This is a genomic window from Streptomyces sp. NPDC056883 (assembly GCF_042788835.1).
GTDB classification, from domain to species: Bacteria; Actinomycetota; Actinomycetes; order Streptomycetales; family Streptomycetaceae; genus Streptomyces; species Streptomyces stoeckheimensis.
Genome location: NZ_JBHUBS010000015.1, coordinates 115,800 through 171,987, shown reverse-complemented (window position 1 = coordinate 171,987; position 56,188 = coordinate 115,800). Strand labels below are relative to the sequence as shown.

Annotated in this window: 57 protein-coding genes (1 of these 57 running past the window's edge); 45 read left to right on the top strand and 12 right to left on the bottom strand. The window is 71.7% G+C overall.

What is annotated here, in order from left to right:
• A protein-coding gene (locus ACFRU2_RS30805) for an endonuclease/exonuclease/phosphatase family protein (RefSeq protein ID WP_382978221.1) crosses the window boundary here: on the bottom strand, positions 1-601 show its 5' portion. It extends 335 nt beyond the left edge of the window; only the first 601 of its 936 coding nucleotides appear in the window; its start codon is at positions 599-601; its stop codon lies off the left edge, out of view.
• 825 nt (positions 602-1,426) lie between these two features.
• Between ACFRU2_RS30805 and ACFRU2_RS30800 the strand changes: the two genes are divergently transcribed.
• A complete protein-coding gene (locus tag ACFRU2_RS30800) occupies positions 1,427-2,500 on the top strand; it encodes an ABC transporter substrate-binding protein (RefSeq protein WP_382978307.1) in 1,074 nt (357 codons plus the stop codon).
• Between the two features lie 21 nt (positions 2,501-2,521).
• Here ACFRU2_RS30800 and ACFRU2_RS30795 read toward each other — a convergent pair whose 3' ends face one another.
• From ACFRU2_RS30795 to ACFRU2_RS30780, 4 genes are all read right to left on the bottom strand, one after another.
• Positions 2,522-3,469, bottom strand: a complete 948-nt coding sequence (locus ACFRU2_RS30795; protein ID WP_382978218.1) for an NAD-dependent epimerase/dehydratase family protein — start codon at positions 3,467-3,469, stop codon at positions 2,522-2,524.
• 140 nt (positions 3,470-3,609) lie between these two features.
• A complete protein-coding gene (locus ACFRU2_RS30790) occupies positions 3,610-4,374 on the bottom strand; it encodes an SDR family NAD(P)-dependent oxidoreductase (protein ID WP_382978215.1) in 765 nt (254 codons plus the stop codon).
• Between the two features lie 80 nt (positions 4,375-4,454).
• A complete protein-coding gene (locus ACFRU2_RS30785; RefSeq protein ID WP_382978212.1) occupies positions 4,455-5,717 on the bottom strand; it encodes a cytochrome P450 in 1,263 nt (420 codons plus the stop codon).
• A gap of 150 nt (positions 5,718-5,867) precedes the next feature.
• Positions 5,868-6,812 carry a ScbA/BarX family gamma-butyrolactone biosynthesis protein gene (locus tag ACFRU2_RS30780; RefSeq protein WP_382978209.1) on the bottom strand — a complete coding sequence of 315 codons (945 nt, stop codon included), beginning with the start codon at positions 6,810-6,812 and terminating at the stop codon, positions 5,868-5,870.
• A 166-nt stretch (positions 6,813-6,978) separates the two neighbouring features.
• Between ACFRU2_RS30780 and ACFRU2_RS30775 the strand changes: the two genes are divergently transcribed.
• The 19 genes from ACFRU2_RS30775 to aroA all read left to right on the top strand — a co-directional run bounded on the left by ACFRU2_RS30775 (position 6,979) and on the right by aroA (position 27,718).
• Positions 6,979-7,674 (top strand): ScbR family autoregulator-binding transcription factor, encoded by a 696-nt coding sequence (locus ACFRU2_RS30775; protein ID WP_382978206.1) that lies wholly within the window; start codon positions 6,979-6,981, stop codon positions 7,672-7,674.
• 235 nt (positions 7,675-7,909) lie between these two features.
• Positions 7,910-9,523 (top strand): class I adenylate-forming enzyme family protein, encoded by a 1,614-nt coding sequence (locus ACFRU2_RS30770; protein WP_382978203.1) that lies wholly within the window; start codon positions 7,910-7,912, stop codon positions 9,521-9,523.
• Complete coding sequence (locus ACFRU2_RS30765; RefSeq protein ID WP_250744325.1) at positions 9,520-9,903, top strand: hypothetical protein; 384 nt, start codon at positions 9,520-9,522, stop codon at positions 9,901-9,903. The genes ACFRU2_RS30770 and ACFRU2_RS30765 overlap by 4 nt, the downstream gene beginning before the upstream one ends.
• A 196-nt stretch (positions 9,904-10,099) precedes the next feature.
• Positions 10,100-10,378 carry a LysR family transcriptional regulator gene (locus tag ACFRU2_RS30760; RefSeq protein WP_382978200.1) on the top strand — a complete coding sequence of 93 codons (279 nt, stop codon included), beginning with the start codon at positions 10,100-10,102 and terminating at the stop codon, positions 10,376-10,378.
• Positions 10,379-10,720: 342 nt separating this feature from the next.
• The gene (locus ACFRU2_RS30755) at positions 10,721-12,259 is read left to right on the top strand and encodes a 4-hydroxyphenylacetate 3-hydroxylase family protein (protein WP_382978197.1); all 1,539 of its coding nucleotides are present in this window, start codon (positions 10,721-10,723) and stop codon (positions 12,257-12,259) included.
• A 77-nt stretch (positions 12,260-12,336) separates the two neighbouring features.
• Complete coding sequence (locus ACFRU2_RS30750; protein ID WP_382978195.1) at positions 12,337-12,834, top strand: flavin reductase family protein; 498 nt, start codon at positions 12,337-12,339, stop codon at positions 12,832-12,834.
• A 1-nt stretch (position 12,835) separates the two neighbouring features.
• A complete protein-coding gene (locus ACFRU2_RS30745; RefSeq protein ID WP_382978192.1) occupies positions 12,836-13,879 on the top strand; it encodes a hypothetical protein in 1,044 nt (347 codons plus the stop codon).
• Positions 13,880-14,066: 187 nt separating this feature from the next.
• On the top strand, positions 14,067-15,611 hold the full coding sequence (locus tag ACFRU2_RS30740; protein ID WP_382978189.1) for an FAD/NAD(P)-binding protein: 1,545 nt from the start codon (positions 14,067-14,069) through the stop codon (positions 15,609-15,611).
• A 105-nt stretch (positions 15,612-15,716) separates the two neighbouring features.
• Positions 15,717-16,529, top strand: a complete 813-nt coding sequence (locus ACFRU2_RS30735) for a class II aldolase/adducin family protein (RefSeq protein WP_214948962.1) — start codon at positions 15,717-15,719, stop codon at positions 16,527-16,529.
• Between the two features lie 66 nt (positions 16,530-16,595).
• On the top strand, positions 16,596-17,243 hold the full coding sequence (locus ACFRU2_RS30730; RefSeq protein WP_382978186.1) for an NAD(P)-dependent oxidoreductase: 648 nt from the start codon (positions 16,596-16,598) through the stop codon (positions 17,241-17,243).
• Between the two features lie 29 nt (positions 17,244-17,272).
• Positions 17,273-18,565 carry a multidrug effflux MFS transporter gene (locus ACFRU2_RS30725; RefSeq protein WP_382978183.1) on the top strand — a complete coding sequence of 431 codons (1,293 nt, stop codon included), beginning with the start codon at positions 17,273-17,275 and terminating at the stop codon, positions 18,563-18,565.
• 115 nt (positions 18,566-18,680) lie between these two features.
• A complete protein-coding gene (locus ACFRU2_RS30720; protein WP_382978181.1) occupies positions 18,681-20,072 on the top strand; it encodes a class II 3-deoxy-7-phosphoheptulonate synthase in 1,392 nt (463 codons plus the stop codon).
• Between the two features lie 49 nt (positions 20,073-20,121).
• Complete coding sequence (aroH, locus tag ACFRU2_RS30715; protein WP_382978178.1) at positions 20,122-20,499, top strand: chorismate mutase; 378 nt, start codon at positions 20,122-20,124, stop codon at positions 20,497-20,499.
• Positions 20,499-21,623: a prephenate dehydrogenase gene (locus ACFRU2_RS30710; protein ID WP_382978305.1), complete on the top strand. Its 1,125-nt coding sequence runs from the start codon at positions 20,499-20,501 to the stop codon at positions 21,621-21,623. The genes aroH and ACFRU2_RS30710 overlap by 1 nt, the downstream gene beginning before the upstream one ends.
• A gap of 129 nt (positions 21,624-21,752) precedes the next feature.
• Entirely contained in the window at positions 21,753-22,940 is a 1,188-nt protein-coding gene (gene aroC / locus ACFRU2_RS30705) for a chorismate synthase (protein WP_382978175.1), read from the top strand.
• The gene (gene aroB / locus ACFRU2_RS30700) at positions 22,937-24,028 is read left to right on the top strand and encodes a 3-dehydroquinate synthase (RefSeq protein ID WP_382978173.1); all 1,092 of its coding nucleotides are present in this window, start codon (positions 22,937-22,939) and stop codon (positions 24,026-24,028) included. Before aroC ends, aroB begins: the two co-directional genes overlap by 4 nt.
• Complete coding sequence (locus ACFRU2_RS30695) at positions 24,025-24,309, top strand: hypothetical protein (protein WP_382978170.1); 285 nt, start codon at positions 24,025-24,027, stop codon at positions 24,307-24,309. Before aroB ends, ACFRU2_RS30695 begins: the two co-directional genes overlap by 4 nt.
• Entirely contained in the window at positions 24,306-26,438 is a 2,133-nt protein-coding gene (tkt, locus tag ACFRU2_RS30690; RefSeq protein ID WP_382978169.1) for a transketolase, read from the top strand. Before ACFRU2_RS30695 ends, tkt begins: the two co-directional genes overlap by 4 nt.
• A gap of 5 nt (positions 26,439-26,443) precedes the next feature.
• Complete coding sequence (gene aroA / locus ACFRU2_RS30685) at positions 26,444-27,718, top strand: 3-phosphoshikimate 1-carboxyvinyltransferase (protein WP_382978166.1); 1,275 nt, start codon at positions 26,444-26,446, stop codon at positions 27,716-27,718.
• 101 nt (positions 27,719-27,819) lie between these two features.
• On the opposite strand, the gene ACFRU2_RS30680 is transcribed toward aroA, so the two are convergent.
• Positions 27,820-28,392: a dihydrofolate reductase family protein gene (locus tag ACFRU2_RS30680; protein ID WP_382978163.1), complete on the bottom strand. Its 573-nt coding sequence runs from the start codon at positions 28,390-28,392 to the stop codon at positions 27,820-27,822.
• 152 nt (positions 28,393-28,544) lie between these two features.
• Positions 28,545-29,378: an NAD(P)H-binding protein gene (locus ACFRU2_RS30675; protein WP_382978160.1), complete on the bottom strand. Its 834-nt coding sequence runs from the start codon at positions 29,376-29,378 to the stop codon at positions 28,545-28,547.
• A gap of 124 nt (positions 29,379-29,502) precedes the next feature.
• Between ACFRU2_RS30675 and ACFRU2_RS30670 the strand changes: the two genes are divergently transcribed.
• The 4 genes from ACFRU2_RS30670 (at position 29,503) to ACFRU2_RS30655 (ending at position 33,057) form a co-directional block, all read left to right on the top strand.
• Positions 29,503-30,441 (top strand): helix-turn-helix transcriptional regulator, encoded by a 939-nt coding sequence (locus ACFRU2_RS30670; RefSeq protein ID WP_382978157.1) that lies wholly within the window; start codon positions 29,503-29,505, stop codon positions 30,439-30,441.
• A gap of 183 nt (positions 30,442-30,624) precedes the next feature.
• Entirely contained in the window at positions 30,625-31,293 is a 669-nt protein-coding gene (locus ACFRU2_RS30665) for a DUF4097 family beta strand repeat-containing protein (protein ID WP_382978154.1), read from the top strand.
• A 22-nt stretch (positions 31,294-31,315) separates the two neighbouring features.
• On the top strand, positions 31,316-32,278 hold the full coding sequence (locus tag ACFRU2_RS30660; protein WP_382978151.1) for an ATP-binding cassette domain-containing protein: 963 nt from the start codon (positions 31,316-31,318) through the stop codon (positions 32,276-32,278).
• Complete coding sequence (locus ACFRU2_RS30655; protein ID WP_382978148.1) at positions 32,275-33,057, top strand: ABC transporter permease; 783 nt, start codon at positions 32,275-32,277, stop codon at positions 33,055-33,057. Before ACFRU2_RS30660 ends, ACFRU2_RS30655 begins: the two co-directional genes overlap by 4 nt.
• Before the next feature lie 199 nt (positions 33,058-33,256).
• Here the strand turns inward: ACFRU2_RS30655 and hisC are convergent, their stop codons facing one another.
• From hisC to gap, 3 genes are all read right to left on the bottom strand, one after another.
• Positions 33,257-34,345, bottom strand: coding sequence for a histidinol-phosphate transaminase (hisC, locus tag ACFRU2_RS30650; protein ID WP_382978146.1), 1,089 nt, complete (start codon positions 34,343-34,345; stop codon positions 33,257-33,259).
• Positions 34,346-34,517: 172 nt separating this feature from the next.
• Positions 34,518-35,432, bottom strand: a complete 915-nt coding sequence (locus ACFRU2_RS30645) for a pyridoxamine 5'-phosphate oxidase family protein (RefSeq protein WP_382978143.1) — start codon at positions 35,430-35,432, stop codon at positions 34,518-34,520.
• 81 nt (positions 35,433-35,513) lie between these two features.
• Positions 35,514-36,521 carry a type I glyceraldehyde-3-phosphate dehydrogenase gene (gene gap / locus ACFRU2_RS30640; RefSeq protein WP_382756757.1) on the bottom strand — a complete coding sequence of 336 codons (1,008 nt, stop codon included), beginning with the start codon at positions 36,519-36,521 and terminating at the stop codon, positions 35,514-35,516.
• A gap of 257 nt (positions 36,522-36,778) precedes the next feature.
• Here gap and ACFRU2_RS30635 point away from each other — a divergent pair, with 257 nt between their 5' ends.
• The 11 genes from ACFRU2_RS30635 to ACFRU2_RS30585 all read left to right on the top strand — a co-directional run bounded on the left by ACFRU2_RS30635 (position 36,779) and on the right by ACFRU2_RS30585 (position 46,799).
• Positions 36,779-37,732 carry a helix-turn-helix domain-containing protein gene (locus ACFRU2_RS30635; RefSeq protein ID WP_382978140.1) on the top strand — a complete coding sequence of 318 codons (954 nt, stop codon included), beginning with the start codon at positions 36,779-36,781 and terminating at the stop codon, positions 37,730-37,732.
• A 104-nt stretch (positions 37,733-37,836) separates the two neighbouring features.
• Positions 37,837-38,637, top strand: coding sequence for a class I SAM-dependent methyltransferase (locus ACFRU2_RS30630; protein WP_382978137.1), 801 nt, complete (start codon positions 37,837-37,839; stop codon positions 38,635-38,637).
• Positions 38,634-40,295 (top strand): AMP-binding protein, encoded by a 1,662-nt coding sequence (locus ACFRU2_RS30625; protein WP_382978134.1) that lies wholly within the window; start codon positions 38,634-38,636, stop codon positions 40,293-40,295. The genes ACFRU2_RS30630 and ACFRU2_RS30625 overlap by 4 nt, the downstream gene beginning before the upstream one ends.
• An 82-nt stretch (positions 40,296-40,377) precedes the next feature.
• Positions 40,378-41,046, top strand: a complete 669-nt coding sequence (locus ACFRU2_RS30620; protein ID WP_382978131.1) for a TetR family transcriptional regulator — start codon at positions 40,378-40,380, stop codon at positions 41,044-41,046.
• Positions 41,047-41,069: 23 nt separating this feature from the next.
• Positions 41,070-41,642 (top strand): CGNR zinc finger domain-containing protein, encoded by a 573-nt coding sequence (locus tag ACFRU2_RS30615; RefSeq protein WP_382978128.1) that lies wholly within the window; start codon positions 41,070-41,072, stop codon positions 41,640-41,642.
• 340 nt (positions 41,643-41,982) lie between these two features.
• The gene (locus tag ACFRU2_RS30610; RefSeq protein WP_382978126.1) at positions 41,983-42,510 is read left to right on the top strand and encodes a hypothetical protein; all 528 of its coding nucleotides are present in this window, start codon (positions 41,983-41,985) and stop codon (positions 42,508-42,510) included.
• A gap of 98 nt (positions 42,511-42,608) precedes the next feature.
• Positions 42,609-43,460 (top strand): DUF4097 domain-containing protein, encoded by an 852-nt coding sequence (locus tag ACFRU2_RS30605; RefSeq protein WP_382978123.1) that lies wholly within the window; start codon positions 42,609-42,611, stop codon positions 43,458-43,460.
• Positions 43,461-43,526: 66 nt separating this feature from the next.
• Complete coding sequence (locus ACFRU2_RS30600) at positions 43,527-44,543, top strand: ATP-binding cassette domain-containing protein (protein WP_382978120.1); 1,017 nt, start codon at positions 43,527-43,529, stop codon at positions 44,541-44,543.
• Complete coding sequence (locus tag ACFRU2_RS30595; RefSeq protein ID WP_382978117.1) at positions 44,540-45,325, top strand: ABC transporter permease; 786 nt, start codon at positions 44,540-44,542, stop codon at positions 45,323-45,325. The genes ACFRU2_RS30600 and ACFRU2_RS30595 overlap by 4 nt, the downstream gene beginning before the upstream one ends.
• Positions 45,326-45,406: 81 nt before the next feature.
• Positions 45,407-46,243, top strand: a complete 837-nt coding sequence (locus ACFRU2_RS30590; protein ID WP_382978114.1) for an alpha/beta fold hydrolase — start codon at positions 45,407-45,409, stop codon at positions 46,241-46,243.
• On the top strand, positions 46,236-46,799 hold the full coding sequence (locus tag ACFRU2_RS30585) for a TetR/AcrR family transcriptional regulator (protein ID WP_382978113.1): 564 nt from the start codon (positions 46,236-46,238) through the stop codon (positions 46,797-46,799). The genes ACFRU2_RS30590 and ACFRU2_RS30585 overlap by 8 nt, the downstream gene beginning before the upstream one ends.
• Before the next feature lie 31 nt (positions 46,800-46,830).
• Here the strand turns inward: ACFRU2_RS30585 and ACFRU2_RS30580 are convergent, their stop codons facing one another.
• Complete coding sequence (locus ACFRU2_RS30580; RefSeq protein WP_382978112.1) at positions 46,831-47,409, bottom strand: TetR/AcrR family transcriptional regulator; 579 nt, start codon at positions 47,407-47,409, stop codon at positions 46,831-46,833.
• A 90-nt stretch (positions 47,410-47,499) separates the two neighbouring features.
• Between ACFRU2_RS30580 and ACFRU2_RS30575 the strand changes: the two genes are divergently transcribed.
• Entirely contained in the window at positions 47,500-47,946 is a 447-nt protein-coding gene (locus ACFRU2_RS30575; RefSeq protein ID WP_382978110.1) for a DUF1772 domain-containing protein, read from the top strand.
• Positions 47,947-48,088: 142 nt separating this feature from the next.
• On the top strand, positions 48,089-48,256 hold the full coding sequence (locus ACFRU2_RS30570) for a hypothetical protein (protein WP_382978109.1): 168 nt from the start codon (positions 48,089-48,091) through the stop codon (positions 48,254-48,256).
• Positions 48,257-48,353: 97 nt separating this feature from the next.
• Here ACFRU2_RS30570 and ACFRU2_RS30565 read toward each other — a convergent pair whose 3' ends face one another.
• Positions 48,354-49,370: a helix-turn-helix transcriptional regulator gene (locus tag ACFRU2_RS30565; protein WP_382978107.1), complete on the bottom strand. Its 1,017-nt coding sequence runs from the start codon at positions 49,368-49,370 to the stop codon at positions 48,354-48,356.
• A gap of 297 nt (positions 49,371-49,667) precedes the next feature.
• Here ACFRU2_RS30565 and ACFRU2_RS30560 point away from each other — a divergent pair, with 297 nt between their 5' ends.
• The 8 genes from ACFRU2_RS30560 to ACFRU2_RS30525 all read left to right on the top strand — a co-directional run bounded on the left by ACFRU2_RS30560 (position 49,668) and on the right by ACFRU2_RS30525 (position 56,092).
• Positions 49,668-49,862, top strand: a complete 195-nt coding sequence (locus tag ACFRU2_RS30560) for a hypothetical protein (RefSeq protein ID WP_382978105.1) — start codon at positions 49,668-49,670, stop codon at positions 49,860-49,862.
• 170 nt (positions 49,863-50,032) lie between these two features.
• On the top strand, positions 50,033-51,019 hold the full coding sequence (locus ACFRU2_RS30555; RefSeq protein WP_382978102.1) for an LLM class flavin-dependent oxidoreductase: 987 nt from the start codon (positions 50,033-50,035) through the stop codon (positions 51,017-51,019).
• Positions 51,020-51,217: 198 nt separating this feature from the next.
• On the top strand, positions 51,218-52,312 hold the full coding sequence (mpaB, locus tag ACFRU2_RS30550) for a daptide biosynthesis RiPP recognition protein (RefSeq protein ID WP_382978101.1): 1,095 nt from the start codon (positions 51,218-51,220) through the stop codon (positions 52,310-52,312).
• A complete protein-coding gene (gene mpaM, locus ACFRU2_RS30545; protein WP_382978098.1) occupies positions 52,312-53,139 on the top strand; it encodes a daptide-type RiPP biosynthesis methyltransferase in 828 nt (275 codons plus the stop codon). Before mpaB ends, mpaM begins: the two co-directional genes overlap by 1 nt.
• The gene (gene mpaD / locus ACFRU2_RS30540) at positions 53,139-54,446 is read left to right on the top strand and encodes a daptide-type RiPP biosynthesis aminotransferase (RefSeq protein WP_382978095.1); all 1,308 of its coding nucleotides are present in this window, start codon (positions 53,139-53,141) and stop codon (positions 54,444-54,446) included. The genes mpaM and mpaD overlap by 1 nt, the downstream gene beginning before the upstream one ends.
• Entirely contained in the window at positions 54,443-55,648 is a 1,206-nt protein-coding gene (gene mpaC / locus ACFRU2_RS30535; RefSeq protein ID WP_382978092.1) for a daptide-type RiPP biosynthesis dehydogenase, read from the top strand. The genes mpaD and mpaC overlap by 4 nt, the downstream gene beginning before the upstream one ends.
• 83 nt (positions 55,649-55,731) lie before the next feature.
• Complete coding sequence (locus tag ACFRU2_RS30530; protein WP_274553450.1) at positions 55,732-55,881, top strand: daptide-type RiPP; 150 nt, start codon at positions 55,732-55,734, stop codon at positions 55,879-55,881.
• A 64-nt stretch (positions 55,882-55,945) separates the two neighbouring features.
• Complete coding sequence (locus ACFRU2_RS30525; protein ID WP_243336478.1) at positions 55,946-56,092, top strand: daptide-type RiPP; 147 nt, start codon at positions 55,946-55,948, stop codon at positions 56,090-56,092.
• The last annotated feature ends 96 nt before the right edge of the window (positions 56,093-56,188 follow it).

Genomic DNA, 56,188 nt, shown 5'->3' with positions numbered 1-56,188 from the left:
AGCCGAAGCCGGAGGCGCCGAGGCGGAGGGAGGGCAGGTGGACGACGTAGACGGCGACGGGCCCGCCGGGGGTGGCGGCGGTGGCGCGCAGGGCGCGGTTCCAGTGCGGGTCGCCGGCGAGGGCCGACGGTTTGATGTCGACGGGACGGACGTCGGTGAGCGGGTACGCCGACCAGAGGCCGACCGTGCCGTGGGTGGCGTGGTGGGGGTAGTCGGCGCCGAGGGTGGCGGTGAAGGCCGTGACGGCGGCGGGGGTGAGTTCCTCGACGGCGATGAGGGTGGGGTGCGGGGCGGCGAGGGCCTTTGCTGTGCGGGAGGGGTTCTGGTTCTCGTCGCTGATGTTGTGCTGGACGGTGGTGAGGGTGGGGGGAGGGGCGTGAGGGGGGTGAGGGGGGTGGGTTGAGTCGGTTGAGTCGGTTGAGTGGGTGGTGGGCGTCGGGGTGGGGGTGGCGGCGTGGGGGAGGAAGGTGCCGAACTGGCCCAGCCAGGCGGCGGTGGGGAGCAGGAGGGCCAGGGCGGTGGCCGCGGAGCGGCGTCGGAGGGCCAGGGCGAGGAGGAGGGGGACGGCGAGGCCGAGCCAGGGGAGGAACGTTTCCAGCAAGCTGCCGGGGTTGCCGGGGGTGTTGGGGACGAGGGAGGGGCGGGCGAGGAGCGCGGCGAGTAGGACGGAGAGGAGTGCGGGGAGGGCCGCGGTGCCGGCCGCGGTGCCGGCCGCGGTGCCGGCCGCGGTGCCGGCCGCGGGCCAGGGGAGGGCGCGGGGACGAGGGCGGGGGAGGAGGGGGTGGGGTCGGGCGGTGGGGCCCGGGGGTGAGTCGGAGGTGGGGCTCGTGGTTGGGCCCGGGGTTGGGTTGGCGGTGGGGCCCGGGAGTGAGGTGGGGTCCGGGGCCGGGCTGGGGGGTGGGCCCGCGTTTGCCTGGGTCATGGGGCCGTTCCTGCCTGTTCCTTGGGGAGTGCGTGGTGTGGCTGGTACGACGACGTCGGGGGTGGGGACCCGGTTCCCGCGGGGTGTGCGTCTGGACGCGGGGCCCTGCGGGGCCGTTCCCCCACCCCGCCCCTTCCCGAAACCGGGGCTCTGCCCCGGGCCCCGTTGGGGGTGCGCATCCGGGGCTGGGAGGGGCTGGTATCCGGGTCCGGTGGGGCGGTGTCCGGGGGCTGTTCAGGGTTCTGGCCCGGGGGCGTTGGGGGTGATTCGGGGCTGGGAGGGGGTGGGTGTCTGGATCCGGTGGGGTTGTGTCCCGGGGGTTTGTTCAGGGCTCTGGCTCGGGGGGCGTTGGGGGCGGGTAAGCGGTTGCCTTGGGGTGGTGGGGGTGGGTCCAATGGGCGGGATGATCGTTTCGGTGCGTTGGCGGGCTTTGGGCGTGTCGGCCTGGGGATAGAGGAGTGGTGCGCTGTGGGTGCCTCGGTGTTGGCGTCGTCGGTCGTGCGGTTGGGGGCGCTTGTGCCGTTGACGCGGCCCGGGTGGGTCGACGCGGGGCGGCAGTTGCTCGCGGGGCTCGAGCTGGGCGTGCGCGAGGTCAATGGTGCGGGAGGGATCGGTGGCCGACCGCTGGAGCTCCTGGTCCGGGACACCGCGGCCGATCCGGAGCGGGCTGCGGCGGCCGTGGAGGAACTCGCCGGGCTGGGTGTGGCCGCCGTGGTGGGGGAGTACCACAGTGTCGTCGCCCGGGCGGCGGCCGCGCGGGCCGATGCGCTCGGCGTGCCGTTCCTCTGCTCCTCCGCGGTGCTCGACGGGCTCGTCGAGGAGCCGACCGAGTGGGTCGCGCGGCTGGCCCCGGCCCAGTCCCGCGGTTGGCGGACCTATGCGGAGTTCCTGCTTGGGGCGGGGCACGGCCGGATCGCGGTGGCGACCCAGCCGAGCGTGTACTGGGCTTCCGGGACCGCCGTCCTGCGGGAGTGCTTCGCCGCCGCAGGCGGCGACGTCATTGAGATCGACGTTCAGGGGGTTACTCCCGACGAGCTGTGCGACACGCTCGTGGGGGAGGGGGCCACCGCGCTCCTCCTGCTGGTCGGGTACCCGGAGCCGGCGGCGGAGATCGTCAGGGCCGTACGGGGCGACCGGCGGCTCGGGGAGCTCCTGATCGGGGCTCCGGCCGGACAACCGGAGTTCGCCGGATGGGCCGGGGCGCTGGGAGGGGACGGCGCCGGGATCCCGTTCCTGCGCTACCTGCCCGAGCAGCTCGGGCCGCTCGGCGAGCGGGTGGGGAAGGAGCTCCGCGAGCAGCTCGGCGAGGAGCCCTCGTTCGTGGCCTTCGAGGGCTGGGACAGCGTCACCGTCCTCGCCGAGGTGCTGCGTTCGTACGGTACGGACCGGGCGGCCGTCGCCGGGGCGTGGCCGCGGGTGGAGGTCGAGGGCACCCGTGGGACGATCCGGTTCTCCCGGACGCCGGGGATCGGTGTCTGGCAGTGGGCCTGGGCACCCGTGCGGGTCGTCGACCGGGATCCGGCGGAGCTCGTAGGTCGCTTTCGGGTCCTTCATGGGGAGGGCGGGGACGCTCGCTGATCCCGGTGGGCGGCGGAGTTCTCAGGCGCGGGCCAGGTGGGCGCGGTACCAGGGAGCGGCGGAAGGGAGCAGGGTGAGGGGCGTGGGAGTGGGGCGCAGGCCGGTCAGCCGCCAGATGGGGTCGGCGCGCTGGTGGTAGTCGCGGGCCAGCAGGGAGAACTGCCGCTCCGTCACCCGGCCGGGACGCCTCCGGAGTTGTTCCAGGCAGCGGGCCCACGACCACTCCTCCCGCACCGCCGGCAGGATCCCTTCGGCGGCCAGCGCCGACACGAGGTCGGCGCTGGTCACCGCGGCGGGGTGGCTCGCGTGGTGGATCCCGCCCGCGACGGAGACCGGGGCCGTGGCCAGGGCGTCGATCAGGCGGGCCAGCTCGCCGACGTCGATCATGGACAGCAGCGCGCGGCCGCCGTCCCAGCTGGCCGGGACCCGGTCGATCAGCTCGGCCAGGGCCGGGACCACCCAGCGGTCACCGGCGCCCAGCACCAGACCCGGCCGCAGGACGGTGCCGCCGGCGGCCAGCACCGGTGCCTCCGCCGCCAGCCGGGTGCGGCTCGCGGCGGACACCGGATCCGGGGCCACCTCGTCGACCTCGATCCCCCGGTGCGGGAGGTTCCCGTAGACCGCGGCCGTGGACAGGTGGACGATCCGGCGCACCCCCGCCCGCACGGCCTCCGTGAGGAGGGCCGCCCCGCCCAGCACGTTGACCGTGTGGCAGCGTTCCTCGTCCCGGCCGATGTAGGAGGCCAGGTTCACCAGCGCGGCCGCGCCCTCGCAGACCCCGCGCAGCGAGCCGGGATCACCCAGGTCAGCACGGACCCACTCCACGCCTTCGCGCTCCGCACCGGGGGTGCGGGCGAGGGCCCGCACCAGGACACCGGGACAGCGGGCCAGGGCGTCCAGTGTGGCCGAGCCGATGAAACCGGTGGCTCCCGTCAGGACGATCACTCTGGGTCTTTCGGATATCTGCATGGGGTGATTTTATCGGCGCGGGCCCGGCCGGGACGGGGCTCCGACGGGCCCGTGCAGCTCTTCTTCTGTTCCTCGCCCGGGGGTTGCGTCGTGTTCCGCCGCGTGCCGGTTGCGCGGGCGGACCTCGTCGGGCCGAGCGGTCAGCGGGCGGTCCAGCCGCCGTCCACCGGGACGGTCGCGCCGACGACGAAGGAGGCCTGGTCGCTCAGCAGCCATGCGGCCGCCTGCGCGATCTCGCGCGGGTCCGCCGTACGCGGCAGCGGGGCCCTGGTGTGCAGCTGCTCCTCGATGCCGGGGTTCAGGTCGAACCACTGGGCCATCATCTCGCTGCGCGTGGTGCCGGGAGCGATGGCGTTGACCCGGATGCCCTGGGCGGCGTACTCGGCTGCGGCCTTCGTCAGGCCGATGACGGCGTGCTTCGCTGCGATGTACGCGGCGGAGGCCGGAGTGCCGACCAGGCCCGCGATGCTGCTGTTGTTCACGATCGCCCCGCCACCCGGCAGCATCGCGGCGATCTCGTACTTCATGCAGTTCCACGTGCCGCGGACGTTGGTGGCCATGACGGCCTCGAAGTCCGCGTCCTCGGTGAGGTGCAGCGGCGCGGGCACGGTGCCCAGCCCCGCGTTGTTGAAGGCGGCGTCCAGGCCCCCGAAGAGCTCCACAGCCCTGTCCACCGCAGCCTCGACCTCTTCGGCGTTGGCCACGTCGACGACCGCGTAGGCGGCGGTGAAACCCCGGTCCGTCAGCTCGCGGGTGAGCGCGGCCAGTTCCTCCTCGCGCCGGGCGGCGAGGAGCACCGAGGCACCGTTCTCGCAGAACACCCGGGCGGCGGCCGCCCCGATGCCGCTGCTCGCGCCGGTGATCAGGGCGCGCCTGCCCACGAGGAGGCCGGTCTTTTCCGTCATGGTGAGTCTTCCGTCCTTCCGTCTTCGCATCTTTTGTCCGCCGCGGACCGGCGGGTCGGCGGGGAGGGGCCGCCCCGGGACTATTGGCTGGAAATAGACCCGCTGCGGGCGCTGGACGGGCCCAGCATCACGGGAACCGTGCGGTGGCCGTTCGAAACGAACGAGAACTTCGGCCGGAGTTCATCGGCCGGCACGGCCAGGGCGATGTCGGGGAACCGCTCGAAGAGCGCCGACAGCGCGATGGCGACCTCCATCCGGGCCAGGTTCACGCCGAGGCAGTGGTGGGCCCCGTACCCGAACGACACATGATCGGCGCGGGTGTCGCGGGTGATGTCGAAGAGGTCCGCGCCGGCTCCGTGGTGGAGGGGGTCGCGGCCGGCGCCGGCGAAGCAGATGACGATCGCGTCGCCCTGCGGGATCCGCACGTCGTCGTCGATCTCGATCGTCTCGACGGCGTAGCGCAGGATGCTGTGCGCGCCGGGCGGGTCCACGCGAAGGGACTCGTCGATGACGTCCTCCCACGAGGCCTTGCCGTCCCGTACGAGCGCCAGCTGGCCGGGGTGCGTGAGGAGGGAGACGACCGCGTTGTCGATGAGGTTCACCGTCGTCTCGTAGCCGGCGGTGAAGAGGAGGATGAGATTGTCGAGGAGTTCCTTCTCGCTCATATCCGCGGCGCCCGAGTCGCGCGCGGCGACGAGGCCCGACGTCAGGTCGTCGGCAGGAAATTTCCTCTTGTGCGCCACAACGTCGTTCAGGATCTCGTACATGGCCGTGCCATTCGCCAGTGCGTCCTCGGGGGTGATCGAGGTGGCGAAGAAACTGTCGATGATCTTCTGCAGCGGATCACGTGCGGACTGCGGAATTCCGAAGAGTTCGCAGACCACGGCGTGCGGCAGTACGTGGGCGAATTCCTTGCGGAGATCCAGGGCTTGTCCCGCCGGGGCCTGCTCCAGGCGGTCCAGCAGCCCGGCGGCGATCTCCTCGACCCGGGGCCGCAGGGCTGCCACCCGGCGCATGGTGAACTCCCCCGCCACCGGCTTGCGCAGGCGCGTGTGCTCCTCGCCGTAGGCGGTGATCATGTTCTGCACGGAGACCCAGATGGCCAGCGGCCACTCCTGGTCGACTTCCCCGTCGATCCACGCGGGCCAGTGCCGGTAGGCGTCCTTCGATATTCGGGGATCGATGAGCAGGCGCTTCACGAGTGCGTAGTCCGTGATGGACCACGCCTCCACTCCACCGGGGAGCACGATCCGCGCGGCCCGGCCAAGGGAGCGTATTTCCTTGATTTCTCCGTGAATGTCCTGGCCGAGCGGATCGATGACGAACGGGCACTGCCTGCGCACAGGAGTATCCCTCCTACAACTGCTTGGTGACGGTGAGTCGGATGACGTCACAGGCTGGCACGCCAAACGCCTTCCCGCCACTTCGCGCAGGGCCGTCTCGGCCAGCGGATCACAGGGAACCGCTGCCCATTTCACTGGAAAGGGAGGAGATCAGGCGGAAACGGGAATTGCTTCCAGGTGTGCGTGGAAGACCTGTTGGCCGCTCTGATGGCCGGTCACATCCAGGGAGAGGGTGTTGTCCCGGCTCCGCGTCACCGGCTGCGCCTGGACCAGGCAGGGGGAGTGGAACTCCACGTACCGGTTGAAGGTGAGGTGCAGCGAGGTGGGGTACAGCCGGGTGGCGCCGGCGACGGCGTAGGCGGCCTGGTGGGTGGCCTCCAGGAGGGCCATGCCGGGCACGTGGTCGTTCTTGTGCGCGAACAGCGTCGTGTTCGTGGTGTGCGGGCGCAGCGTCCAGCACCGGGGATCCATGGTGGGGGCCAGCAGGACGTGGCTCGGATCGGTCCGCAGGACGAGGGAGGGCTGCACCGGGTCCGGCACGGGCAGGATCGGCCGGGCGTCCGCGTGCTCACCGCGCATCCGGCGGTAGGCGCCGGGAGAGGTGCACGACAGGCTGCCGCCGCCGGTCGCGATGACCCGGCCACCCTGCACCACGTCCATGTGGCACTCCATGCCGGAGAAGCGGGTGCCGCGGCGGTTGACGTTCGTGCAGGTGACGTCGATGTGGATGGGAGCGCCGCTGTTCGCCGCCAGGAGTTCGGGGTCGATCCGGTAGCGCATGTCGGACATCAGGAACTGGTGGCCGAGGGGGACGCCGTACTCGGCGTGAGAGAGCAGGATGCCCGTCTGGCGGATGGCCTCCGCGATGACGGCGGGGGAACGGAAACCGTGGAGGGCGGTATGGAACGGGTGGTTTTCAGGCCAACGGACGGTCACGTTGAATCGGTCGGGAGCGGTCCTTTCCCAGGCCGAGAGGAAGACCTCGGAGGCGTCAGGACGGTGCACAAGCCAGTTGGGTACGGCCGGAGGCCTTGCATCTGAGACCCCGACCGATGGTCTTTGGGCGTTTTCGCTGACATACGAGGTGATTAACATGAATTCCCCTCCGTACTTCGAGGCAGATTCGAGCCACTCGTGGTAGGTCTTGGTTCGCCGCAAGATACGTGCTGCCTGGTATAATTTGCAACGGCTGTTTTCGGTGACATGCTCATACCTCCGAGGAGGTGGACCAATGGCCGTCAGCAACGTGGAAGGAGCGAGGGTGTCTCAGAGGGAGACTTCTCGGCGCACCCGGCAGCTCATCGTCGAGGCAGCCGGCGCCGTGTTTGCGGAGAAGGGCTTCAACGGGGCCACGATCGCGGACGTGTACCAGCGGCTCGGGCTGACCAAGGGCGCCTTCTACTACTACTTCAAGGGCAAGGAAGAGCTGGCCCAGGCCGTTCTGGCCAGCCAGATCGACACGGTCGGCTTCCCGCTCGTACCGCGCAGCACCCGCCTTCAGGAGCTGATCGACAAGGGCATGCTGTTCGCCGTTCAGATCCGCAGTGACCCGATCGTGCAGGGCAGCCTGAGGCTCTCCCTGGAGCGCGGCAGTCACCACGAGCACCGCCTGCGGCCCTACCAGGACTGGATCGACCACAACCGGTTCGCCCTGGGGCAGGCCCGGGAGTGCGGCGAACTCCATGCGCACGTGGACCTGGACGCGGTCGCCAATCTCTTCGTCGGCGCCTTCACCGGAGTGCAGGTGCTCTCGGAAGTGATGGCCGACTGGGAGGACCTGGAGGTACGGGTGTCCGTGCTGCTCAGGCACATCATGCCGATCATCGCGCTGCCGACGGTGCTGGCCGAACTCGACATGGCTCCCGGCCGCGCCGAGCGGGTCGCCGCCGATCTGGAGAAGCACCTGCGGGCGCAGGCCGAGGCCGAACTCGTCGCGTCGGCCGAGCTCCAGGCCTAGTACCGCCGCCCAGTACCCCTGCGGCCGGTACGTCCGCGAACCGGCCTGTTTTCACCGTTTCCCTCCGCCGGGCGTCCTCGACGCCCGGCGGAGGGTTTTCCGCAACCGATTCGGTGCTTCGGGCGACGACATCAGATCTTCCGATGACGGTTGCCTACCTTCATGCAGGTTTGTTTCCATGGGCGCGGCCCCGAGCCACTTACACGAGGCTCTTGACCGACCACGGAGAACCCACATGATCAAGCTCGATGACATCCGCCGGCACGCGGCGGGCGGCGTGACGCGGGATGCCTTGGTCGACGGCCAGGTGCGGCTGACCTGGGGCCAGTACGCCGAGACCGTGGAGCGGACGGCGGCCGGACTCACCGAGCACCTGCCCCAAGAGGGCGCGGTCCGGGCGGTCTTCCTCGCCGGGAACAGCTGGCAGCTCACCGTCGCGATGAGCGCCTGCGCCACCCTCGGAGTCTCCTGCACCGGTCTCGACCCGCAGAGCGGTACCGACGATCTCGGCCAGCTGCTCTCCTGGCTGGAGCCGTCCGTGGTCTTCGTGACCTCGGAGCACCGCGCCACCCTCGACCAGCTCGTTTGGCCCAGCGGACCGCAGGCCGTGCACGTCCTCCTGGACGGGATCACGGCCCCCGGAGCCCCGGCCGCCCCCGGCAAGCACCAGGCGCTCAACTTCGACCTGCTGACCTCGGCCGAACCCCTGCGCACCCTGCCGGCGCCCCGGCCGTACGAGTCCTTCGCGGTCAGTGCGCGCAGTGAGGGGCCCTCCCGGATCGCCGTGCGCCGCACCCCCTCGGAGGGCCGCCACCTGGTGGACCTCGTCGACGAGTTCGGGCTCAACCGGGACGACGTCCACCTGGCCTCCGCCCCGCCGACCGAACCCACGGCCCTCGCGCTGGCCCGCACGATGCTCGGCATCGGCGCCACCGTCGTCCTCGCGGACGGAGCCGGCCCCGAGACCCTGGCCTCCCTGCTCGTCGCCGAGCGGGTCAGCACCGGTGTGATCACCCCCTCCGTCCTGCACCGGGTGCTCGGACTGCCGGAGGGCTCCGAGCCCTCGCCGCGCACCCGCCACCTGCGGTTCCTCCTCACCCCCGGCGCCCACCTGGGCCGATGGACCGTCAACACGGCCTGGGAGCGGCTGGGCCCGGTGCTGCACACCGCGCTCGGCAGCGCGGAGACCGGGCTGACCGCCGTCATGGGCCCCGAGGAGCTGCTGGTCTCGCCGCCGCGCTCGGGCCACACCACGCTCGGCACCACCGTCGCCGTCCTCGGCGAGGACGGGCAGCCGGTCGGGCAGGGTGAGAGCGGCCGCCTCGCCTTCGCCGGCCACCAGGTCATGGACGGCTACCTGGACGGCGAGACCCAGACCGTCGAGCTGGACCTCGGCTGGGGCGCGGAGCGCTTCCTCGTCACCGACGAGTCCGGGTACGTGGACGAGACCGGCCGGCTGCTGGTCACCGGGCGGGTCACCGACGTGCCCGTGGTGGTCCGCGATTCCGCGGTCGACACCGAGCTGTTCCGGCTGGAGTCGGACCTGCTCAACCTGCCCTGCCTGCGCGACACCGCCGTCATGCGGGTCAGCAGCCCGGTGCTGGGCGACGCGATCGTGGTGCCCTTCATCGCCGTGGCGGTCGGCCGCGAGGCCACCGGCTACCAGGCGCTCAGCGCGGCCTGCGCCCGCCGGGTGCCCTCGCTGCCCGCGCACGTCATCGCCGTCGACACCATCCCGTACAGCCCGACGGGCCGCATCCGCACCGGGGACCTCCTCGACGCGGTCCTGCCCATCATCACCCTGAACCTGCAGCTTGAGCAGTCGATGCAACAGGAGATGTCCGCGTGAACCTGCCCTCCTTCGACGACCAGCCGTACGACGAGGTACTGGTGGAGGACTTCGAGACGGCCTTCTTCGCGCTCGAGCTCGAACTCCTCGACCTGCCCTGCGTCCAGGACATCGCGGTGATGCGCACCCGGCTCCCCGAGGTGGGCGAGACGCTGGTGGTGGCCTTCGTACCCCTCGTCGAGGAGGACCAGGAGGCCGGCGGACGCCAGGCCGCGCTGGCCGCCTGCGAGCGGCGCATGCCGTGGGTGCTCTCGCACGCGGTGGCCGTGGACGCGATCCCGCGCGCTGCCGACGGATCCGCCCGCACGGGGGTCCTGATCGACCGTCTGCTCCCTCAGATCGCCCGGGACCTCCTCTCGCCGATGGAGATGTCCGACTAGTCCACTCCGCCCAACCCGCTGTCAACCACGAAGCAGCGGCTGACCTGTGGCCATGCCCTCCCTGCGGGCATGGCCACAGGTATGTCCGCAGTCGTGCGGGAACCAGAACGCGAAACCTCAGTACTGCAGTTATACCTGCACCGTGGTATGTTTCAAGTCTCCGAGGCTCTGAGCCTCGCAGAAGGGAGCCCCTGCCGTGCAGTTCCAGCAGTTACGCTCGTTCCGTGAAGTGGCCGCCGAGATGAGCTTCACTCGCGCCGCCCGCAACCTCCACTACTCGCAGCCCAGCGTCACCGCCCACATCAAGAACCTCGAGGACTACATCGGGGCCGAGCTGTTCCATCGCGCCGGCGGCCGGGTCCAGCTCACCGAGGCGGGCATGCGGCTGCTGCCGCACGTAGAGAAGATCATTCTGATAGCCGAGGCCGCCTGTATCGACGCGGCATCCGCCGGTCAAGCCCGTCCCGCCGCCTGACCAGCCGCCGGACATCTTTTCGCAATTCTTTTCATTCGGCCCGGCTGTCGTATCCGAATTACTTGGATCAACGCCGGGCCGAAGCTATTTCCGGGCATTCGGAATTCATGATTCCGCAATATTGAGAAGCGCGTATCCATCCTTCCCTGCGAAGTCGACAAGGCTTCTCCGCCTGGTTGTTGACGTACCGCCTCGAACGTGTCGGCGCCAGGGTTGGCGTAGATGGGCAATTGTCCGTGCGCAGCCCCGCAAGAGCAGATCAGCGGCCGAGCCTACGCTCGGGTCAATCGAACTGTGCGCCCCGCAGCGGTCGCGTGTATTACCCCTGGAGAGGACACCAAAATGGGTCAGGTCCCGATAGTGGATCAGTCGGCCGGCGAGGCTCCGAACGACCTCATGACGGGCGACTCCTACCTGGAGAGCCTGCGTGACGGTCGCCAGGTCTTCGTGAACGGCGAGCTCGTCAAGGACGTGACGACGCACCCGGCCTTCGCCATGGCCGCGCGGTCCACCGCGCACCTCTACGACGCGCTCCACCACCCGGACACCAAAGACCTGATGACGACGGTCGACCGGTACACGGGGTACCGCGTCCACCGCTTCTTCACCCCGGCGCACTCGGGCGAGGACCTCATCAAGGCCCGTGACGCCATCGAGCACTGGGCCCGCCTGAGCTACGGCTTCATGAACCGCACGCCCGACTACAAGGCGTCGTTCATGGCCGGCCTGGCCGTCACCCACGACTTCTACGAGCCCTTCGGCGACAACGCCCGCGCCTGGTACGAGAAGTACGCCCGCCAGGGCCTCTCGATCAGCCACGCGATCGTCAACCCGCCGGTCGACCGCAACAAGTCGGCGCACGAGATCCGCGACGTCTACCTCAAGGTCGTCGAGGAGCGCGAGGACGGCATCGTCGTCGAGGGCGCCAAGCTCATGGCCACCGCCTCGGCACTGAGCAACGTCGCCTTCGTCGGCCAGATCCACCTGGCCAACCTCGAAAAGGGCAAGGCCGAGGACATGGCGCTGGCCTTCCTGGCCCCGCTGAACACCCCGGGCATGAAGGTCGTCTGCCGCACCCCGTACGAGGCGAAGGCCTCCAGCCCGTTCGACAACCCGCTCTCCAGCCGGTTCGACGAGAACGACGCGGTGCTGGTCTTCGACAAGGCGTTCATCCCGTGGGAGAACGTCCTGATCTACCGCGACACCGAGAAGATCCACCAGTACTTCCCGCGCTCCGGCCTGCTCTCCCGCGGCTTCTTCCAGGGCGCGATCCGCATGGCGGTCAAGCTGGAGTTCATGGCGGGCATCCTCGACAAGGGCACCCGCATCAACGGCACGGACGGCTTCCGCGGCGTCCAGGCCGGCCTCGGCGAGCTGCTCGCCTGGCGCCACCAGACCTGGGCCGTCACCACCGCCATGGCCCTGGACCCGGAGGCCGGCCCGGCCGGCACCGTCCTGCCGCGCATGGACTACTCGGCCGGCTACCGGGCGCTCGCCCCGCTCAGCTGGGAGCGCACGCACCGCTTCTTCGAGGAGCACCTCGCGGGCGCGCTGCTGATGACCCCGTCCAGCGCCAAGGACCTGCAGAACCCCGAGCTGCGCCCGCTGCTCGACCGCTACTACCGCGGCACCGGTGCCACGGCCGAGGAGCGCACCAAGCTCTTCAAGCTGGCCTGGGACGCCATCGGCACCGAGTTCGGCGCCCGCCACGAGCTGTACGAGCTCAACTACGCCGGCGGTCCCGACCAGGTGCGCCTCGACACCCTGAACTGGTCGCGCGGCGCCGGTCTGCTCGACAGCTACGGCGACCTCGTGCAGCGGGCCCTGGACGACTACGACCTCGACGGCTGGACCCGCGGCCGCTGGGCCCAGGACAACTGACCGTCAAGCCCGCGTACGGACGGGTGCCGCGGCCAGCGCCGCGCGCACCCGTCCGCGCCCAGCAGAGAGGCCCGGCCATGAACCACGACCTGCGCGATGTGATGCGTTCCTTCGCCACCGGGGTCTGCGTCGTCAGCACGTACACCGACAACGACGGCGTACGCACCCACAACGCGATCACCATCAACTCGCTCACCTCCGTCTCCCTGGAACCGCCGCTGGTGTCCCTGAGCTTCCGCCACGACTCGGAGTTCTTCTCCGAGCTGCTGCGGACCGGCGTCGTCGGGATCTCGATCCTCGGCGCCGAGGGCGAGTCCACCGCCCGCGCGTTCGCGCGCCGGCGGCCCGAGCGCGACCAGGCGCTGACCGAGGTGCCCGGAGCTCCGGGCGAGGCCACCGGGACGCTCCTGTTCGAGGCGGCGGCCTGGATGGAGTGCAGCCTGCGCGACCACGTGGTGGCGGGCGACCACGTCATGGTCATCGGCGAAGTCGTCGCCATGGGTGCCCGCGAGACCCAGACCCCCCTGATCTTCCTTCAGGGCGGATTCCACAGATTCGAATTGGAACAGGTGTGACGTGCGCGCGAAGAAGCTGTTGAGCTGGCGGGTGTTCCTCGGAGCGGCCCTGGCCATATCGGCCTTGACCCTGCTGCTCCTGCCCGGCAACCCGGCCCAGGCCACGGACTCCACCGCGCAGGCCGCGGCGCGCACGTCGGGCCCGGTCACCGTCTGCCTGGTGACGCGGGACGCCCCGACCCGCGAGCGCACCGTCAAGGTCGCGCAGTGGGCCGCGCAGGTCCTGCTCCAGGAGACGCTCTCCTACGCGGGGCCCTGTGCCTCGTACGGCGCCCCGGGCACGCTCGGCAACGGCACCGTGCGCACGTACGCGCAGATCAACGGCACCACCCCGCAGACCGTCGGCTTCGTCTTCCCCAAGAACGCGCTGACCGGCCTGCCGACCACCATGACCGACGGCAACCACTGCTTCGACATGGACGGCAACGGCACGGTCAACGAGCACACCGAGTGCGTCGGCGGCCACGAGCGCCCGCTGGAGCTGCCCTCGCAGCTGACCGCGCTGTCCGGGATGCCGCTCAAGTGGGCCCTGCTGAACTACAACCCGATGGGTCACGGGCCGGAGCACATCTACGACACCCCGCACTTCGACTTCCACTTCTACACCCAGTCGAAGGCGGAGCGCGACGCGATCCGCAGCGGCCCCTGCGGCCTGGCCATCAACTGCGACGACTTCCAGACGGCCGTCAAGCCGGTCCCCCCGCAGTACCTGCCGCAGGACTACGTGAACAACAACGTGGCCGAGGCGGCCATGGGCAACCACCTGGTCGACATGAACTCGCCCGAGTGGCACTCCACCGCCTTCACCCAGACCTTCATCTACGGGTCCTACGACGCCAAGATCAGCTTCCTCGAGCCGATGATCACGAAGGCCTGGTTCGAAGGCATCGCCAACGGGGTCAACCCGAGCCGCTGCTGGCCCATCAAGCAGCCGCAGCAGTGGCAGATCGCCGGCTGGTACCCGCAGGAGTACTGCATCGACTACCGCGCCAACCGCGGGGACTTCACCGTCTCGATGAAGAACTTCAAGAACTCCGCCGCCTGAGTCGCACAGACCCGAGTCGCAGAGACGCAAACCACTGGCCGACCGGCCCGCCCCCGCCGCACCGGGGGCGGCCGGCGGCTCCCACCGAATCCCCGGAGTAGGCGAGGAAAGGGCCACCGTGATCGCGGACAGCAAGGCCGGCGCACGACGACCCCGCGCCTTCCACGAATTGATAGGTGACTGACACATGTCCCGTGGATTCTCGATCGGCATCGTCGGAGGAGGCGCGGCTGCAGTCTGCTTGATCGACGCGTTGTCGCGAACACAAAGCGAACCGGGCAGCCTCACGGTCTTCGAACCGTCACCGCACCTGTGGCGCGGGCGTGCCTACCAGGTCGACACCGAGACCCTCAAGGTCAACGCGACGCCCGACGACATGTCCGTGCGCGCCGGCGACCTCCAGCACTTCGAACACTGGCTGGAGACGCGGGACAAGGTCATAGGGGTCCGCACCGGTGTCGACCGCTGGTCCGGGAGCCGCTTCGCCCCCCGGACCGTCTACGGCGAGTACCTGGAGCAGACGGCTTACGCCGCGCTCGGCGAACTGCGCCGCCAGGGCTGGCGGGTCGACCTCGTCGGCGAGGGGGTCACCTCCGCGAGCCGCGCCGCCAATCGGGTCCTGCTGCGCACCGGCAACGGCCGCGCCCGCGCCTTCGACTACGCCATCCTGTGCGTCGGCGGCGACAGCCCCAAGGACGTCTACGGTCTGGGCGACACCCCCGGCTTCGTCGGGGATCCGTACCCGATCGTCAACAAGCTGGCGAACGTCGGCGAGCGGGAACACGTCGCGATCATCGGCAGCGGCCTGACCGCCATCGACATCATCCTGTCGCTGGCCGCCCAGGGCCACCAGGGCAAGATCAGCCTGCTGTCCCGGCGCGGCGTCCTGCCCGGAGTACGGCAGAAGGCGGTCCCCTTCGAGCTGCGGCACTTCACCCCGCACCGGATGGAGGAGCTGGCCGCGATCCACCCCGAGATCTCCCTCGAGGACATCGCCACCATCATGCGGGCCGAGTTCCGCGATGTGGGCGCCGACCTCGACGCGGTGGTCTCGGAGATCATCCGGGTCGACCTGGAGGACCCGGTCGACCGGCTGCGCCGGCAGATCGAAGAGGTCGACTCCCCCCACATGGGCCTGCGCATCCTCCAGCGCGCCGTCCCCGAGACCGGACCCGACGTCTGGCCGATGCTGCGCGAACAGGACAAGGTCCAGCTGCTGCGCGCCCACTACCGCACGATCATGAGCCTGTGCTGCCCCATGCCGCCCGGCAGCGCCGGAGTCCTCCTCGACCTCGTCGAGGCGGACAAGCTGGAGATCGTCGCCGGCCTGCAGAACATCACCCCGAACCCCGAGGCGGGCTTCGACATCGTCACCGCCGAGGGACACGACTTCACGGCCGACCGCGTCATCAGCGCGGTCAACGCCTCCGAGGGGCGCATCCCCACCAGCGCCGCGCCCCTGGTCACCTCGCTGATGCGCAGCCGCGTCGCCAGCCGTCACCCCCACGGCGGCCTGCACATAGCGCGTCCGACCAGCCAGCTGACCACCAACGGCCGGCCCGACCCGCGCCTGTACGGGCTCGGCAACATCGCCGCCGGCTCGCTCTTCTTCACCTTCGGCATCCCCTCCTTGGTCGACCGAAGCCAGGACATCGTCGGCGCGATCCTGCAGCACGCCGAGACCGTCACGGCCGCGACCCAGGAGAACGAGGAGGTCCTGCTCACGGTCTAGCCGCGCGGGGTTCCGCCCCGCTCACGGCCGGGCCGCCGCCCGCACCCGCACCCGCACCGACACCGGAAGACGACCCGGAGATTCCGGAGATGAGGACCCCCGAGCATGAGCGTCACCGAGACCGACCGGCCCGCCTACCTGGCGGACACGCACACCGGCCTGCCGATTCCCAGCGAGCCGGTCTTCGCCACCCACGAGGAGACGCGCCGCCACCGCAAGCAGCGGCTCGCCGCCGCGCTGCGGCTGTTCGGCAAGTACGGCTTCGGTGAGGGCATCTCGGGCCACATCTCGGTCCGCGACCCGGAGCACGAGGACCGGTTCTGGGTGAACCCCTTCGGTGTCTCCTTCAACCTGGTCCGCGTCGCCGACCTTATCTGCGTGGACTCGGCCGGCAATGTCGTAGAGGGTAAGCACCGGGTCAACCCCAGCGCGTTCGTCATCCATTCGGCCATCCACGAGATGCAGCCGGGTGCCACGGCGGCCGCCCACGGCCACACCGCGCACTCCCGCGCGCTGGGCGCCCTGGGCCGCCTGCTGGACCCCATAGACCAGGAATCGGCGGCCTTCTACAACCGCCAGGTCCTCTACGAGGAGTACGAGGGCCCCTCGGTCTCCGCCGAACTCGGCCGCGACATCGCGGAGAAGCTCGGCGACAACCGCGCGATCCTGCTGCGCCACCACGGCCTGATAACCGTCGGCGGATCGCTCGACGAGGCCGTGCACTGGTTCTTCACCTACGACAGCTGCGCCCAGGTGCAGCTGCTCGCCCGGGCGGCGGGCACGCCCAAGAGCTTCACCCATGAGCAGGCCGTCGCCGCCGGGGACGGCTTCGGCAACGAGCAGCTGGGCTGGTTCAGCTTCCAGCTGCTCTGGGACGAGATCATCCGCGAGCAGCCCGACTTCCTCGAAGAGGACTAGCCCGCGGAACGTCTCCTCGTCCGGTACCACCCCCCGAAGAATCACCGAGGAAGAAGAGGCACCACCATGAACATCCTGCTTTTCGGAGCCAGCGGACACATCGGCAGCGCCATCGCCGGCGAACTGCTCTCCCGCGGCCACGCCGTCACCGGCGTGACCCGCACCGGCGAGATCGCGGGCACCGGCCACGAAGGCCTCAAGGTGATCGCGGGCGACGCCACCAACGCGGACACCGTGGCCGACCTGTCCGCGGCGGGCTACGACGCCGTCGCCTCGGCCGTCGGCCCCAAGCTCGGCGTCGACGACGACCACAAGATCATCGTCGGTGCGGCCAACGCGCTCATCGAGGGCCTCACCCGCAGCGGCGTACGCCGTGTCGTGGTCCTCGGCGGCGCCGGCAGCCTGGAGGTCTCCCCGGGCGTCAAGGTCATCGACAACCCGAACTTCCCGGCCGTCTGGAAGCAGAACGCACTCGCCCAGAGCGAGGCGCTCGGCCTCTACCGCCAGGCCACCTCCCTGGACTGGACGTTCATCTCCCCGGCCGCCCAGATCGAGCCCGGTCCGCGCACCGGGACCTACCGGGTCGGCGGTGAGCAGCTCCTGGTGGACGCCGAAGGCAAGAGCCAGATCAGCATCGCGGACTACGCGGTCGCCTTCGTGGACGAACTGGAGCGCGGCGACGCGATCCAGGCCCGCATCACCGTCGCCTACTGATTCCGCGTCCCCCGGAGGGGATCAGAAACATGACTTCATCCGCCACACCGAAGAGCGCCGGGATCGTCCGGTTCGCCATCATCCTCGGTGCACTCACCGCCCTCGGCCCGCTGGCCAACGACGCCTACATGCCGGGCCTCCCGCAGATCGCAGAGGACCTGAACACGAGCGCCTCGGCGGCTCAGCTCAGCCTCACCGCCTGCCTGCTCGGCCTCGGCATCGGCCAGCTCATCGCCGGACCCGTCAGCGACGCGCTCGGCCGCCGCCGTCCGCTCATCGCCGGTCTGGCGCTGTTCGCCGTCACCGCCCTGCTGTGCGCCTTCGCCCCCAACATCTGGACGCTGGTCGGGCTGCGCGCCCTCCAGGGCCTCGGCGGCGCCACCGGCATCGTCATCGCCTCCGCGGTCGTGCGCGACCGGCACACCGGGCCCGCCGCGGCCCGGTTCTTCGCGATGCTGATGCTCATCACCGGCATCGCGCCGATCCTGGCCCCGATCCTCGGCGGCCAGCTGATGCTCGTCACCTCGTGGAAGGGCATCTTCATCGCCCTCGCCATCATCGGCGCCCTGATGCTCTTCGGCGTCGCCGGCGCCCTGCCCGAGACGCACCCCGCCGAACGGCGCGTGCACGGCGGCCTCAAGGCCACCGGCCCGATCTTCCGCCGGCTGCTCTCCGACCGGGTGTTCGTCGGCTACAACCTGGCCTGCGGCTTCGCCTTCGCCGCGATGTTCGCGTACATCTCCGGCTCGACCTTCGTGCTCCAGTCCATCCACGGCATGTCCCCGCAGGGCTACAGCGTCGTCTTCGGCGTCAACGCCCTCGGCCTGGTCATCGCCGCGCAGGTCAGCGGCCGCATCGTGCACAAGACCGGCCCGCGCGCCCTGCTCGCCACCGGTCTGGCCGTCTCTGCGGTCGGCGGTCTCGGACTGCTCGCCGTCGTCCTCACCGACGCCGGTCTGGCCCCGCTGCTCGTCGCGCTCTTCCTGGTCGTCTCCAGCGTCGGCCTCGTCCTGCCGAACTCCTTCGCGCTGGCCCTCCAGGACCACGGCGACGTGGCCGGGTCGGCCGCCGCGCTGCTGGGTCTGTCCCAGCACCTGATCGGCGCGGCCGTGGTCCCGCTCGTCGGCCTCGCCGGCGAGGACAGCGCGGTGCCGATGGGCATCGTCATCGCCGTCCTCGGCGTCGGCGGTCTGCTCTTCTTCGGCCTCACCAAGGGCCACAAGGCCGCCGGTGAGGACGCCGGGGCCCAGCCGTCGGAAGGCCAGGCGTCGGAGGACCAGGCGTCCCCGGCCCGGACCTCCGAGGTCCACGAGCCGGTCTAGGCCCCTGGCGAGACAGGCTCCTGCAACGGATTGCCCACCCGGGGCCGCCATCCCGGGCGGCGACAGGCCCACACCTCTTCCCTTTCCCACCGAAACCGATCGAGGCACAGCCACCATGACCCTCGCCACGCACGCCACGGCCGTCGACTCCTGGCGGCTGCTGCCCGCCGCCCAGCAGCCGTCCTACCCCGATCCCGTCGCCCTGCGCTCCGCGCTCGACGACCTCGCCTCCTACCCGCCCCTGGTGTTCGCCGGCGAGTGCGACCGGCTGCGCGACCGGCTCGCCGCCGTCGCCCGGGGCGAGGCCTTCGTCCTCCAGGGCGGGGACTGCGCCGAGACCTTCGACGCCGTCAGCTCGGACCAGGTCCGCGACAAGGTGCGCACCCTGCTCCAGATGGCCGCCGTCCTCACCTACGCGAGCTCCGTGCCCGTGGTGAAGATCGGCCGGATCGCCGGGCAGTACTCCAAGCCCCGCTCCAACAACACCGAGATCCGTGACGGCGTCGAACTGCCCGTCTACCGCGGCGACTCCGTCAACGGCCTCGCCTTCACCCCGGAGTCCCGCACCCCGGACCCCGAGCGGCTCAAGCGGATGTACCACTCCTCCGCCGCCACCCTGAACCTCGTACGGGCCTTCACCACCGGCGGCTACGCCGACCTGCGCCAGGTCCACGAGTGGAACCGCGACTTCGTCGCCGCCTCCCCGGTCGGCGAGCGCTACGAGCGCCTCGCCGGGGACATCGACGACGCGCTCACCTTCCTCGCCGCCTGCGGCGCCGACCCGGCAGCCGTCCACTCCTCCGAGATCTTCGCCAGCCACGAGGCACTGCTCCTGGACTACGAGGCCGCGCTCACCCGCGTCGACGCCCGTACCGGCCGGCTGTACGACGTCTCGGGCCACATGATCTGGATCGGCGAGCGGACCCGTCAACTGGACGGCGCCCACGTCGAGTTCGCCTCCACGGTGCGTAACCCCATCGGAGTCAAGCTCGGCCCCACGACCTCCGCCGACGAGGCCCTGCGCCTCATCGACAAGCTGGACCCGGAGCGCGAGCCCGGCCGTCTCACCTTCATCACCCGGATGGGCGCCCGCAACATCCGCGAGATCCTCCCCGAACTCATCGGCAAGGTCACCGCCGAGGGCGCGCGCCCCGCGTGGATCTGCGACCCGATGCACGGCAACACCTTCGAGGCGCCCAGCGGCCACAAGACCCGGCACTTCGACGACGTGCTCGACGAGGTCACCGGCTTCTTCGAGGTCCACCGCTCGCTCGGCACCCACCCCGGCGGCATCCACATCGAGCTGACCGGCGACGACGTCACCGAATGCGTCGGAGGCGGCGCCGAGGTCCGGCTCACCGACCTCGGGCAGCGCTACGAGTCCGCGTGCGACCCGCGCCTGAACCGCAAGCAGTCGCTCGACCTGGCCTTCCGGGTCGCAGAGCTGTACCGCGACCGCCAGGCGGCCGGTGCGGTCCGCCGCGAAGACGTACCGGCCGCCGCCTGATCCCGAGCGACCGATCGCCGTACCGTCCTGAAGCAAAAGGGAGAAGCCCATGTCCGTGCGTGCCCTGCGCGGTGCAATCCAGCTGGAAGTCGACGAGCGGGGCCACCTGCTGGACGGGGTCCGCAAGCTGTTCCAGGAGATGCTCCACGCCAACGGGCTGGACCAGGACGACCTGGTCAGTGTGCTCTTCACGGCGACCCCCGACCTGGTCAGCGAGTTCCCCGCGGTGGCCGCCCGCGAACTGGGCGTGATCGACGTGCCCTTGATGTGCGCCCAGGAACTGGACATCGCGGGTTCCCTGCCCCGCGTGGTGCGGATCCTCGCCTACGCCGAGTCGGACCTGCCCAAGCCCGAGGTCAAGCACATCTACCTGGGCGGCGCGGCCGCCCTGCGCCAGGACCTGGTCACCGTCGGAGACTCCAGATGATCCGCTCCGCCGCGGTGGTGGGCACGGGCCTCATCGGAACCTCCATCGCACTGGCCCTGTCCCGTCGCGGGGTGGCCGTCCACCTCATCGACGAGAACGAGTCGGCCGCCCGCACCGCCGCCTCGCTCGGCGCCGGCACCGTGGGCGCCCCGAAGACCACCGTGGACCTGGCCGTACTGGCCGTCCCGCCGGCCCAGGTCGGCACCGTGCTCGCCGCCCGGCAGAGGCTGGGCCTCGCCCGCTCGTACACCGACGTCGCCAGCGTCAAGACCGAGCCGGAGATCGGGATCCTCGCCGCCGGCGCCGACCCCGTCAGCTTCATCGGCGGACACCCCATGGCCGGCCGGGAACGCTCCGGCCCGCTCGCCGCCTGCGCCACCCTCTTCGAAGGCCGTTCCTGGGTACTGACCCCCACGGCCCACACCAGCCGCGACGCGCTCAACATGGCGCTCATGATGGTTTCCCTGTGCGGGGCGGTGCCCGTGGTGATGGACAGCGACGTCCACGACCGGGCCGTGGCCCGCGTCTCCCACACTCCGCACGTGGTGGCCTCGCTGATGGCCGCCCGCCTCCAGCACCTCCCGGAGGACGCCTGCCGGCTGGCCGGGCAGGGGCTGCGCGACGTGACCCGGATCGCCGGGGGCGACCCCCGGCTGTGGAGCGACATCCTGGAATCCAACGCCACCGCGGTCGCCGACGTGCTGACCGAACTCGCCGAGGACCTCCAGGTCACCGTGGCCGCCCTGCGGGGCCTCGCCACCGACGACGCCGACGAACGCGCCCAGGGCACCACGCTCCTGGCCGACCTGCTCGGCCGCGGCCTCAGCGGCCGCGACCGCATCCCCGGCAAGCACGGGCACCCGGTGCCCGCCTGCGCGCCGGTCCGCGTCCTGATCGGGGACCAGCCCGGCGAACTGGCCCGGCTCCTCGCGAACGCCGCCGAACTCGGCATCAACATCGAGGACATGACCATCGACCACTCGCCCGGCGACGAGAGCGGCCTGGTCGAGCTGATGGTCGCCCGCGGGACCGCCGTCACCATGGCCCAGGGCCTGATGGGCGCCGGCTGGCGGGTCCAGCGGATGGGGCCGATCGAGGCTCCGCCGGTGGCCGTCGGCGTCTGACCCCGCGTCCGCGGATCCCCGTACGGCCCTTCCGTCATCCATCCCCCCTACGGGGATCCGGCCGCCCCACCGGCCGGGTCCGACCTCCCACCACGCCGGCCCACCACGCCGCACGACAGAGGATCACCCTTGAGTACTTTGCGATGGCTCACCGCGGGCGAATCGCACGGCCCCGCCCTCACCGCCGTGCTCGAAGGCCTGCCAGCCGGGGTGGAGATCTCCACCAAGGCGGTCGCCGACTCCCTCGCCCGACGCCGCCTCGGCCACGGCCGGGGCGCCCGGATGGCCTTCGAACGGGACGAGGTGACCTTCCTCGGAGGCGTCCGCCACGGCCTCACCCAGGGCGGACCGGTGTCGATCCAGATCGGCAACACCGAATGGCCCAAGTGGGAGACGGTGATGGCCGCCGACGGCGTGGACCCGGAGGTGCTGGCCGGCCGGGCGCGCAACGCCCCGCTCTCGCGCCCCCGACCCGGCCACGCCGACCTCGCCGGGATGCAGAAGTACGGGTTCGACGACGCCCGGCCCGTCCTGGAGCGGGCCAGCGCCCGCGAGACCGCCGCCCGCGTCGCCGTCGGCGAGGTCGCCCGGGCCTTCCTCCGGCAGGCGTACGGGATCACGATCGTCAGCCACGTCGTGTCCCTCGGCGCGGCCGCCGCCCCCGAGGGCGTGGTGCCGGGGCCGGACGACACCGAGCGCGTCGACGCCGACCCGGTGCGCTGCCTGGACCCGGAGGCCTCCGCCGCGATGGTCGCCGAGGTCGACCGGGCCCACGAGAACGGCGACACCCTCGGCGGAGTCGTCGAGGTGCTCGCGTACGGACTTCCGCCGGGCCTGGGCAGCTACGTCCACGGCGACCGGCGCATCGACTCCCGGCTCGCGGCCGCCCTCATGGGCATCCAGGCCATCAAGGGCGTCGAGTTCGGCGACGGCTTCGGCCTCGCCAAGGTCCCCGGATCCCTCGCCCACGACGAGATCGAGCGGGACGAGGAGGGGGCCGTCCGCCGCCGCACCGCCCGCTCCGGCGGGGTCGAAGGCGGGATGACCACCGGCGAACCGCTGCGGGTGCGCGCCGCCATGAAGCCCATCGCCACCGTGCCGCGCGCCCTGGCCACCATCGACGTCGCCACCGGCGAGCCGGCCGTCGCCCACCACCAGCGCTCCGACGTCTGCGCGGTGCCCGCCGCGGCCGTGGTGGCCGAGGCGATGACGGCGCTGGTCCTCGCGCACGCCGCACTCGAGAAGTTCGGCGGGGACTCCCTCGCCGAGACCGCCCGCAACCACCGCGGCTACCTCGACCACCTGGCCGTCCGATGAGCGCCCCGACGCTGAACACGCCGGTCCTGACGGGGAGCACCCGGATCCGGATCGGCGGCGAACGGCCCTACGAGGCCGTGGTGGGCCACGGCCTGACCGGCGAGACCGGCCGCGTCCTGGGCAGCGAACCGCTGCGGGTGGCCGTCGTGCACTCGCGCACCCTGCTGCCGACGGCTCGCAAGATCGCCCGCGAGCTCACCGACGAGGGACGCATCGTGGTCTCCCTCGAAGTGCCCGAAGGCGAAGCCGCCAAGGACATGACCGTCGTGGTGGGCCTGTGGCGGGCCCTCGCCGACGCCGGGTTCACCCGCTCCGACGCCGTCGTCGCCGTCGGCGGCGGCGCCACCACCGACCTCGCCGGGTTCGCCGCCGCCGGCTGGCTGCGCGGCGTACGGCTGGTCCTGGTGCCGACCACCCTGCTGGGCATGGTCGACGCCGCCATCGGCGGGAAGACCGCCGTCAACCTGCCCCAGGGCAAGAACCTCGTCGGCGCCTTCCACCCGCCCGCCGGGGTCCTGTGCGACCTGGACCTGCTGGACACCCTGCCGCCCGCCGACTACGTCAGCGGCCTCGCCGAGGTCATCAAGGCCGGGTTCATCGCCGACCCGGAGATCCTGCGCCTGGTCGAGGACGACCCCGCCGGGGGCGTCCACACCCGGGAGCTCGTCGAGCGCGCCGTCCGCGTCAAGGCGGAGGTGGTCACCGAGGACTTCCGGGAGGACGGCCGCCGCGAGCACCTCAACTACGGCCACACCCTGGGCCACGCCATCGAGCGGGTCGCCGGCTACCGCGTCCGGCACGGCGAGGCGGTGGCCGTCGGCATGGTCTTCGCCGCCGAACTCGCCCGGCTCGACGGCCGACTGTCCGCCGCCGACACCGAGCGCCACCGCGCCCTGCTCGCCGCCGCCGGCCTGCCCACCACCCACGGCGGGGCCTGGGCCCCGCTGCGCGACGCGATGGGCATCGACAAGAAGACCCGGGGCAACCGGCTGCGGTTCGTCGTGCTCGACGCCATCGGCCGTCCCGCCCTGTTCAGCGCCCCGGACGAGGACCTGCTCCGGGCCGCCTACGAACGGCTCGCCCGGTGAGCCGGCCCGGAGTCCGCTACGCCCGCGCCCGCGCGATCCGCCGCGCCCACGCCGAAGCGGACGCGGACGCCCGGATGCCCCTTCCCTCCCCGCTCCCGTCGCCCGGCGCGGCCCGTGCGCGGGCCGGGCTCCCGGCCCGTTCCGGCAATGCCGTCTCGGTCCCGGTCCTGCTGGGCGCCGCGCTCCCCGCCCGGGCCGGAGCACCCTTGCGTGCCTGGGTTCCCGCACCGGCCGGAGCACCCGTATTCGCCAACTCCCCCGAACAGGAAGGCCCGAGATGACCGTCGCCACCGCCCCGCAGGGCACCGCGCCCGCCCTGCTCTGGGGGGACGCCGACCGCCGGGCCGTCGAGGTCGCCCGCGCCCTGACCGTGGACGCGGTCGAGGCGGCCGGACACGGACACCCCGGAACCGCCATGAGTCTCGCTCCGGCCGCCTACCTGCTCTTCCAGCGGCTGTTGAGGCACGACCCCCAGGACCCGCGCTGGGCCGGCCGCGACCGGTTCGTGCTCTCCTGCGGCCACGCCAGCCTGACCCTCTACACGCAGCTCTACCTGTCGGGCTACGGGCTCACCCTCGACGACCTCAAGGGCCTGCGCACCGAGGGCAGTCTGACCCCCGCGCACCCCGAGTACGGGCACACCCCGGGCGTCGAGACCACCACCGGCCCCCTCGGCCAGGGCCTTGCCAACGCCGTGGGCATGGCCATGGCCGCCCGCCGCGAACGCGGCCTCTTCGACCCGGAGGCTGCCCCCGGCACCTCCCCCTTCGACCACACCGTCTGGGCCATCGCCTCCGAGGGCGACCTCGAAGAGGGCGTCGCGCACGAGGCCAGCTCCCTGGCCGGGCACCAGCGGCTCGGCAACCTCGTCGTCCTCTACGACGAGAACCGCATCTCCATCGAGGACGACCGGCAGATCGCGCACTCCGAGGACACCCTCGCCCGCTACCGGGCGTACGGCTGGCACGTCCAGGAGGTCGACTGGACCGCCACGGGTGAGTACACAGAGGATGTCGAGGCCCTGCACCGGGCGCTCACCACCGCCCGGGAGACCACCGACCGGCCCTCCCTCGTATCGCTCCGCACGATCATCGGCTGGCCCGCGCCGAAGAAGCGCAACACCGGCGGCATCCACGGATCCGCGCTCGGCGCCGAGGAGGCCGCCGCCGCCAAGGCCGCGATGGGCCTCGACCCCTCGCTCTCCTTCCAGGTCCCCGCCGAGGTCCTCGACCACGCCCGCCGGGTCGCCGACCGCGGCGCCGAAGCCCACCGCCAGTGGGACAAGACCCTCGCCGACTGGCGCGCCCTGAACCCCGAGCGCGCCGAGCTCTTCGACCGGCTCTCCGAGCGCCGGCTGCCCGAGGGCTGGCAGGAGAACCTGCCGGTCTTCCCCGCGGGCGGCCAGATCGCCACCCGCAAGGCCTCCGGCGAGGTGCTGAACGCGCTCGCCTCCGTACTGCCCGAACTGTGGGGCGGCTCCGCCGACCTCGCCGAGTCCAACCTCACCACCATGAAGGGCGAACCCTCCTTCATCCCCGAGGAGCTGGCCACCGAGGCCTACTCCGGCCACCGGTACGGGCGCACCCTGCACTTCGGCATCCGCGAGCACGCCATGGGCGCCATCCTCAACGGCATCGCCCTGCACGGCGGGACCCGCCCCTACGGCGGCACCTTCCTCGTCTTCTCCGATTACATGCGCCCCGCCGTCCGCCTCGCGGCCATGATGAAGCTGCCCGTCACCTATGTCTGGACCCACGACTCCATCGGGCTCGGCGAGGACGGTCCCACCCACCAGCCGATCGAGCACCTCTGGTCGCTGCGCGCCATCCCCGGCCTGGACGTGGTCCGGCCCGCCGACGCGAACGAGACCGTCGTCGCCTGGCGCACCATCCTGGAGAACGACGACCGCCCGGCGGGCCTGTGCCTGTCCCGGCAGAACCTGCCCGTGCTGGAGCGCACCGAGGAGAGCGGGCTGTCCCCCGCCGAGGGCGCCGCGCGCGGCGGGTACGTGCTGGCCGAAGCCGCCGGCGGCCGCCCCGACGTCATCCTCATCGCCACCGGCAGCGAGGTGCCCATCGCGCTCGAGGCCCGCCGCATCCTGCAGGACGGGGGCCTCCCCACCCGCGTCGTGTCGATGCCCTGCCTGGAGTGGTTCCAGGCGCAGGAGGAGGCCTACCGCGAGGAGGTGCTCCCCGCCGAGGTGGCCGCCCGGGTCTCCGTCGAGGCGGGCTCCAGCCTCGGCTGGTACGCCCTGGTCGGCGCGGCCGGCACCTCGCTGGGCATCGACTCCTTCGGCGCCTCCGCCCCGTACCAGTCCCTGTACGAACTCCACGGCCTGACGGCGCCGAAGGTCGCCGCGGCGGCCCGCGCGAGCTTCGAGCGGGCCCTGCGCAGAGGCTCCGTACGATGAGCGGCGTGACGACTCCCGTACTGGACGCGCAGATACCCGGCTCCAAGAGCATCACCAACCGGGCGCTGCTCCTCGCGGCCGCCGCCCCCGGCCGCAGCCGGCTCGGCGCACCCCTGGTCAGCGACGACACCCTCGCCTTCCGGGCCGCGCTGACGGACCTGGGCACCGGGGTGCGCGACATCGGCGACAGCGGCTACGGCTACGGAGACGGCTCGGGCTACGGCGACGGCTCCGGCGAAGTCTGGGAGGTCACCGGGCGCGGCACCGGACCGGTCGGCCCCGGCCGGGTCTGGTGCGCCGACGCCGGCACCGCGGCGCGCTTCCTGCCGCCGTTCGCGGCCACCGGGCTCGGGGAGATCGCCTTCGACGGCTCCGACCAGTTGCGGGCGCGCCCGCTGAGCCCGCTGCTGGAGGCACTCACCCGGCTCGGGACGAAGGTGCGCGGTACGGGCCTGCCCTTCACCCTCACCGCGCGCGGGCTGGCCGGCGGCCGCATCGAGCTGGATTCCGGGCTCAGCAGCCAGTACCTCTCCGGGCTGCTGATGGCCGCGCCGCTGATGGGCGGGCCGCTCACGGTGGACGTGCCGCGGCTGGTCAGCCGTCCGTACGTGGACATGACCCTGTCCCTGATGCGGCACTTCGGCGCCCGGGTCGAGGAGGAGGGCAGCACGATCACGGTCCACCCGGGCGGCTACCGGCCCACCGACCTCGACATCGAGCCGGACGCCTCGACCGCCTCGTACTTCTTCGCGGCGGCGGCCGTCACCGGGCGCACCGTACGGGTCCGGGCCCTGGGCTCCGGCAGCCTGCAGGGCGACACCGCGTTCGTGGAGGTGCTGCGGCGCGCCGGGGCCCTGGTCACCAGAACCGCGGACTGGACCGAGGTCACGGGCACCGGAGCGCTGCGCGGCGGATTCAGCGTCGACATGGGCGATATCTCGGACACCTTCATGACCATGGCCGCGATCGCCCCGCTCGCGGACGCCCCCGTCACCATCACGGGCATCGCGCACGCCCGGCTGAAGGAGTCCGACCGCATCGCCGCCGTCGCGGGGAACCTCCGCGCGCTGGGCATCCGGGTCGAGGAGGGTCCGGACCGCATCACCGTCCACCCGGGCGCTCCCGTCCCGGCGACGGTCGACTGCCACCGGGACCACCGCATCGCGATGTCCTTCTCGGTACTGGGCCTGCGCGCCGAGGGCATCGCCCTCGACGATCCGGCCTGCGTGGGCAAGACCTTCCCCGGGTTCCACGAGGAGCTGCGCCGGCTGTTCGGCTGAGGCGTACGCACGCATGCGAACGGCGCCCCTGCCCTGCCGGCGGGGGCGCCGTTCGCGTGTGTGCGCCTGTGCTTCCGTGTGCGCGGGTGCTTGCGCCCCGGTCAGCGGACGACGTCGAAGACGTTCTTCTGCAGGCCGTTGGCGTAGGCCTCGTGCTCGACGAGCTTCAGCTTCTGCGCGTCCTTGTCCGTGGCGCTGAAGAGCCGCTTGCCCGCGCCGAGCAGCAGCGGGAAGACGAGCAGGTGGTAACGGTCGATCAGGCCGGCGTCGGAGAGCGCCCGGTTCAGGGCGGCGCTGCCGTGCATGATGATCGGGCCGCACTCGGTCTCCTTCAAGGCGGCAACCTCGTCGAGGGTGCGCAGGATCGTCGTGTCGCCCCAGTCCGACACCAGGTCGTCGTCGGTGAGGGTGGTGGAGACGACGTACTTCGGCATCACCTTGTAGTCGGCGAAGTCCTCCATGGCGGGCCACACCGGGCTGAACGCCTCGTAGCTCGTCCGGCCCAGCAGCATCGCCGAGGCCTCCTTCTGCTCCCGGCCCTTGATCTCGAACGCCTCGGGCAGGAACTCGACGTCCTTGAAGGTCCAGCCCGAGTTCCGGTACCCGGGCTCGCCGCCGGGGGCCTCCACGACGCCGTCGAGGGAGATGAAGGCGGAGCTGATCAGGGTGCGCATCGTGGGTCCTCGGAATCTCGCGGCTGGCTCTCGGCAGGTCCGTCCGGCGCGCCCGCGGCCACTTCCGTGGCTGCTGCGGCGCGCCTTTCACGATCTAAGACTGCGGGCCCCGGGGAAACTCATCGGTCCTGGGGAAAGATCTCTTCTTCGGTTCAGAAGGCCGCCGCGTGGTCGAGGACCCAGTCGCGGTAGCTGCGGGCGGGGCGGCCGGTGACCTTCTCGATGTCGGTGGTGGTCGGCGCGATGCGGCCGACCGCCTCCGACCAGACCTTGAGGATGCCGTCGAGGACCGGCCCCGGGACGTGGGCGCTCATCGCCCGGCGCACCGCCTCGACGGGCAGCTCGGCGTACTCGATCGGCCGGCCGATCGCCTCGCCGAGGATCCGGGCCTGGTCGGCGTGGGTCAGCGACTCGGGCCCGGTCAGCTCGTAGACGCGGCCCCCGTGCCCGTCACGGGTCAGGGCCAGGGCGGCGACGGCGGCGATGTCGGCTTCGTGGACCGGCGCGGAGGCCGCCCCGGCGTAGGCGCCGCGCACCACATCGCCGGACCGGGTCTGACCGGCCCACATCAGGGTGTTGGCGGCGAACGCGTCCGGGCGCAGGAACGTCCACTCCAGGCCGGAAGCGCGCAGGGCCTGCTCGACCTCCGCGTGGTAGGCGGCGATCGGCCCGTCCTGGACCTCGGCGGCGTCGTCGACCGCGCCGGAGGAGAGCAGCACCACCTTGCGCACCCCGGCCCGCTCCGCGGCGGCGACGAAGCCCGGTCCGCTGCCCGGCGCCGCGAACAGGAACACCGTGTCGACCCCGGTCAGCGCCGCCTCCAGTGACACGGCGTCGGAGAGGTCGCCGGCGACGACGTCGGCCTCGGCCGGCCACACCGAGCGCTGCGGATCGCGGGTCAGCGCCCGGACCTCGTGGCCGTCCTCGATCAGCAGGTCCAGCACGTGGCGGCCGACGTTCCCGGTGGCTCCGGTGACGAGGATCATGAGCGTCTCCCTTGGCTTTCGCGGTTCTGCCGTGGCCCGTTCGGGGCGGCAAGACAGACACTAGGAGCCCTTGAGGACAGCTCCGGTCCTCAACCAACGGTGAACATAGAGGAGTTGTCCGCGCATGCTGGAGACCTCGGCACGGCTGCTGCGCCTGCTGTCCCTGTTGCAGTCCCGGCCCGACTGGCCGGGGCCGGAGCTGGCCGGCCGGCTCGGCGTGACCACCCGTACGGTCCGGCGGGACGTCGACCGGCTCCGCGGCCTGGGCTACCCGGTGGAGTCGGCCACCGGCACGGCGGGCGGCTACCGGCTGGGGGTCGGCGCCGCCCTTCCGCCGCTGCTGCTGGACGACGAGGAAGCGGTGGCCGTCGCCCTCGGACTGCGTGCCGCCGCCACCGGGTCGGTTTCGGGGATGGAGGAGACCTCGCTGCGCGCACTGGCCAAACTCGAACAGGTCCTGCCGTCCCGGCTGCGCCACCGGGTGACCGCGGTGCAGTCCGCGATCCTGCCGCTGGCCGGGGCGGGACCCGCGGTGGAGGCGAGCCTGCTGGCGGCCCTGGCCGCCGCCTGCCGTGCCCACGAGGGGATCCGCTTCGGCTACCAGAAGAACACCCGGCGCGTGGAGCCGTACCGGCTGGTGCACACCGGCCGCCGCTGGTACCTGCTCGCCTTCGACCTGGACCGGGACGACTGGCGCACCTTCCGCGTGGACCGCTTCGACACCCCGCTCCAGCCCGGCCCGCGCTTCGCGCCACGGCCGGCGCCGGCGCCGGACCTGAGCGCCTACATGTCCCACGCGCTGTCCTCGGCGCCCTACCGGTTCCAGGCGAAGATCCTCTTCCACGCCCCGATCGAAGTGGTCGCCGAACACACCTCGCCCACCGCCGGGCGACTGGAGAAGCTCGACGAGCAGTCGTGCCTGTTCCACGCCGGAGGCGGCTCCCTGGACCAGATCGCCCTGTACATCGCCCTCAAGGGCATCGACTTCCAGGTCCTGGAGCCCGCCGAACTCCGCGACCACGTCCGCGCACTGGCGGCGCGGCTGGCCCGGGCGGGCGTGTAGCTTTCACTTCTAGTTCATTGCAACGTTCGAGCCTCTGTCGTTGCATTCAATTCCAAGCCTTCGCAACGATTTGATGGCTCTGACCTGCATGTATTGAGTTTCCTCGCGATGACTTGCTTGTCGGGATGTGGAAAGCAACGTAGCTTTTCGCTCATCGGAAACAACGAGTCGCAGGAGAGAATCATGCAGAAGTTCGCCACCGCCACCCCGATCTCCGCCGTGCTGGACATCCCCGCCGGCAGCATCCGCTTCATCGCCGCCGACCGCACCGACACCGCGGTCGAGGTCCGGCCCGCCGACGCCTCGAAGGGCCGTGACGTGAAGGCGGCCGAGCAGACCTCGGTCGAGTACGCCGACGGGGTCCTGCGGATCGCGGCCCCGGCGAAGAACCAGCTCCTGGGCGCATCCGGTTCCATCGAGGTGACCGTCCAGCTGCCCGCCGGATCCCGCGTCGAGGCGAAGGCGGCCGACGCCGAACTGCGGGGCGTCGGACGCCTCGGTGACGTCGTCTTCGAGAGCGCCCGCGGCTCGGTCAAGCTCGACGAGGCCGCGAGCACCCACCTGACCCTCGCGGCCGGTGACGTCTCGGTGGGCCGCCTGGGCGGCCCGGCCCGGATCAGCACCCAGAAGGGCGACCTGCGCATCGCCGAGGCCGTGTGCGGCACGGTCGAACTGCGCACCGAGTACGGCGAGATCTCGGTCGGCGCCGCCCGCGGGGTCAGCGCCACCCTCGACGCCGGCGCCGCCCACGGCCGGATCCACAACGCCCTGCGCACCCCCGACGGTGCCACCGCCGGCCTCGACATCCACGCGACCACCGCCTACGGCGACATCACCGCCCGCAGCCTCTGAGACCTGTAAAGGAGCACCCCTCATGACCAGCTGGGCCATCACCGCGAACGGGCTGCGCAAGTCCTACGGCGAAAAGACCGTCCTCGACGGCATCGACCTGGCCGTCCCCGAAGGAACGGTCTTCTCCCTGCTCGGCCCGAACGGCGCGGGCAAGACCACCGCCGTGAAGATCCTCTCCACCCTCGTCTCCCCCGATCCCGCCTCCGGCGAGATCCGGGTCGGCGGCCACGACCTGGCCGCCGACCCGCGGGCGGCCCGCGCCGCGATCGGTGTGACCGGGCAGTTCTCGGCGGTGGACGGGCTGATCACGGGGGAGGAGAACATGCTCCTGATGGCGGACCTGCACCACCTGTCCAAGCGGGAGGGGCGGCGGGTCGCGGCCGAACTCCTCGAGCGGTTCGACCTGGTGGAGGCGGCGAAGAAGCCGGCTTCGACGTACTCCGGTGGCATGAAGCGTCGCCTCGACATTGCGATGACGCTGGTGGGTGATCCGCGGATCATCTTCCTCGACGAGCCGACCACCGGGCTGGACCCGCGCTCCCGCCACACCATGTGGCAGATCATCCGCGGGCTCGTCTCTGACGGCGTGACGGTCTTCCTCACCACGCAGTACCTGGAGGAGGCCGATCAGCTCGCCGACCGGATCGCGGTACTGAACGACGGCCGGATCGCGGCTCAGGGCACCGCGGAGGAGTTGAAGCGGCTGATCCCCGGAGGCCACGTACGCCTGCGGTTCTCCGACCCGGCCCTCTACCGGGCCGCGGTGGCAGCGCTCGGCGAGTCCATCCGGGACGAGGAATCCCTCACTCTGCAGATTCCCAGTGACGGCAGCCAGCGCGCGCTCGGCTCGCTCCTCGGCCGGCTGGATGCGGCGGGTATCGAGGCGGACGAACTGACCGTGCACACTCCCGACCTGGACGACGTGTTCTTCGCCCTGACCGGCACCGACCCCCGCCACGACCTGAACAAGGAGAACGCCCGATGAGTACCCTCGCCCTCGCCGTCCGCGACTCGTCCACGATGCTGCGCCGCAACCTCCTGCACGCCCGCCGCTACCCGTCCCTCACCCTGAACCTGCTGCTCACACCGATCATGCTCCTGCTGCTCTTCGTCTACATCTTCGGCGACGTGATGAGCGCGGGCATCGGCGGCGACCGCTCCGACTACATCGCCTACCTGGTGCCGGGTCTGCTGCTGATGACCATCGGCAGTACCACCATCGGCACCGCGGTGTCGGTCTCCACGGACATGAGCGAGGGCATCATCGCCCGCTTCCGCACGATGGCGATCCACCGTGGGTCGGTCCTCATCGGGCACGTCATCGGCAGCGTGCTGCAGTCGATCGCGAGCGTCGTCCTCGTGGGCGCGGTCGCCGTGGCCATCGGCTTCCGCTCCACGGACGCCACCGCCGTGGAATGGCTGGCGGCCTTCGGGCTCCTCGTGCTGTTCGCCCTGGGGCTCACCTGGATCGCCGTCGGCATGGGGCTGATCAGCCCGAATGCCGAGGCAGCGAGCAACAACGCCATGCCGATGATCCTGCTGCCGCTGCTCTCCAGCGCCTTCGTCCCGGTCGAGGGGATGCCGGGATGGTTCCGCCCCATCGCCGAGTACCAGCCCTTCACGCCGGCCATCGAAACCCTGCGCGGACTGCTGCTCGGCACCGAGATCGGCCACAACGGATGGATCGCACTCGCCTGGTGCCTGGGCCTCGCGGTGCTCGGCTACTTCTGGTCGGCCGCGAAGTTCAACAGCGACCCGAAGTAGGCACCGTGACAGCGCGGGGCACCTTCCCGCAGACCCGTCCCGTACCGAGGCGGCGTACCCGACAACCGTCGGAGTACGCCGCCTCGTTCGTGTGGGCCGTGTACCTGCTCCCTTGCTGATGGTGAGCGTCGGGAACGGAGAGGCCTCGCTGCCGGCTACTCGGCTGGACCGGTGTCCGTCTCGCCCTTGGGAGCTAGGCTCACCGGTCCCAGTGGGCCGCGGTTTTCAGGAGGCGGTCGTTGGCGTCCGGGGTGCCGATCGTGATGCGGACGCCCTCGTCGCCGAAGGGGCGGACCATCAGGCCGGCGGCCTCGCAGGCGTCGGCGAAGTAGGAGGTGCGGGAGCCCAGGCGCAGCCAGACGAAGTTGGCGTGGCTGTCGGGGACTTCGTAGCCTTCCGCGCGCAGGCCGGCGCTGACGCGGGCGCGTTCCGCCACCAGGTCGGCCACCCGCTCGCGGAGTTCCTCGGTGGCCCGCAGGGAGGCCAGGGCGGCGGCCTGGGCGGGGCCGCTCACGCCGAGCGGTACGGAGCAGGCGCGCAGGGCCGCCGTCACGTGCGGGTGGGCCACCGCGTAGCCGACGCGGAGCGCGGCCAGTCCGTAGGCCTTGGAGAAGGTGCGCAGCACCGCCACGTTGGGCCGGTCCCGGTAGAGGTCGATGCCGTCCGGGATGTCTTCGGCGGCGTCGACGAACTCGCGGTAGGCCTCGTCTATGACGACCAGGACGTCGGCCGGCACGCGGTCCAGGAAGCGTTCCAGCTCGGCGCGGCGTACGGCGGTGCCGGTCGGGTTGTTCGGGTTGCAGACGAAGATCAGGCGGGTGCGGTCGGTGACCGCGTCGGCCAGTGCGTCCAGGTCGTGGGTCTCGTCGCGCAGCGGGACCTGGACGGAGGTCGCCCCGGCGGCCCAGGTCAGCAGCGGGTACGCCTCGAACGAGCGCCAGGCGAAGACGACCTCGTCGCCCGCCCCCGCGGCGGCGGCGACCAGGTGCTGGGTGATGCCGACCGAGCCGGTGCCGAGGACCAGGTGGTCGGCGGGGACGTCGAGGCGCGCGGAGAGTTCCGCGACGAGCTCGGCGGCGGTGGGGTCGGGGTAGCGGTTGAGGCGGCCCAGCCAGGTCTCGACCGCGGCGATCACCGACGGGAGCGGCGGGTACGGGTTCTCGTTCGAGGAGAGCTTGTCGACGAACTCGTCGCGGGCCGCGCGGCCCGGCACGTAGGCGGGGACCGTCGAGACGTCGGCGCGCAGCCGGGGCAGGACGGGACCGGGCGTGGCGGGCGTGGTGGGCATGGCGGAGTCCTTAAACGGGAGAGTCCTCGGGCGGGGGTCCTCGGGCGGGTGGGCGGCGTGCCCGGCGGGCAGGGGGTACAACACCGTCCGGCCGCACCGACGGGGGAGGCGGCACGGCCGGACGGTGACCAGGGGGCCGGGGGAGGGGGACGGCGCGGGGGCTGCGGGGGTTTCAGCCCCGCGCCGGTGCCGGCGGGTTGTAGGGCGAGGGACCGTTGAACGCCCAGCGCAACCGGGTCGCCCCGTCGATCTGCACCACGCGTTCGATGTCGAACTCGCACATCCGCAGGGCTCCGGGCACGTCGGCCCGGTCCCCCTCGGCCCAGTTGATCCGAGCCTTGCCCGTCAGTTGCAGGGTGTGGCCGGACTCCCAGTCCAGGAAGAGCAGTCCGCAGTTCTCGTTGAGCTGCAGATTGCCCAAGGTCATGTAGAAGGAATTGCCGAAGTAGTCGGGCCAGACGAGCTTGCGCGGTCCTGCCACCTCGACGAAGCCGGGGTCGCCGCCCCGGTGCGAGGAGTCCGCGCCGTAGCCGTCGGCCTGACTGGCGATGAAGAAGGTGTCCGCGCCGCGGATCCACTTCTCCTGCTCGGGCGTCAGCGCGTCGCCGTCCCGGGTCTCCCGGGTCGCCGATGCGGGCCCGTCCGCGACCGGGACCCGTACCTGGAGGTACTTGGGGCAGTTGCCCAGGACCTGCTCGGTGCGGATGCGGAGGGAATCCCCTTCGCGCCGCGCCACGCCGTTGATCCGGATCCGGGTCGTCGTGTGCGGTTCGAGGGCGAGCAGCCCGATGTCGGCCGTCTCGGCGAAGGCTTCGGCGAGCGGATCGCCCGGCACGGGCAGGGAAGACAGCGTGATCGTGCGCCGGCTCGTGGGCAGGGCGAAGCCGGGGTCGCCCGTGACCAGCGAGGACCACATGGCGCCCGTCGCGTCGGCGCCGCCCAGGAAGAGCATGCGCTGGCGCATCAGGTACTGGTCGAAGCCGGGCTGGATCACGTCGTCGAACATCGGCGATCCCCAGCCGGGACCGCCTTCGCCGGCCTGCTTCTGGACGGCCTGTTCACCCTCGTGATGGGGGGTCTTGATCACGGGAATCGGGATCCTCCGGTCGGGACGGGCGCCGCGGCCGACGGGGTCGCCGTCGGCGGGCGCCCGTCTACGGGGCGCCGGTCAGCGGGCGCCGATCAGCAGGGCGGTGTCCACGACACGGTTGGAGAAGCCCCACTCGTTGTCGTACCAGCCGACGATCTTGACCTGGCGGCCGTCGCCGATCACCTTGGTCAGGCCCGAGTCGAAGATGCACGACGCGGGGTCGGTGACGATGTCGCTGGAGACGATCGGCTCGTCGGTGTACGTGAGGATGCCCGCGAGGGGGCCCTCGGCGGCCTTCGCGAAGATCTCGTTGACCTCCTCGGCCGTCGTCGCGCGGCCGACGCGGACGGTGAGGTCGGTGGCGGAGCCCGTCGGGATCGGCACGCGCAGCGCGTACCCGTCGAGCTTGCCCTTGAGCTGCGGGAGGACCAGGCCGATCGCCTTGGCGGCGCCCGTGGTGGTCGGCACGGTGTTCGTCGCCGCCGAGCGGGCGCGGCGCAGATCGCTGTGCGGTCCGTCCTGGAGGTTCTGGTCCGCGGTGTAGGCGTGGACCGTGGTCATCAGGCCGTGCTCGATGCCGAGCGCGTCGTCGAGGACCTTGGCGAGCGGGGCCAGGCAGTTGGTCGTGCACGAGGCGTTGGAGACGATGTCGTGCACGGCCGGGTCGTAGAGGTCGTCGTTGATGCCGAAGGCGATCGTCAGGTCCTCGTTCTTCGAGGGCGCGCTGATGATGACCTTCCGGGCACCGGCCTCCAGGTGGGCGCGCGCCTTGTGCGCGTCGGTGAAGACGCCGGTGGACTCGATGACGACGTCCACCTCCAGCTCGCCCCACGGAAGCTTCGCGGGGTCGCGCTCGGCGGTCACGCGTATGGTGCGCCCGTCGATGACGAGGTTGCCCTCGACGGCCTTGACCTCGTGGCCGAGCTTGCCGAGCGTGCTGTCGTACTTGAGCAGGTGGGCCAGCGTCGCGGCGTCGGTGAGGTCGTTGACGGCGACCACCTCCAGGCCGGTGCCCCGCTGAAGGGCGGCGCGGAAGAAGCTGCGGCCGATGCGGCCGAATCCGTTGATGCCGACCTTGATCGTCACGTGATACCCCTCGTTCGGAAACTACATCCATGACCGCACGTGAAGCCGCGTTGTCCGGCCAGTCCTCGTCCTCAACTGTACCGGGTGACGTGTGGGTTGGCTTGCGTAAATGCGCCTGTTCATGGCCTGTTTACGCATGAAAGTCGAGGTGTGGCCCAGCTGATTGGAACATCTGATGGCGATCGAGTACCTGCATGAAGGTATGTTTCTATGGGCCTGCTTGTCATGACACGACGCTTCCCGGAGCGAGGAGAACGATGGACATGCTGCCCCTCCGCGTGCCGAGCGCATTCGTGCCGGACCGCAGTCCAGCGCTCGCCGCACCCGCCACCTGCACGGCGCGGGTCATCCGTACCCACAACGAGTCCGTGTACGGGACCACCGTGCGCCGCGAGTTCGGAGACGTCACGATCTCCCTCGTCACCGGGGAGGCCCACGAGGCCGTACGCCCCGGCCGCCACATCCGCCCCGACCCCTCCGAGTCCCTGCGGGTGTTCCGGGCGCTGGCCGGCGAGATCCACGTGCACCAGGACGGCCGCCGCGGCCAGGCGAGCGGCCCGCAGATCATCTGCTGCGACACCAGCCGTCCGTACCGCCTCGTGCTGCCCCGGCCCTTCCACCTGGTCGAGGTCCAGCTGCCGCACCGGCACCTCGGCATGTCGGCCGGCGACACCGCCAAGCTCACCGCCACCGGCTGGTGCGGACGGATGGGCGCCGGCGCCCTGCTCTCCCAGCTCCTCGCCGGACTCCACGACCACGGCACCGAGATCCATGCAGCCGTCGACCGGGTCGGCGCCACGGTGGCGGGCCTGACCGCGGCCGTCCTCGCCGACCGGCTGCGCAACGTCGCCGCCGAGGACGAGGTGGCCCGGCACGACCTGATGCTGGGCATCCAGGCGTACATCCGCGCACGGCTCTCCGACCCCGACCTCACCCCGCAGGCGATCGCCGAGCACCACAACGTCTCGCTGCGCTACCTCCAGCGGATCTTCCAGGAGCAGGGGACCAGCCCCGCCCGGTGGATCCGGGACGAGCGCCTCGCCCGCTGCCGGTCGGAGCTGCGCGACCCGCGGCTCGAACACCTGCCCGTCGGGGTCATCGGCGAACGGTCCGGCCTCTACCAGGCCTCGCACTTCAGCCGGCTCTTCCGCGACCGGTACGGCCTCACCCCGCGCGGCTACCGGACCATGCGCGAGGCCGTGTCCACGTAGAGCCCGTGTCCACCCAGAGGCCGTGTCCACGCAGGGGACCGCCGCCGAGCACTGCCGAGCACTGCCGAGCACCGACGACCGACGCGCACTGACATCCGAGGAGGATGACGGATTTGACCGGCACGAGCTTCGAATTCCCCGGTGAGTACTACGAGATCATGCGGAAGGACTTCCGCAACCTCGACGCCGAGACGGAGTTCCTCGCGTCCCTGCTCCCCGACGCGGGCACCGTACTCGACCTGGGCTGCGGCACCGGCTCCAACCTGCGCGCCCTGCGCGAGCGCGGCCACCGCGGCACCGGAGTCGACCAGAGCGCCGCGTTCCTGGAGTACGCCCGGGCCGCCGGCGACGAGGGCATCTCCTACGTGGAGGCCCGCGCCGAGGAGTACCGCACCGACGAGCGCTACGACCTCGTGTACAGCCTCTTCATGACGCTGAACTACCTGAATCGGGCCCAGCTCCCGGCCGTCCTGCGCTCCGTCCGCGAGCTGCTGAACCCCGGCGGGCAGGTCGTCCTGGAGTTCGGCCACCTGCTGAACTTCGTCGACTCCTTCCAGCCCAACAGCATCGGCCACCACCGCCGGGAAGGGGTCCTCATCACCCGCCTCGCCCGCCAGTTCATCAACGCGCACGCCGCGAACTGGCGCAACGAGGAGACCCTGCTGGTCCGCACCGCGGACGGCACGGTCGCCATGTACGACAACTTCTTCGATCAGGCCGTCCTGACCGGGCCCGAGGTCCGCGAACTGCTGGCCGCGGCGGGACTGACCATCACGGCCGAGTACGGCGGGTTCCGCAAGGAGCCCGCGCCCTTCCACGGCCGGGGCCCGCTCGTCATCGTGGCCACCGCGACCCCCGCCGACTCCGCGTCCGACACCGCTCAGCAAGAGGAGAACCAGGCATGACCGGCACCGGCATATCGCTGCTCGACGGCGGGCCCGCCCCCGAAACCGGCGTCGCGCACCTCGGCGCCGCCCTCGTCCGCGCCGTCGCCGAGAGCGAGGCCGACGGACGCGGGGTGACGTACATCCGCGCCGACGGCACCGAGGTCCACCAGAGTTACGCCGAGCTCCTCGACGACGCCTCGCGCGTCCTGGCCGGCCTGCGCGCCTCCGGCGCCGCGATCGGCGAGAAGATCATCCTGCAGTCCGCGGACGACGCCGACCTCCTCTCCGGCTTCTGGGCCTGCATCCTCGGCGGCTTCCTGCCGCTGCCCGTCAGCGCCGACGCGGTCAACGGCCCCGGCCTGCTGGAGCGCGTCTGGGCCGGCTACGGCCGCCCCCGCGTCCTGACCGGCACCGGCCAGGAGATCGCGCCCGCCACCGCCGCCGACGCCGGCTGGACCGCCGCCCACCTGGGTGACGTGGCGAGCCTGCGCACCGCCCACGAGCCGGACCTCGCCTGGCACGAGCCGGACGCCGTGGACCCGGCCGTCCTGCTGCTCACCTCCGGCAGCACCGGCGTGCCCAAGGCCGTCACCCTGACCCACCGCAACATCCTCACGCGCAGCGCGGCCACCTCCCGCGTGAACAAGCTGGACGCGGACACCCGCACCTTCAACTGGATGCCGCTGGACCACATCGGCGGCCTCGTGATGTTCCACGCCCGCGACGTCTTCCTCGGCGCCGCTCAGGTCCACGCCAAGATCCAGTGGGTCCTGGAAGACCCGCTGCGCTGGCTCGACGCCGTCTCCACCCACCGGGCCGACACCACCTGGGCGCCCAACTTCGCCTTCGTGCTCGTCAACGACCAGGCGGACCGCTTCGAGGGCCGCGGCTGGGACCTCAGCCCGCTGCGCTACATCATGAACGGCGGCGAGGCCGTCCGCTCCGGCGTCGTACGCCGCTTCCTGGACCTGCTGGCCCCCTACGGGCTGCCCGCCACCGCCATGTTCCCCGGCTGGGGCATGTCCGAGACCACTGCCGGCGTGGCCGACTGCCAGTTCACCGAGGCCGCCGCCGGCGACGACCGCTACGTGCCCGTCGGCCGCCCGCAGCCCGGCACCCGCATCCGCGTCGTCGACGAGCACGGCGCCCTCGTTCCGTGGGGCGTCACCGGCCGCCTCCAGGTCACCGGTTCGACCATCACCTCCGGGTACTACGACAACCCCGTGCAGAACCGGCAGTCCTTCACCGAGGACGGCTGGTTCAAGACCGGCGACCTCGCGTACGTGGAGAACGGCATCCTCACCGTCACCGGCCGCACCGACGACGTCATCCAGCTCGGGGAGATCGCCTACCACGGCCACGAGATCGAGGCAGCCGTCGAGGAACTCGACTTCATCGAGCCCTCGTACACCGTCGCCTCCCTGGTCACCGCCGAGCCCGGCGGCACCGAGGAACTCGCGGTGTTCTTCAGCCCGCGAGCCGGCGCCATCACCGGGGAACAGGGCGAGCGGATCCGCGAGCGGGTCCGCGAGCGGCTGGGCGTCGACGTACCGCACCTGCTGCCCGTCGACCGGTCCGAGATCCCCAAGACCGGCATCGGCAAGCTCCGCCGCGCCCAGCTCCGCAAGAGCTTCGAGGACAGCCTGGCCTCCGTCCCGGCCGGCACCGCGGCCTGATCGTACGGGTGGTGCGGTTCGGGCGGGCCCGCCGGCACCGCACCACCCGTACGTCTCCATCCCCTACGCACGAGGAGCGCCCATGGCGCAGCAGGAGCGAGCCGAGCGGACGCGCCGGGCTCTGATCAACGGTGCCGCCAAGGCCATCGACCTCTACGGCTACGAAGGGGCCTCGCTCGCCGTCATCTGCACCGCCGCGGGAGTGACCAAGGGCGCCTTGATGTACCACTTCCCCGCCAAGGACGACTTGGTCAGAGCCGTGCGCACCGAAGCCCGGCAGTCGATCGTGGGCGCCCTGGGCGCGCTACCGCACCGCGGGATCCGGCCCTTGCAGGCCGCCGTCGACATCACGCACGCGGTCGCCGGGCGGCTCGGGCACGACCCCGTCGTACGGGCGGGCGCCCGGCTCACCCGGGAGTTCGTGCACTACCCCGACGGCAGCGTCTCCTGGACCGACGCCGTCCGCGAGGAGCTGGCCGACGCCCTGTCCGGAGCGGCCGACCCCTGGGGAACGGCCGCGCAGCTCGTGTACTCACTGATCGGGATGGACGTGTGCCTGCGCGCGGAGGAGGGCCGCCCGTGCCGTTCCTGCGGGCCGCTGCGCGGGCACCTGACCCGGCTGTGGCAGCTGATCCTGCCGGGGATCCTCGCGGCGCCGCAGGCCGTTGAGCTGTACCGGGCCGAGGGCTCTTCGCCGTACTGCGCCTTCGCGGCCGTGCACCAACCCGTGCGCCTCGGGCCGCGGGGGTGAGCGTGGACCGAGCAGGAACGGCCGTGGCGACGAGCGTGCCCGATCCGCGTCCGCTGACCGGCGAGCCGCTCAGCCTGGACCTCCTCAACACCCTCTGGCACGACCGGTACGGCCGCTACGACCTGCTGGACTCCACCGCCGGCCTCGCGTGCTGGCTGGCCGGGTCCCGGGCGGCGGCCGCGTACGCCGGCGGCGAGCTGCGGGCCGACCGGACCACCCTGACCGCCGTGCGGGCCGCCCGCACCGCGCTGGCCGGTGTGGCCGGGCGCGCCGATGCGGGGCCGATGGCGCTCGACGCCTTCAACCGGCTGCTCGACGCGGGCCGGATCCGTCGGCTGCTCACGGCCGCCGGGCCCGTCGAGCGGCTGGAGGCGCCCGACTCGGGGCGTCTGCTCGGGTACCTCGTGGCGGCGGACTACCTCCGGCTGCTCAGCACCGCGCGGGACCGGGTGCGCAGTTGTGCCAACCCGACGTGCGGGTTGCTGTTCCACGACGTCAGTCGCAACGGCACCCGCCGGTGGTGCACGAGCACGGGGTGCGGGAACCGGGCGAAGGCGGCCCGCCACTACGCCCGCCGGACGGCCTCCACGGCCTGACGCCTGGCCCGGCCCCGGCCCGGCTGCGGGATGTGCCGCTGCGCGGGGCGGAGTCCCCTACCCGCCCTTCCACCGTTCCCCGGGCTCCGCCCGGACCCGTCCCCGGGTGCGGCGCCGTTGCCGGGGGCCGGCCCCCGGACCCCCGCTCCTCAAACGCCGGAGGGGCTGAGTTTCGCTGGTGTGGCCCGCGCGCGTTCAGGCTGGCGCCGGCTGGTGTCACTGTGGCGCAGGATGGTGTCATCGCCCTGACCAGCGTGTTTGTGTGCGGTGACACCGCCGGGCGGCCAAGTGGTGCCACATTGGCTCGACATGGCGCCATCCCTGTGCCATGCTGTGCGACATGGACCTCACGCCCTACGTCACCACCCTCCGCCAAGAGCTCGCCGTCGCCGCCGAGGCCGGCGGCGACGAAGCCCGCAAGCTGGCCGAGAGGCTCACCGCTCCCCTGGAGTCGGCCACCCGGCTGACCCTGCTCAACGTGCTCTCCGCCGCGATGGACGAGATCACCCGTGAACTCGCCCCCGGTTCGGTCGACGTACGGCTGCGGGGGCTCGACCCCGAGTTCGTGGTGACGGTGCCGGCCGGCGAGAGCCACGCCCCCGCGGAGCCGGCCTCCGCCGCTCCGTTCGCCGAACCGCTCGCGCCGCACGCAGCCGCCGACGGCGACGAGGGAGGCACCGCCCGCGTCAACCTGCGCCTGCCGGCCCACCTCAAGGCCCGCGCCGAGGAGGCGGCGAGCCGCGAGGGGCTGTCGGTCAACGCCTGGCTGGTGCGCGCCGTATCGGCCGCGGTCGACGGCGGCGCCCGGCCCCGTACGGCGGAGAAGTCCCAGAGCGTGGGACAGAGCTTCACGGGCTGGGTCCGTTAACCCGGCTCCCTCACCCCACCCCACCGCACCGCATCAGTTCGCCCACACCACGTCCCACCAGCGGGGACGCCCGGAAGACCCAAGAGGACGGGACAGCCATGCCTTCTTTCGACACCTCCGAAGCGATCTCGGTCACCGCACACGTGGAGGCCGGTTCCATCCAGTTCACCGCGGGCGACCGCAGCGACACCGTCGTCGCGGTGCAGCCCCGGGACCCGAAGCGCGACAAGGACGTTCGGACCGCCGAGCAGACCGAGGTCACGTTCGCGGGCGGCGTGCTGACCGTCAGGACGCCCAAGTCCAACCCGTTCGGCAAGCCCGGCATCGTCGACGTGACGGTCGAACTGCCCACGGGTTCGCACGTCGACACGACCGGCGCCTGGACCCAGGTGCTCGGCGAGGGCCGGCTCGGGGAGGTCCGGGTGAAGACCTCGTCCGGCGACGTCCGCCTCGATACGACCGGCCCGCTCAAGCTGACCGCGTCGCACGGCTCGATCACCGTGGACCGGGCCGAGGGCGCGACCGAGATCACCACCAGCTCCGGCAGCCTGCGCCTCGGCTTCGTCGACGGCCCCGCCGTCCTGAAGAACTCGCACGGCACCACGACCGTCGGCGCCGCCATCGGCGAGCTGCGGGTGAGCGGTGCCAACGGTGACATCGAGATCCGGCGGGCCGAGGACTCGGTCACCGCCAAGACCGCCCACGGAACCCTGCGGGTGGGCGAAGTCGCCCGCGGCACCGTGGAGCTGGAGACCTCCTACGGGGCCATCGAGGTCGGCGTCCGCGAGGGTACGGCCGCCTGGCTCGACGTCAGCTCGGGCTCCGGCCAGGTGCGCAACACGCTCACGGCGTCCGGGAGCCCGGAGGGGAGCTCGGACACCGTCAAGGTCCGCGCCCGGACGAAGCACGGCAACATCGACGTCCGTCGCGCCCAGGCCTCCGGGGCCTGATCAGGCCCTTACCGGGCCACCTGCTCCTTCCCCCCCCGTCACTTCAGCCTCCGAATGGAGGGCCTCATGCCTTCTTCTGTCATGTCCACATCACATCGAGGCGGTCACCCGTCTCCGGCAGCCGTCTCCACCGCCGGTCTGCGCAAGTCCTACGGGGACAAGACCGTCCTCGACGGCATCGATCTGACCATCCCGGCCGGGTCCGTGTTCGCACTGCTCGGCCCCAATGGCGCCGGCAAGACCACCATCGTGAAGATCCTGTCCACGCTCATCACCGCCGACGGGGGACAGGCTCAGGTCGCGGGCCACGACATCGCGGCCTCCCCGGGCGGGGTGCGGGCGGCGATCGGTGTGACCGGGCAGTTCTCGGCGGTCGACGGGCTGATCACCGGTGAGGAGAACATGCTCCTCATGGCGGACCTGCACCACCTCTCCAAGCGGGAGGGGCGGCGGATCACCGCCGAGCTGCTGGAGCGTTTCGACCTCACCGACGCGGCGAAGAAGCCGGCTTCGACGTACTCCGGTGGCATGAAGCGTCGCCTCGACATTGCGATGACGCTGGTGGGTGATCCGCGGATCATCTTCCTCGACGAGCCGACCACCGGGCTGGACCCGCGCTCCCGCCACAACATGTGGCAGATCATCCGCGGGCTGGTCTCGGGCGGTGTGACGGTCTTCCTCACGACGCAGTACTTGGAGGAGGCCGATCAGCTGGCGGACCGGATCGCGGTGCTGAACGACGGCAGGATCGCCGCCGAGGGCACCGCGGAGGAGTTGAAGCGGCTGATCCCCGGCGGGCACGTACGGCTGCGGTTCTCCGACCCGGCCCTCTACCGAGTTGCGGTGGCAGCGCTCGGCGAGTCCATCCGGGACGACGAGGCGCTCACTCTGCAGATTCCCAGCGACGGCAGCCAGCGCGCGCTCGGCTCGCTCCTCGGCCGGCTGGATGCGGCCGGCATCGAGGCGGACGAACTGACCGTGCACACCCCGGACCTGGACGACGTGTTCTTCGCCCTGACCGGCACCGACCCCCGCCCCAGCCAGTCCAGCCTGCCTGCTCAGTCCAAGGAGAACGTCCGATGAGCACTCTCGCCCTCGCCGTCCGCGACTCGTCCACGATGCTGCGCCGCAACCTCCTGCACGCGCGCCGCTACCCGTCCCTGACGCTGAACCTGCTGCTCACGCCGATCATGCTCCTGCTGCTCTTCGTCTACATCTTCGGCGACGTGATGAGCGCGGGCGTCGGGGGCGGCGGCCGCTCCGGCTACATCGCCTACCTGGTGCCGGGCCTGCTGCTGATGACCATCGGCAGCACCACCATCGGCACCGCGGTCTCGGTCTCCAACGACATGAGCGAGGGCATCATCGCCCGCTTCCGAACCATGGCGATCCACCGCGGAGCCGTGCTCATCGGGCACGTCGTCAGCAGTGTGGTGCAGTCGATCGCGAGCGTGGTCTTGATGGGCGCGGTCGCCGTGGCCATCGGCTTCCGCTCCACGGACGCTACCGCCGTGGAATGGCTGGCGGCCTTCGGGCTCCTCGTGCTGTTCGCCCTGGCGCTGACCTGGATCGCCGTCGGCATGGGGCTGATCAGCCCGAACGCCGAGGCCGCCAGCAACAACGCGCTGCCGATGATCATGCTGCCGCTCCTGTCCAGCGCCTTCGTCCCGATCGAGGGGATGCCGGGCTGGTTCCAGCCGATCGCCGAGTACCAGCCCTTCACGCCGGCCATCGAGACCCTGCGCGGACTGCTGCTCGGCTCTGAGATCGGCGCCAACGGGTGGATCGCGGTCGCTTGGTGCCTGGGTCTCGCGGTGCTCGGGTACTTCTGGTCGGCCGCGAAGTTCAACAGCGACCCGAAGTAACCGAGCAGGGGTTGACCATGCAGGCTAATGCCATTAGCTTATGGGCAACAGGTATTAGCCATCACTTCCGGGGGACGGGTCATGACGGAGTTTCTGAGCACCGACGGCGGGCGGCTCGCGTACGAGGTCACGGGTGAAGGCCCGCTGGTCGTGCTCGCCCACGGCATGGGCGACAACCGCGCGGCCTACCGCGAGACCGCATCCCTCCTCGTCGCCGCCGGGTACCGCGTCGCCTCCACCGACCTGCGTGGACACGGGGAATCGAGCACCGGCTGGGCCTCGTACACCCGTACCGACGTGGCGGGCGACCTGCTCGGCCTGATCCGCCACCTCGGCGGACCGGCCGTCATCGTCGGCCACTCCTTCGCCGGCGGCGCCGCCACCATCGCGGCGGCGCAGGAGCCCGCGCTGGTCGACGCGATCGTCGAGATCAGCCCGTTCACCCGTGCCCAGAAGATCGACTTCGGCGCCCTCGGATCCAATGCCCGCTACCGCAAGGGCATGCTCCTGCTGATGGGCACCGGCATCCTGCGCAGCGCCGGCCTGTGGAAGCGCTACCTCGACCACGCCTACCCCGGCACCCGCCCCGCCGCTCATGCCGCCCACCTCGCCGCGCTCGACGCCGACCTGGGCCGACCGGGCCGGATGGCCGTCCTCGCCAAGATGGGGATGTCCGCCCCCACCGACGCGGGCGCCCGCCTCGGCGAGGTCCGGTGCCCGGCGCTGATCGTCGAGGGCACCCTCGACTGCGACTGGGCCGACCCGGCCGCCGAGGGCGCGGCCATCGTCGCCGAACTGCCCGAAGGTCGCGGGCGCCTCGCGATGATCGAGGGCGCGGGGCACTACGCCCACGCGCAGTTCCCCGCCGAAACCGCTGCGGTCATCGTGTCCTTCCTGAAGGAGGCCGCCCGTGCCTAGGGCCTCGCTCTCGGCCGGTGCGGTGGTCGACGTCGCGCTGCGCCTCGTCGACGCGCAGGGCCCGGCGGGCCTGACCCTGTCGGCGGTGGCCGGCCTGGCGGGCGTGGCGACACCCTCCCTCTACAAGCACGTACGCAACCTCGCCGAGCTCCGCGACCTCCTGTCGGAGCGGATCATGAACGAGATGACGGACGAGATCGGCGTGGCGGTCATCGGCCGCTCCGCCGACGAGGCGATCCGGGCGTTCATGACGGCCTGGCGCGGCTACGCCCTGCGCCACCCCCACCGGTACGCGGCCCTGCTGCACAGCCCCGAACCGCGGACGGCCGAAGCCGGGGAACGGCTGATCACCATCCTCTTCGCCACCCTGCGCGCCTACGGCCTGGAGGACTCCGCGGCCGTCCACGCGGCCCGCTGCCTGCGCGCCACCGCCCACGGCTTCGTCTCCCTGGAAACCGGCGGCGGCTTCGCCCTGCCCGAAGCCCTGGACGAGAGCTACGCCCTGCTGACGCACATGGTCGTCGCGGGCCTGCACGCGCCGCGCACCGACCGCTGATCCCCGGCTGCGTGCCCGACGGGCCGGTGTCTCAGACGATGGCGAGTCGGTCCACCAGCAGTTCCACCCTGTGCGCGGCGTCTGCGGGCGGCAGCCGTCCCGCGCGGGTCAGGGTGGCCAGGCCGTGCAGGCACGCCCAGAACGTTTCGGTGAACAGTCCCGGGTGGACGCCGTCCCCGGCGACCTCGCCGAGGGTCTCCAGCAGCGCGGCGAAGGCGTCCTTCAGGGGCTCGGGGGTGTCCTCGTGCGCGAACGCGAGGCCGCCGTCGAGCTGGAACATGGCGTCGTAGACCGCCGGGTTGTCTTCGGCGAAGCCGAGGTAGGTGCGGGCGAGGGCGGCGACCCGTTCGCGCGGGCCGTCCGCACCGGCGGTCGCGGCCCGCAGTGCCGTGGCCATTTCGGAGGCGCCTTCCAGGGCCACGGCGCCGATGATCTCGCGCTTGCCCCGGAAATGGCTGTAGAGGACGGGCTGGCTGTACTCGATGCGCTCGGCGAGCCGGCGGGTGGTGACCGCGTCCCAGCCCTGCTGCTCGGCGAGTTCGCGGGCCGTCGCCACGATGAGGTGCTCGCGGACCGCCCGTTCGCGCTGCTTGCGTTCTTGTACCGACATGATTCGATCCTAGCACTGCTAGACAGTCGAGCGGCAGCAATGTTAGCGTTGCATCATCACCTAGCAACGCTAGCTCCAGGAGGGGTCGCCATGCTCGACGCACTCGAGGTATTCACCACCGTGATCGTCGGCGTGATGGTGGGGGTGGAGTTCTCCGTCGCCTTCGTCATGAGCCGGATCCTCAACGCACTCCCCGACGACAGCCGCCAACTCGGCCATGCCCATGGTGGCCGGATGCTCGGCGCCGTGATGCCGGTCTGGTACATCGGCTCGCTCGTCCTCGTCGCGGTCTGGGCCATCGCCGGATGGGACCACCACGGCACCGGCCTCGTCGTCACCGCCGGCGCACTGCTGATGCTCAGTGTGGTCATGTCGATCCTGCTGCTCGTCCCGATCAACAACCTGAACAAGACGTGGACCCCCGAGAACCGGCCCGCCGACTGGAAGCAGCAGCTGCACCGCTGGGAACGCTTCCACTACGGCCGCGTCGCCGTCATCGTCGCCGCCTTCAGCCTGCTCGTCACCGCCCTCGCCTGACGCCACCGCCGCTCCGGTATGCGCTGGTTCCGCAGCATGCTGCGAGCCGGAATGCAGGAAGCTGCACCCGCAACGGGGCCGGGCGGACGGGCCCCGCTGTCAGAGTGGAATGGCCATCCCCGCTTCCGAAGGAGCCACCACCATGGCCCAGCCCCAGAAGAACCCGCTCGCCGTCACGACCGGTGTGCTGATCGCCCTGCTGGCCTCGTCCACCGTGCTGTTCGACGGCACCGCGCGGTACGTGGTCATGGGTGTGCTCGCCGTCGGCGTGCTCTCCTGCGCCCGCGCGCTCCAGCGGTCCCGCGCCTAACCATGGCCGTCTTAACCGGCTTAGGCGGAGTCCGCGAAGGGGGAGCACCTCCGACGCGGACTCCGTGCTTACCGGGCGGCCGCCGTGGCCGCCCCGCTCAGATCCAGCCGCGCTCCCGCGCGAGCAGCGCCGCGTGGAACCGGTTCGACGCGTCGAGCCGGTGCATCAGCGTCGCCACGTACTTGCGGTACGTCCGCACCGAGATGCCCACGTCCCGCGCCCCGTTCTCGTCCTTGTCGGCCGTGCACAGCGACTCCAGGATCCGCCGCTCCAGTTCGGTCGGGCGCTCGCCCGACACCGCCGGCCCCTCCTCGTCCGCCGCCGCCGGTATCTCCTGGGCCTGCCCCCACATCCGGTCGAAGAGGGACACCAGCGTGGTCACCAGGCCCGGTTCACGGGTCAGGAGCGCTCCCCGCTTGCTGTCGGAGGGGTCGATCGGCGTCAGCGCCGCCGCCCGGTCGAAGATGAGGATGCGCTCCAGGTCCAGGCGGGACACCCGTACCTCCGCCCCCTTGCCGACCAACTCCCGCAGGTACGCCATCGTGGCCGGATCGTCCAGCGCGGCCGCCCCGAACAGGCTGCGCATCCGGATGCCGCGCCGCAGGATGCGGGCGTCGGCCGGCCGGGAGGTCTCGATGATCTCGGGCCGCATCACCCCCGAGGGCCAGGTGGTCATGGACTCCGACCGGGTGAAGAAGGTCAGCTCGTCGATGGCCGCCCGCACCTGTTCGATGCCCATCAGCCGTTCCATGGGGGGCCGGTCCGCCCCCGCGATCGCGTCCGAGGTCGTGGCCGCGTCCCGTTCCGCGAGCAGCGAGGCCACGATCGCGTCCGCCGCCGCCTTCGTCTCCAGCTCCTGGCGCATCCGCGCGAGCCGGGCATCGATCAGGTGCTGCACCGCCTTGGCGGGACTGACCGGGCGCAGCAGCCCGTCGGTCATCGCGGCGAGACCCAAGGCCGTGGCCCGTTCCCGCAGGACGCGTACCGCTTCCTCGTCCAGATCGGCGTGCCGCACGAGCTGTTCGGGATCTGCGCCACCGCTCCTGAGCAGGACGCGGTAGAAGCGTTCGTCCTCCGGATCGATATCGAGAAACGCCAGATCCGGATCCCCCATGGATTCCCCCAACGCCGTGGCCGGTCATTACCTGGCCTAGATCTACCTGTTACCCCGGGTCGAGGCTACGGCAATGATCCATTCCGCTTCCGGGTCCGGGCGCCCGAGGGGGTCGCGGACGGTGCAGTAAGTGACCTCGCAGAACGCAGCAAGCTGCGCGTGACAGCCCTCGAACGGAGCCTTTCCGAACGGCAGAGTTGTGGTCACAAGGAGCCGCCGGGAAAACACCGGAGGCCACCGGAACCGGGCGGGAAAGAGCCGGGTCCGGGACGGACCGCAAACCAAGGGGGAACCACCGTGATGAAGCGCCTCAGCGTCACTCTCGCCGCCGCCGTCCTGATCGGCCTGGCCGGTGCCGGCACCGCCAACGCCGACGCCCCCGCCCCGCTTCCCACCCCCGGCACCCAGGTCTGCGCGCCGATTCCGGCGGGCCTCCCGCTCCCCGGTGTCTGCGTGATCATCCCGGGCCGCGACACCCACAACTGGGACTAGCACCTCCTCCCGGAGGTCCTTCCGGAAGAGATCGGCACATGATCTCCGACCGGGAATTCCCCCGGTGGCCCGTTCCCACGATATTCGATCTTCCTCGCCCGTTCCGATCTTCAATCATCCGGCTCCCGGAAAAGAACTTCCGGACCCCGAGCACAAGGAGAGAAAGTCCGATGACCGCCTACTCGGTGCTCGTTCCCTTCGTCCCGAGCCGCCCGGAGCAGCTCCTGCCCTTCGCCGGGCTCGTCCACTGGACCGGGGCCGAACGCCTCTGGCAGGGACAGAGCCTGGTCACCGAGACCCACCAGGCCTTCGCCCACGCCGCCGGCGCCGGATTCAGGGTCCCGGTCGGGCTCGGAGTGACCCTGATGCCGCTGCGCCACCCCACGGAGGCCGCCCTCCAGGCCCGTTCGCTCGCGCTGATGACCGGCTCGCCGGTCCTCGCCGGGTACGGGCCGGGAGCCCCCGCCGTACAGAAGGCCCTGCTCGGAGCCCCGTACCGGAGCCCGCTCACCGCCGCCCGGGAGTACCTGACCGCGGTACGCGCCGCCCTCGACGGTACGGACGCGGTCCTGGAGGGGGAGTACCTGCACCAGGAGGCACTGCTCCCGCCGGTGCCCGGACCGCCCGTCGAGATCGGGCTGGGCGTCCTGCGCCCCGGCATGGCGAGGGTGGCCGGAGAGGTGGCCGACGCGGCGATCTGCTGGCTGACCCCGGCCCGCTACCTGGCCGACACGATCGTGCCCGAGGTGACCAAGAGCGCCGAGAGCGCGGGCCGGCCGGCGCCCAAGGTGGTGGCCATGGTGCCGATCGCCCTGGCGGCGCCCGACCGGGATCCCGTACGCCTCGCCCTGGCCTCCAACCGGCACCACCTGAAGGCGGCGCACTACCAGGACATGCTCCGGCGCGGCGGTGTGGAACTCCCCGCCGCCACCGGCTCGGAGGCGGAGGACGAGAGCGCGCGGGGCGCGGCCCTGGTCGCCGGCGACGCCTTCCTCTACGGGGAGCCCGCCGAGCTCCTCGCGAAACTCGAAGCCTTCCGCGAGGCGGGCGTCGACGAGATCGTCCTCAACGTCACGGGCGTGGCCCAGCTGTACGGCGCCCAGGCGGCGAGCCGTGAACTGCGCACGCTGCTCACGGTCCTCGGACTCGCCTCCTGACCGGAGGCGTCCCGGCACCGCCGCCCGCAGCTCCGTAGCTCCGTAACTCCCGGAACCCGCGTACCGCCCGGACCTCCGCTCGTCGGCACCCCCTGCCCGCTCGCACCCCTCGGACTTCCGGCCGCCCCGGCCGATCCCCCTCCAGCTCCGCGTCATCAGGCGCCCGCGTCCACCCACGCACTCACGTTAGGCATGTTCATGACACTCACTTCGGTCAAGGCCCACGCCTTGCAGTGGGGCACCGGACGCCCCCTGGCCGCACTCGCCCCCCGCCCGCCGTTCACCGCGACGGTCGTCCTGGAGGACGCCGCCCACCTCGACGCCCTGCTCGGCAGCGGAGTGGCCGGCCCCGGCACCGTCGTCCTGGTCCCCGGGGACGAACCGACCGCCGAGCCCGAGCCCCACGAGGCCACCGGCGCCCAGGTCATCGTCTGGCAGGGCTCCCTCGGCGAACCCGGCGCGGAAGCCGGCCTGCACCCCGACTTCTACCTCCAGGTACAGGCCTACTCGATCACCCCCTACCTCTCCGTCCTCGGACCCACCCTGGTCCGCATCGTCGAGGAAGCCGACTTCCAGGCCTTCCTGGAGGACGCCGACCGGGCCCTGAACGACGGCGAGTTCTCCGCCTTCCTGACCCACCCCTCGGTCCAGCTCGCCGACCTCGGAGCCCTCGGCGGCAACGGCGACGGCGACGGCCCGGCCCTGCGCCTCTACGTCGCCGCCGACGGAGCCGTCAGCGTCGCCCCCGGCGCCGCGTCCCTCGGCCCCGTCGGCACCCCCGCCGCCGCACTGCACCGGGCCTGGGAGGACTCCACCGGCGCCCTGGCCGGCGTGCTCGACGAGGACCTGCGCCGCGAGCAGCTCGCCGCCCGCCCCTGGATCTCCCGCTACCTGGCCGCCGTCGGCGCCATCCGCGAAGCCGTCACCCGAGGCCTCGAACACCCCCGCGTCTCCGGCTTCGGTGGCCGCCTCGTCCCCGCCCTCGCCGGCCACGCCGTCCCTCAGGACACCTCCGGCGACACCCCGGTGCTGCTCTTCAACGCCGAGCAGGCCCTGATCCACCACCCCGGGGACCGCCGCACCATCGCCCTCTCCCTCGACGCCGCCCAGGCCGCCGAAGCCCTCCTCGTCACCGGCACCGCCCAGGCCGCCGCCGACTACGCCGACCCGGCCACCGTCGACGCCGTCGCCGCCTACTTCTCCGGCATCGGACTGCCCCTCACCGAGTCCGCCGCCCCCCGTACGGCCCCCCGCACCGCCACCCCCGACGCCACGGAAGGAGCGACCCGCTGATGGGCGCCATGCTGCTCAGCCCCGCCGCCGCGGGCACCGGCCTGACCGGCCGCGCCGCCGAGGCCGTCGCCGAACTCGGAGACCGGGCCGTCCTGTGCGACCTCTACGACGAGGCCGGCGCCCCCGTCTACCACGACATCGCCGGCACCACCCCGCACGAGGTCCGCGAACTCCTCTCCACCCTGCGCCGCATCCCCGGCCCGGTCCTCGACCTCGCCGCCGGCTCCGGCCGCCTGACCTTCCCCTTCCTGGCCCTCGGCCGCGAGGTCACCGCCCTCGAACTCTCCGGCCACATGATCGGACTGCTCCGGGAGAGGCTCGCCGCCACCCCGGCCTCCCTCCAGGGACGCTGCACCCCCGTCCAGGCCGACATGAGCGACTTCTCGCTCGGCCGCCACTTCGGCGCCGTCGTCCTCGGCACCACCTCCATCTCCCTCCTCCCGCCGGAGGCCCGCCCCGGCCTCTACCGCTGCGTACGGGAACACCTGGCGCCCGGCGGCAGGTTCCTGCTCACCACCGTCGAGGTGGACGCCGCCGCCGACGGCAGCGACGAGAGCGAGATCCTCGCCCCCGGCGAGATCACCGGCCGCTCCTACCGGATGATCGAACAGTGGACCTCGGGCAACAGCTCCCGCACGGTCACCGTCATCCCCGCGGACCCGCCGGCCGAAGGCCCCGTCCACGTCGCCACCACCACCATCGGCGTGATGCCCGCACCGCTGCTGGTCGCCGAGCTCGAAGCCGCCGGCTTCGCCATCCGCTCCACCACGCCCATCCCCGGCGGCGGCCGCCACCACGACGTCCTCCTGGAAGCCGAGGCCCTGTGATGACCACCGCCCTGCCCACCCTGACCGGACGGGACGACGAGACTCCCGACCACGGCCACCCGGCCCTGTGGACCTCCCTGCTCCCGCCCTCCGCCCACGGCGACGACGGCATCTGCGCCGTCTCCGCCGAGGGGATGTACGTACGGTTCGCCGACGGAAGCGAACTCCTCGACGGCGACTCGGGCCTGTGGAACGCCAACCTCGGCCACGGCAACCGGCACATCGCCGAGGCCTGCCACCAGGCCCTGCTCAACGCCTCGTACCTGAGCGTCTTCCGCTACGAACACCCCTACGCCCGGCAGGCCGCCGAGGCCCTGGTGGAGCTCTGCGGAGCCGACCACTTCGCCCGCGTCCTCTTCTCCACCTCCGGCGGCGCGGCCAACGACCTGGTCATGAAGACCGCCCGGCACTACCACGCCCTGCGCGGCGCCGAGAAGCGCAAGATCATCGTGGGGCTGCGCGGCAGCTACCACGGCCTGACCTTCGGCGGCTTCGCCCTCACCGGCGAGAACCTCGGCCAGCAGGTCTACGGGGTCGACCAGCGCCTGGTGCGCCACGTCACCCCCAACGACCCGGCCGACATCGAGAAGCTGATGCGGGCCCAGGGCTCCCAGATCGCGGCCGTCGTCGTCGAACCCGTCCTCGGCAGCGGCGCCGTCCCCCTCACCGACGAGTACCTCCAGACCCTCTTCCGGCTCCGCGAGGAACACGGGTTCCTGCTCGCCGCCGACGAGGTGGCCACCGGATTCGGCCGCACCGGGTCGATGTTCGCCTCCCAGCTGTGGAGCGAACGCCCCGACCTGCTGGTCACCTCCAAGGGCCTGACCAACGGCACCTGCGCGGCCGCCGCCGTCATCGTCTCCCGGACGATCGCCGACGCCTTCCGCGAAGCCGACGCCACCTTGACCCACGGCGAAACGCAGGCCGGCACCCCCGTGACCTGCGCCGCGATCATCGCCACCATCGAGGAGATGCGCCGCCTCGACGCCGTCTCCCGGGGCCGGCGCGCCGCCGAGACCCTCGGCGCCCACCTGGACCGGCTCGTCGCCGAACACCCCCTCTTCGATTCCCACGACGGCCGCGGGCTCTTCCGCTCCCTGCGCATCGTCACCGCCGACGGCGAACCCCTGCCGCAGGCCCGGGTCCTCGACCAGATCACCGCCATCCGGGCGGCGGGCGCCATCGTCCACGCCGGCGTCCACGGCATCCAGATCATGCCGCCGCTCACCGCGACGGACGCCGAGATCGACGCCCTCATGGAAGCCGTACGGACGGGCGTGGAGAGTTTCGCGGGAGGAACCCGGTGAACATCGCCTGGTCCGGATCCACCCGGCTGCTCATCGGCCCCGAAGGGCTCAGCGACTGGCTGGCGGACTTCGACGACGCCCACCCGGCAGCGGGGAGCCGTCCCGTCACCGCCCTGCTCCTCGACCCGGCCGTCGCGAACTCCCGCATCACCGCACTGGTGACCGCGGAACTGGACCGGGCGGGACACACCACCCACACCATCGTCCCCGACGGAGACGGAGGCCCGGACGAGATCCTCGCCCTGGCCCGCGCCACCGCGGACGCCGGACTCGTCGCCGTCATCGGCGGCGGAGCCCTCCTGGACCGGGCCAAGCTGCTGTCCGTGGCCCACGGGGACGAGCGGGCCCGCGCGGCCCTGCGCACCACCGGCCGCAGCGGACTGCTCACCCTGGACCCGCGCACCCGCCGCACCCGTCCGCTGCTCGCCGTACCCACCACGGTCGGTACCGGATCCGAACTCAGCCGGGTCGCCTGCCTGCCGCACAACAGCGGCAAACGGCTCGTCATGGGCGACGCCCTCGCCCCCGACGCGGCCCTGCTGGACCCGGCCGCCACCGAGACCCTGCCCGGCGAGCTGCTGATCGAAGGAGCCCTCGAAGCGGTCTTCCGCACGGTGGGCCCCTACGTCGGCAACCTGACCGACCGAGCCGTCGAGGACGCCCTCGCCCAGACCGCCGCCACCCAGCTGGTCCGCCTCGGCGGAGCACTGGCCCGGCAACTGGCCGACGGGCAGGCCCCCGACGCCACGCTCCGCACCGACCTGGCCCGGCTGAGCGGACTGACCCAGTCCACCTGGCTCTGCTACGGCAGGGACCTGTTCAGCACCGAGGGCTGGATGATCGCCAACGAACTCTCCAGCGCCCTGGGCATCCGCAAGATGACCGCCGTCGCGGCCATCCTGCCGGCCCTGTGGCGGGCCGTCCTCGCCGGCGACACCCGGCTCGGCTCCGCCGCCCGGCTGCGGGGGATCTGGGAACTGCTCCGCTCGGCCGACAGCAGCGGCGACCCGCTGCCCGCCGAGCCGGTGGCGGGGATCAGCGCCCTGATGAACCGCTGGGGCATCGTCCGCGACATCGCCGTCACCCCGCAGCTGCTCGACGCGGTGGCCCGCAGGACCGTACGGGCCTGGGGCGCCGGCCTCCCGATGCTCGGCGGCCTGCGCGCGGCCGACGTCAACGCCCTGCTCAGCGAAGCGGCCTGAACTCCCGCTCCGCACCCACAGACTTCCGCGCCGGCTCGGCGCGGGGACCGCACCACCCCACCTCTCACGGAAGGAAAACCGTCATGGACAACAACACGTTCGAGAACGTTGCCGCCGATGTGAACCACCTGGAGCTCGGCCTCCAGGAGCTCGAGGTCATGGAGGCCCCGGGCTGGTGGACGACCGGTGGCGTCGTCGTCGGCATCTCCCTCGTCTCGGTGGTCATGACCTGATCCGACCCGGATCAGCGCCACCCGCTCCACCCCCTCGTACACCCACACACAGAAGGAGTCAGTCATGAACGAGAAGTTCGAGGCCCCCGCGGCCGACGTGAACCACCTGGAGCTCGGCCTCCAGGAGCTCGAGGTCATGGAGGCCCCGGGCTGGTGGACCACCGGCGGTGTCGTCGTCGGCATCTCCATCGTCTCCATCGTCGCCACCTGATCCACCCGCACCACTCACGTACCACCCACTACTCGACACACGAAGGAGAACAGCCATGAGCGAGCAGATTCTCGACAACGCGGCGGTCGTCGCGCA

Coding starts and splice junctions, on each gene's coding strand:
- ACFRU2_RS30795 (WP_382978218.1), bottom strand. CDS start 3,469: ATGCAGATATCCGAAAGACCCAGAGTGATCGTCCTGACGGGAGCCACC.
- ACFRU2_RS30790 (WP_382978215.1), bottom strand. CDS start 4,374: ATGACGGAAAAGACCGGCCTCCTCGTGGGCAGGCGCGCCCTGATCACC.
- ACFRU2_RS30780 (WP_382978209.1), bottom strand. CDS start 6,812: ATGTTAATCACCTCGTATGTCAGCGAAAACGCCCAAAGACCATCGGTC.
- ACFRU2_RS30770 (WP_382978203.1), top strand. CDS start 7,910: ATGATCAAGCTCGATGACATCCGCCGGCACGCGGCGGGCGGCGTGACG.
- ACFRU2_RS30755 (WP_382978197.1), top strand. CDS start 10,721: ATGGGTCAGGTCCCGATAGTGGATCAGTCGGCCGGCGAGGCTCCGAAC.
- ACFRU2_RS30750 (WP_382978195.1), top strand. CDS start 12,337: ATGAACCACGACCTGCGCGATGTGATGCGTTCCTTCGCCACCGGGGTC.
- ACFRU2_RS30740 (WP_382978189.1), top strand. CDS start 14,067: ATGTCCCGTGGATTCTCGATCGGCATCGTCGGAGGAGGCGCGGCTGCA.
- ACFRU2_RS30735 (WP_214948962.1), top strand. CDS start 15,717: ATGAGCGTCACCGAGACCGACCGGCCCGCCTACCTGGCGGACACGCAC.
- ACFRU2_RS30730 (WP_382978186.1), top strand. CDS start 16,596: ATGAACATCCTGCTTTTCGGAGCCAGCGGACACATCGGCAGCGCCATC.
- ACFRU2_RS30725 (WP_382978183.1), top strand. CDS start 17,273: ATGACTTCATCCGCCACACCGAAGAGCGCCGGGATCGTCCGGTTCGCC.
- ACFRU2_RS30720 (WP_382978181.1), top strand. CDS start 18,681: ATGACCCTCGCCACGCACGCCACGGCCGTCGACTCCTGGCGGCTGCTG.
- aroH (WP_382978178.1), top strand. CDS start 20,122: ATGTCCGTGCGTGCCCTGCGCGGTGCAATCCAGCTGGAAGTCGACGAG.
- aroB (WP_382978173.1), top strand. CDS start 22,937: ATGAGCGCCCCGACGCTGAACACGCCGGTCCTGACGGGGAGCACCCGG.
- tkt (WP_382978169.1), top strand. CDS start 24,306: ATGACCGTCGCCACCGCCCCGCAGGGCACCGCGCCCGCCCTGCTCTGG.
- ACFRU2_RS30680 (WP_382978163.1), bottom strand. CDS start 28,392: ATGCGCACCCTGATCAGCTCCGCCTTCATCTCCCTCGACGGCGTCGTG.
- ACFRU2_RS30675 (WP_382978160.1), bottom strand. CDS start 29,378: ATGATCCTCGTCACCGGAGCCACCGGGAACGTCGGCCGCCACGTGCTG.
- ACFRU2_RS30670 (WP_382978157.1), top strand. CDS start 29,503: ATGCTGGAGACCTCGGCACGGCTGCTGCGCCTGCTGTCCCTGTTGCAG.
- ACFRU2_RS30665 (WP_382978154.1), top strand. CDS start 30,625: ATGCAGAAGTTCGCCACCGCCACCCCGATCTCCGCCGTGCTGGACATC.
- ACFRU2_RS30660 (WP_382978151.1), top strand. CDS start 31,316: ATGACCAGCTGGGCCATCACCGCGAACGGGCTGCGCAAGTCCTACGGC.
- ACFRU2_RS30655 (WP_382978148.1), top strand. CDS start 32,275: ATGAGTACCCTCGCCCTCGCCGTCCGCGACTCGTCCACGATGCTGCGC.
- hisC (WP_382978146.1), bottom strand. CDS start 34,345: ATGCCCACCACGCCCGCCACGCCCGGTCCCGTCCTGCCCCGGCTGCGC.
- ACFRU2_RS30635 (WP_382978140.1), top strand. CDS start 36,779: ATGGACATGCTGCCCCTCCGCGTGCCGAGCGCATTCGTGCCGGACCGC.
- ACFRU2_RS30630 (WP_382978137.1), top strand. CDS start 37,837: ATGACGGATTTGACCGGCACGAGCTTCGAATTCCCCGGTGAGTACTAC.
- ACFRU2_RS30625 (WP_382978134.1), top strand. CDS start 38,634: ATGACCGGCACCGGCATATCGCTGCTCGACGGCGGGCCCGCCCCCGAA.
- ACFRU2_RS30620 (WP_382978131.1), top strand. CDS start 40,378: ATGGCGCAGCAGGAGCGAGCCGAGCGGACGCGCCGGGCTCTGATCAAC.
- ACFRU2_RS30610 (WP_382978126.1), top strand. CDS start 41,983: ATGGACCTCACGCCCTACGTCACCACCCTCCGCCAAGAGCTCGCCGTC.
- ACFRU2_RS30605 (WP_382978123.1), top strand. CDS start 42,609: ATGCCTTCTTTCGACACCTCCGAAGCGATCTCGGTCACCGCACACGTG.
- ACFRU2_RS30600 (WP_382978120.1), top strand. CDS start 43,527: ATGCCTTCTTCTGTCATGTCCACATCACATCGAGGCGGTCACCCGTCT.
- ACFRU2_RS30595 (WP_382978117.1), top strand. CDS start 44,540: ATGAGCACTCTCGCCCTCGCCGTCCGCGACTCGTCCACGATGCTGCGC.
- ACFRU2_RS30590 (WP_382978114.1), top strand. CDS start 45,407: ATGACGGAGTTTCTGAGCACCGACGGCGGGCGGCTCGCGTACGAGGTC.
- ACFRU2_RS30580 (WP_382978112.1), bottom strand. CDS start 47,409: ATGTCGGTACAAGAACGCAAGCAGCGCGAACGGGCGGTCCGCGAGCAC.
- ACFRU2_RS30575 (WP_382978110.1), top strand. CDS start 47,500: ATGCTCGACGCACTCGAGGTATTCACCACCGTGATCGTCGGCGTGATG.
- ACFRU2_RS30570 (WP_382978109.1), top strand. CDS start 48,089: ATGGCCCAGCCCCAGAAGAACCCGCTCGCCGTCACGACCGGTGTGCTG.
- ACFRU2_RS30565 (WP_382978107.1), bottom strand. CDS start 49,370: ATGGGGGATCCGGATCTGGCGTTTCTCGATATCGATCCGGAGGACGAA.
- ACFRU2_RS30555 (WP_382978102.1), top strand. CDS start 50,033: ATGACCGCCTACTCGGTGCTCGTTCCCTTCGTCCCGAGCCGCCCGGAG.
- mpaB (WP_382978101.1), top strand. CDS start 51,218: ATGACACTCACTTCGGTCAAGGCCCACGCCTTGCAGTGGGGCACCGGA.
- mpaM (WP_382978098.1), top strand. CDS start 52,312: ATGGGCGCCATGCTGCTCAGCCCCGCCGCCGCGGGCACCGGCCTGACC.
- mpaD (WP_382978095.1), top strand. CDS start 53,139: ATGACCACCGCCCTGCCCACCCTGACCGGACGGGACGACGAGACTCCC.
- ACFRU2_RS30530 (WP_274553450.1), top strand. CDS start 55,732: ATGGACAACAACACGTTCGAGAACGTTGCCGCCGATGTGAACCACCTG.
- ACFRU2_RS30525 (WP_243336478.1), top strand. CDS start 55,946: ATGAACGAGAAGTTCGAGGCCCCCGCGGCCGACGTGAACCACCTGGAG.